The sequence below is a fragment of the Candidatus Cloacimonadota bacterium genome, from assembly GCA_019429305.1.
Classification (GTDB): domain Bacteria; phylum Cloacimonadota; class Cloacimonadia; order Cloacimonadales; family JAJBBL01; genus JAHYIR01.
Genome location: JAHYIR010000005.1, coordinates 57,672 through 115,342 on the forward strand (window position 1 = coordinate 57,672; position 57,671 = coordinate 115,342).

The window sequence follows — 57,671 nt, forward strand, 5'->3', positions numbered from 1 at the left end:
TGCCCCCTTATTCAATGATGTATCTCAAAACATTCTCTTCGTAGGTGTAGGTAATCGTTTAAAGAGTGACGATGCTATCGGGATTTATATCTGTGAGAAACTTCAAACAACAGAAAGAAAGCAGGTTTTGATAGTCGAGAGCGGGATTGAGAAATATGTAGGAAAGATCAATACTTTAGCACCCGATGTTCTTGTTATGGTAGATTGCACCGACTTCAATAAAGAACCGGGTTATGTAAATCTCTTCTCGGTAAATGAAATACAGGACAATTCACTTCATACACATACTATTTCACTCGGAAGAATATCGGAATTTTTCGAGATGCAAACCTATATATTAGGAATACAGCCTCTGTTTGTCGGTTTCGGGGAAGAGATATCCACTATCGTTTTACAAAAAGCGGATGAATTGATCGCCTTTATCAACGAAAATATATAGATGACCGGGAGTTTATATTTAGTTTGTATTTTTATCTGTATCTATTGTTTTTTAGATCTGTGTTCATCAGTGGATTATCCTTATGTTACGAATCGAAATTAACGGTATAGTACAGGGTGTCGGTTTCCGACCCTTTGTTTATAATCTGGCTAAGCAGTTTGATCTCAAGGGATTTGTTCTAAATTCCAGTCAGGGTGTCACGATTGAAGTTGAAGGTTTAGATACTGTTCTTCAAAGTTTCATAGATGACTTACAAGGGAAAAAACCGCCTGCAGCCCGGATAGATAGATTCATTGTAAAAGAGTTTCCTGAACAGGGTTTTAAAACCTTTGAGATCCGTAAGAGTCTATCCAATGAAGGTCTGACATTTATTTCACCGGATCTAGCAGTTTGTAATGATTGCATTGATGAGTTGAAAGACCCGCAAGATCAAAGATTCAATTATGCATTCATCAATTGCACTAACTGTGGACCACGCTATTCAATAATAGAGAAAACACCCTATGACAGACCGGTTACTTCAATGAAGGTATTTGAGATGTGTGACTACTGTCGCGGTCAATATGAAGATCCCACGAATAGGAGATTTCACGCCCAACCAATTGCTTGCCCTGTATGCGGACCGCAACTCAGGTTTTTGGACAGTACGCTGCGAGAAGTATCCGGGGATCCGATAGAGAATTGCTTAAAAGCTCTTCACGAGGGTAAAATATTAGGCATCAAGGGGATAGGTGGATTCCATATTGCCTGTGATGCGACCAATAATGCAGCTGTTAATGAGTTGAGAAGACGAAAGAACAGACCACATAAACCATTTGCTGTGATGTGTGAAGTTGTTAGAGTCAGAGAAATAGCCGATTGTCCGGAATCACAACTGGAATTGATGAAATCACCGGCTGCACCAATACTCTTACTGCCAAAATTGTCCGAAAGTCCTATCGCTCAATCAGTAGCTCCCTTAAATCCCTATTTAGGTATTTTCTTACCTTATGCACCTCATCACTATCAATTGTTCCATAATAAATCATTTTTGCCAGATCCTATTAAATTACCATTCCTTGTGATGACCTCCGGGAATATCAATGATGAACCGATTGCCATCACAGAAGAGGGTTTAACCGGCTTATGTGATTTTTATCTGACTCACAACCGACCCATCCTAAATCGTAATGATGACTCGATTATCTCACCCTTAATTTCAACTTCACAAATAAAATTTACATCAATTTTCATCCGTCGATCAAGAGGGTATATACCTACTCCGCTACTATTACCATTTAAAACAGTTCCTACTTTTGGAGCTGGAGCAGAGCTAAAGATCGCTTTTGCTCTCACTGATCAAGACTCACTCTACCATTCTCCTTACATTGGTAATAATAACAGCATAGCAACTCAGGAATTCTATCAAGAAACATATATTAAATATCTGGATTGGTTTAAGATCAAACCGGAACTCGTTGCTTGTGATCTGCATCCTGATTATATGACGACCAGATTCGCCGAGAAGATCTCTCTGCCATTGGTGAAAGTGCAACATCATCATGCTCATATAGCTGCAGTTATGGGAGAGTTTCTACTCGATGAACCGGTGATCGGGATTTCTTATGATGGTACTGGTTACGGAACAGATGGAGCTATCTGGGGAGGAGAAATATTTATTGCCGATTATAAAGATTTTACACGAAGATATCATTTGAATTATATGCCTTTGCCGGGAGGTGATGCAACGATCACTCATCCCGTTCGTATTGCCTATGCCTATTTGAAACATGCCGGAGTCGAGGTGCCAGAACTGCAGGAGATCTCAGAATTTGAAAAGAGTATTATCGATAAGCAGATAGAGAATCAATTCAATCTCTTTCAAACCTCCAGTATGGGTCGTCTCTTTGATTGTATCGCTGCTATGCTTGGTCTGTTCCCACAAATAACTTTTGAAGCTCAATCGGCAATGGCTCTGGAATATCTTTGTGGAAAAGCTTCTTTAGATGAAGTCAATCCTTATGATTATCAGATCAATGAAAGCGAAATTGACATTATTCCACTGATCAAGAATGTTAGAGAAGATGTATTACAGGGAGCAGATAAACGGATCATAGCACTTCGGTTTCACAAGACAATAGTAGATTTTTCACTTGCTGTAGTAAATAATCTGTCACATTCTGCCGGACTCAGAAAAGTCATCTTATCCGGCGGTGTGATGCAGAATATGGTTCTTCTGAAAGGGCTGATCAATGAGTTAACAAGAAATAACTTTACAGTTTATTACTCTTCACAGCTTCCTTCTAATGATGGGGCAGTCTCTGTCGGACAGGCACTGATTGCCAATCGTACAATAATAAAAGGATAAGTAAAATGTGTTTAGCAATCCCGGGTAGATTAATAAAGAATTTGGATGGTAACAAAGGTATCGTTGATTTAGGTGGCGTAAGTAAAGAGATATCTCTCGCTTTTATTCCCAATGCCATTGAAGGAGATTGGATTATTATTCACACCGGGTTCGGTTTAGAAATAATGTCTGAGAAGGATGCCTTTGAAATGATCAATATTCTGCAAGAGGCATATAAATAGAGGTTAGGACAAGGTTGAGGTTAAGGTTGACTTTGAAGAGAATAACTATCATTTTTACCAGCTATCGATTCTCAATGATCTATTGTTAATTTTAGATTAGATAAAGAACTATGGATTTACAAAAGTATCGACAACCGGATTTGATCAATCATGTCATAGATGATATTAAAAAACATACGGCTTCAGTGAAATTCATGGAAGTTTGCGGTACCCATACTATGGCAATTGGCAAATGGGGCATTCGCAAATTACTTCCCAAGAAGATTAAACTGATATCAGGACCAGGTTGTCCTGTCTGTGTAACCCCTTCATCAGTAATAGATGAACTTTCCAAGTTAAAGAAGGTTACTATAGCGACCTTTGGTGATCTGTTAAGAGTTCCCGGTTCATCAGGTACTTTAGAAAAAGCACGAGCTTTAGGTCTAAGAGTGGAAGTGGTTTATTCACCTATGGAAGCCCTGGAACTGGCTAAGCAAGTTGAAACGATATTTGTCGGAATTGGTTTTGAAACAACGATACCGGGTATAGCCCATACCATTAAAATAGCCAAACAGCAAAATGTATCTAATTTCTCTGTTCTACCAGCATGCAAACTTGTTCCACCGGCATTAGAAGCCCTTATCGCCGGTGAAGAAACAAAAATCGATGGCTTTTTATTACCGGGACATGTTAGTGTCATTATCGGCTCAGCAGCATATAACTTTATTCCTCAAAAATATGGAATTGGAGGTGTTGTAACAGGATTTGAGCCACTCGATATCATTGTTGGTATTAAGAAACTCTTAGAGAATTTGGATCAACCGCAGATAATCAACGAATATGAAAGAGTAGTAACGAAAGATGGTAATAAAAATGCCCAAGCTGTTATGTTTGAGGTATTTGCAGTTCAGGATGCTCTCTGGAGGGGTTTGGGATGGATACCAAATTCCGGTCTTTCTATTAGAGAGGAGTATGCCCAATTCGATGCTCTCAAAAAATACGGATTGAGGATTACTGACATACCAGAGAATCCTCAATGCCGCTGTGGTGATGTATTACAGGGGAAGATCATTCCCCCCTCTTGTACACTATTCGATAAAGTGTGTAATCCTCAAAATCCGGTCGGTCCCTGTATGGTCTCTTCTGAAGGGAGTTGTGCCGCCTATTACAAATATGAAAGATAAAGTAATTACTCTTGGACATGGCAGTGGTGCAGGTTTAACAAGGCAATTGATCCATGATGTCTTTGACAGTCAGTTTCACTTACCGGCACTCGATGATGCAGTTCATATCAACGATAGAATCGTCACTACTACAGATGCCTATGTTGTGCAACCGCTCTTTTTCCCCGGGGGTGATATTGGGAAACTCTCCGTAACCGGTACCCTTAACGATCTCAGTATGAGTGGCAGTAAACCTGCCTTTTTATTAGCGAGTTTTATTATTGAAGAGGGTTTTCTAATAGAAGATTTACGGAAGATCGTTGCCTCTATGCAAAAAGCAGCTGCTGAAGCAGGAGTAAAAATAATAGGCGGTGACACCAAAGTTGTAGAAAAAAATAAGTGTGACGGTATATTTATTACTACTTCAGGTGTAGGTTTTATCGAACCGGAAATAGACTTATCAGCGAAAAATATTAGGGAAGGTGACAAAATTCTGGTTAATGGTACCTTGGGAGACCATACAATAGCTATCATTAATGCACGACAGAAGTTAGGATTAGAACCTCCCCCTAAAAGTGATTGTGCAGATCTTTATGAAATAGTGCAAATTCTCTTAAGATCAGGTAAACTAAGATTTACCAGAGATGCCACAAGGGGTGGTGTAGCTACTATTCTCAACGAAATATACGAAGAGACCGGTTTGGGGATCATAATAGAAGAGAGCAAAGTTCCTGTTAAAGATTCGACATCAGCTGTTTGTGGGCTATTAGGATTGGATCCGCTCTATATGGCAAATGAAGGGAAACTATTAGCATTCATAAACGATGCTGATGACAAGTTAATTCATCAATTACAGGAGCATCATTTAGGCGAAGAAGCGTCAATAATTGGTGAAGTCACCTTAGCGGTAAAGGGAGTATATCTGAGGACAGCTATCGGAAGTTTGCGCCCGCTTTTGATGTTGACATCAGACCCCTTACCGAGAATCTGTTAATGATTGCATGTTATATTGACAATAAATGATAATAGAAAAGTTAGAGGTCGAAGATGCACGAAGGTGTCATAGTAAAATCACTCTTTGAGATAGCTGCTAAGAGTCGAGAAGAATCGGGGTTAAATGAAGTACAAACAGTAAAAGTAATTGTGGGAAAATTTCATCAGATAGTCAGAGAAGTGATGGATATGTATTTCGAACTTATGAAAAAGGATTATGCAGGTTTTTCAAATGCTCTTCTGGTAATAGAAGAGCGCGAACTTAAGATCCGCTGCAAGAGCTGTAATGCAGTGATTTTGTTAAAAGAAGCCAATTTTTCCTGTTCTGAGTGTGGTTCTATTAAAACTGAAGTAGTAGAAGGCAATGAGCTGTATATTGAATCTCTTATCGGAGTGGACAAAGATAAAAATTGTTGAGGAGTTTGTAATGAATACCAAAGAAATCAAAGTGATGCAAAAGATCCTAAATATTAACGACAGGATCGCTGACGATTTAAGAAGCGAAATGCAACAGAAGAGAATTCTCTATGTAAATTTAATGAGTTCTCCCGGTTCAGGGAAAACTACTTTGATTGAAAAGATGGCAGAGAGATTTTCTAAAAATATCTTTGCTATTGAAGGTGACATCCAAACAACTTTGGACTCGGAACGTTTAGCAAAAGCCGCTATACAAGTCTATCAAATTAATACAGGACCATTTGGAGGTGACTGTCATTTAGAAGCAGGTTGGATTCGTTCTGCTCTGGAAGAAATTGATCTTTCCAACATTGATTATCTCTTTGTAGAAAACATTGGAAATTTGGTTTGTCCGGCTGAGTTTGATATCGGTGCACATATCAATGCTGTAGTAATAAGTGTCACGGAAGGTGAAGACAAACCGTTAAAATACCCATTAGCTTTCCGCAATTCACAGCTCTGTATCATTTCTAAAATCGATTTACTACCCTATCTTGATTTTGAAATTGCTAAACTCAAAGAAAACATAAGAAACATTAATCCCCAGATGGAGATCATAGAACTCTCGGCTAAATCAGGTCAGGGCTTAGAAAGATGGTTCAAGTTTTTAAAGAAGAGAAAGTATTAGTAAAACAGTTTAAACAAAAGGAATTGAGCACAGAGCTAAAAAAAGAATGGTAAAGCTTTTTTCGTCATTTCATCATTACCTTTTTAACGAGTTACTCATACCCAATATTTCTCTGATCATTCTTTAGTGAGCATACGAGTCGGTTACCGCCGACTCGTGTGCTCACTAAAGGTAAACCATAAGAAAAAATCTAAAAAAACTTTAAGATTATACGTTGTAATAACTTTCAGCAGAAATAGTTTGACACATCTTTTTATGATTTCTAAATTTGTTATTGATAGAGAATAAACAGGTGACTTAAAAACAGGATGATTTGTTGGAATAAGTATTATATAGTAATAGCAAGAAAATCGTTCTTTTCTGATGAAGTTAATTCAATGATGGACATAATTTCTAGCATAACAACTAAGAAGAGTTAAAATTTAAGCCAGTATATAAAACTAAATAAGAAGGAGATACTATGAACAGAGAATTAAAAGAGCTGTTTGACATCAGAAAAAATGTAATTCATGCTGTAAAGGGAGACACAACAATCAAAGATGCAGTAGATATTATGAATATCCACCACATTGGTGCTTTGATTGTTTTAGATGATCAAGAAAACGTGATCGGCATATTTAGTGAACGTGATGTAATGAAGAAACTTGCCAGTACTAATGATCTGGTTGGACATTTACCTGTTAAAGAAATAATGACTCCTAAAGAGAATTTAATCACAATCGATGGTGAAGAGACGATTGGAGAGATAATGGAGGTCATGACGGATAAGGGTGTTCGTCATCTTCCGATTATTGATAAAGAGGGGGTTTTACACGGTCTGATCTCAATGAGAGATATATTCAGGATGCTCTTAAGGGATGCCAGAAAAGATGTCAATGATCTAACAAATTATGTAACAGGGAAATATCCTGCCTAAGGGTTAATTACATCAAACATTAATACTAAAACAATAAAAAATAAAGATCGATCACACTTCTAATAAGTAATAAAGAGTACCTTTTTTCGGAAGAATAGAAACTTCTGATGGTATCATCTAATATCAACTCTCAAGGATAATCGGGTCTTGTTATAGCACGTGTAATGTATATAATAATTAGATTATTCCTACTAAAGAGATATATATCATTAAAACCTTATTGAATAAGCGGGAATAATACCATTATTAGAGGAAAGGAACATGTCGGACAGTTCTAATGATCGTAATCAGTTATTAGACCGTTACCGTCACATCATGAAACAGGAAGGGTTACATGACTTGATTACCGAGACGTTTCTCTTCTACTTTCATCAGGTAATGCTTGGCATTACCGGCAAAATGAGCAATAGTGAAATCGATCCTCCCGACAAATCCAATCTTGTTGACTATTCAGGATTAAAACAGACCAGTCGAGAAAATCTGGATAAATTGGTAATTATCAAACTGAACGGTGGCTTAGGGACCTCTATGGGTCTCAAAAGAGCAAAATCACTGCTCCCTGTTAAAGGAAAGATGAATTTTCTGGATGTTATAATTCGGCAGGTCTTATCTCTAAGAAATCGAACCGAAAAAGAAATTCCGCTTATATTCATGAACAGCTTTAACACAAATGAAGATACACTACAATACTTAGAAAAATATCCTGACTTGGGTCTCTTTAAAGTACCGCTAAGTTTCACACAAAATAAGTATCCACGGATTATCAGAGAAACAATGGAGCCGTATCAGCATCCTTTTGATGAGAACCAGAATTGGAATCCTCCCGGTCACGGAGATATCTACATGGCAATGGCTATTTCGGGAGTTTTGGATAAACTGCTGGAATCGGGAATAGAGTATGCTTTTATATCTAATTCAGATAATCTGGGTGCAGTAGTTGACGAAAAGATCTTAAACTATATTGTCGGTGAGAATGTACCCTTCTTAATGGAAGTTTGCTTACGTTCAGAGATTGATAAGAAAGGTGGACATTTAGCTCAAGATATCTCCAACCAATTGGTCTTGAGAGAGATAGCACAATGCCCGGAAGAGGAATTGGGAGAATTTCAGGATATTGAGCTTTATAAATTCTTTAATACGAATAATCTCTGGATCAATCTCATAGAATTAAAGAAGATTATGGTTGAAAACAAAAATCTCTTTATGTTACCTATTATTTTGAACACCAAAGATGTAGAAGGGACTTCCGTAATTCAAATTGAGACGGCAATGGGAGCTGCGATTAGCATGTTCTCCAGTTCTAAAGCACTCATAGTTCCAAGAGAAAGATTCGCTCCGGTAAAGAAGACTAATGATCTACTAACGATCTGGTCTGATGCCTATACATTAACAGATGATTTTCGTATCGTATTAAACGAAGAGTGCAAAGCAATACCATCTATTATACTCGATGAGGAATACTTTAAAACAATTGAACAGTTGGAAACAAGATTTCCTAACGGTGCACCGTCCTTAAAGAATTGTCAGAGGTTAGAGATTATTGGTGATTTTCATTTCGGTGAAGATGTAGCTATTGAGGGTATAGTCAAAATACAAACACAACAACCGGTCTATGTTTATGACATGGTAATAAAGAAAGATAAGTGTTTTTAACTGTATAATCAATAATAAGTTAAATAATAGTTATGTCATCTATTTTCGTTACTGAACCACTATAAACAGGAAGGAAAGTGCCGTTTTCCAATAGAAGGATCAAGGCACCTTTATCATTTATTCCTTTGGCAACGCCATGCAGTTCTTCGAATTTAGTTTGAATATGAACTTTCTTATTCTTTAAATATGAGAACCGCTCGTTAAATAGTTGTTTAAGCTTTCCCAATTCGTTATCCAAATAATCCGGTAGTCCTTCCGCAAAATTGTTAAAAATTTCATAGAGAAGGAGCTCGTTATCTATTAGCTTTCTGACATACTCTGATAATGATATCGCAATATTGTTCAATTCACTGGGGAATTCTCGATTATTAGTATTCAATCCTATACCCGAAAGAATGTATTTCAGGTTCGGATATGCAGAAGTCAGAATACCACCCAGTTTCTTATTTTTCAAGATAAGATCATTTGGCCACTTGATATATACATTATCAGCGATCTCAGGATAAAGCTTGATTAATGCATTAACGATTGAGATAGCTAAATATAGAGTTAATGAGCTTTTTAAAGGGAGATTGTAAAATCCGGCAGTCATCCACAAACCACCGATTGGAGAAAACCAATATTTATCATTACGACCTTTTCCAACAGTTTGTGTTTCAGCAATACAGAGAAAATTTCCCTGCACATCTTTGCTTAAAATGAGGTTCTTAGCCCGAATAAAAGTGCTGTCGGTTTTCTGATAATTAATGATCTGATCGAAAAAAGGTATCTCTCTCATATTATCAACATTGCATCCCCATAGCTAAAGAATCGATATCTCTCTTGAACTGCCTGCTGATAGGCAGCCATAACATTCTCATAACCTGCAAATGCAGAAACAAGCATCAATAGAGTAGATTCAGGCAGATGAAAATTTGTCAATAATCCATCAACTATTTGAAACTTAAAACCGGGATAAATAAAGAGATCTGACCATTTTGAACCACTTTGAATATGATTTCTATTATTCATTGAGATACCATTTTTTTGAAAATTATGCTCAATAAAGCTCTCCAGAGTTCTAACACAAGTTGTTCCTACTGCAATTATTCTTCTGCCCTCTAGCTTGGCTTGATTGATTATAGACGCACTTTCTTGAGATATCGAACAGAACTCTCTATGCATCTGATGCTCGAGTATATTCTCTACTTTTACCGGACGAAATGTGTCCAGACCAATATGCAGAATAACACTTGTTACGATCACTCCTTTTTCTGTAAGTGAGTTAAGTAAATCTTTAGAGAAATGTAATCCGGCAGTAGGTGCAGCAGCAGAACCTCTTTCTTTAGCATAAACAGTCTGGTAGTTTTCAGAGTCATCAATGATAGTATTTCTTTTGATGTAGGGGGGTAACGGCATTTCTCCCAAATGATCAAGTATTTGCCAAAAATCACCTGAATGATGAAAGTCAATAACTCTCATACCTTCTGTAAAATGTTCAACTATTGTTGCACGAAGATCATCAGAAAAATTGATCTTAGTACCCTTTTTCAAACGGTTACCCGGTTTTACGAGACATTCCCAGCGATTAGGTTGTAATTCTCTTAATAAAAGTACTTCAACAGCTGCTCCACTCTCCTTTCTTCCTTTCAATCGAGCAGGGATTACTTTTGAAGTATTCAAAACAAGTACATCACCTGAATGTAAGTGAGAAAGAAGATCAGGAAAGCTTTTATGAGATACTTTACCACTTTGCTTATCGAGACAAAGTAATCTACAATCGTCTCTTTTTTTGTGGGGATATTGAGCTATCAATTCCCCGGGCAGTTCATAAAAATATGTAGATCTATTTGTAAGGGACATTCACCGCTTCGGATAGGGTAGCCGTGAAGCTCCCAAAAATTACTTTACTCTGCATTCTTACTGGAATCTTATATACGTCATTGGTTAACCAGATAAGGATTTCGCCTGTCTGTTTAAAAATAGCATCACCTTCCAAAATTGGTTCAACAACGAGACATTCTTTATTGCCAAAAATAGTTTTTATTGTTTCTATTCGATGAATTCTAACTTCAGCGGGATAATTTCGTCCATCAGCTGTTACATTGACGACAACAGAGTCACCCGGGCTAATATCTTGAGTTCTCAACCAATAGAAGGCAGAGAGAATATCATGTGTTTCCGGTGGGATATCCATCCGTTCTTCATCAAATTGATTTTTGGAAAAGTCCCAACGCATATAAAGAGTGTAGTTCTGCTCTGGATAATAATAATGGATACGGTATTGCCGATAGTTTCCTTCACTTAACTGTTTTGTAAAGCGGTGGGAAACGAAAAGATCTTTATCCATTACTGATTCTATTTCGTCACGTACCTTAAAAATACGATCAAAGAAACGATTTGTTCTCGCTTGAGAAGTGATTTTCCAAGCAGGAGTATTTTCTCTGAATTCAATCTCTTCAACCGACAGGGTTGCTTGACCAGCACCTATGATACCATATCTGATATCAAAAGTCAACTTTTCGCCGTCTTGAAAGGAGGATGAATATCCGCGATGTGTTAGGAGGTTTAGCAGCAAGAATAGACTAATAATCAACAATTTCTTTCTAAAAGGCATTATAGTTTTCCTCCGGTGACAAAGAACTCTTCGCCAGTAATGTATTTATTATCCCGTGATATCAAGAAACGACATAAAGAGATGATATCAGATGGGTTTGCCAGTCTTTTTAATGGTGTTCTTTTGAGCATCTCATCGTAGTATTTTGAGCGGAAACGACGATATTGTTCTGTGAAATGAGTGTCATCAATTTCAACCGGACCGGGTGAAACAGTATTAATGAGAATATTATGTTCTGCCAACTCATAAGAAAGTGAACGGGTCATGTTACTGATAGCCGCTTTGGAAGCAGCGTAAGCAGAACCATTAGGGAGTCCTATTCTACTCACATCAGAACCCAGCAATACTATTCTACTCCAATTATCAAAATCTTTCGCTCCATTATTCTTTTGAAAGAGCGAGATAATTGCTTTCAAAACATTATATGTTCCAATGATATTGGTCTCAATTATCTTTTCCCACAATTCAGGAGTGGTTTCTATCAATGGTGCAGAATCTATACTTCTCATAGAAGCTGTGTGAATCAGAGCATTAGGAAAGAAATCGGGTTCTTCATTGATCTGCAACAAAGATGATTCCAATTCAGAAAGGTTAGTAATATCTGCCTTGATGACTTTTATCGAAGATTCGTACTGTTTAATTAATTTATCTATTCGATGAGTGGTAAGATGACAGAATAGAATCAATTTACAGCCCTCTTCGGCAAAAGAAGCAGCCAAAGCAGAACCAATATTACCGTTAGCCCCGGTAATCAAGATAGCAGGTTTCTTGTTACTCATTACTTTATCTTATCCCATATTTGATGAGCAACAAAGAACTTATCACCAACAACTTCAGTTTCCTTATCTTCTTCCAGAATAATAAGTTGAGTATCATCTTTGCCGGCTGTGTTAATGTTGTTTGCTATCATAAAATCACATTTCTTAGTGAGCATTTTCTTGCGAGCGTTGACTACGATATTTGTGGTTTCTGCTGCAAAACCGACCAGTGTCTGAGAAGAACTTTTGCTACTACCAAGCTTCTTTAAAATATCATCAGTAGGAATTAGTTTAAGATTCAATCCAGAAGCATTGAGTTTTTCTTTTTTAATTTTATCCACCTCTTTTTTGAGAGGTTGAAAATCTGTAACAGCAGCAGTCATTATTATCATATTCATCTCTTTCGCATAACGCAGAGTCAAATCATACATTTCTTTTGAACTTGAGGCAGTATGAGTATCTATATAATATGGTGCTGCTTCAGAGATATGGCCTGTAATGAGTGTGACATCTGCACCTCTATGATAAGCTGCTCTTGCTAACGCTAAACCCATCTTGCCGGAAGATTCATTGGATATATAACGCATCGGGTCAAGATATTCTCGACAAGCTCCAGCTGTTACAAGCACTTTCTGCGAGGTAAGATCTATTTGATAGTAGAGAGCACTTTTGATAAAATAGATTATCTCCGAAATATCAGGGAAACGTCCTTTACCTTCATATCCACAAGCCAATCTACCAGTATCAGGTGGTACAAAGATATATCCATAATGTTCTAATTTATCTATATTTTCCTGTACAATAGAATTATCCCACATGAAGCTATTCATTGCAGGAACAAATAATTTGGGAGAAGTAGCAGCCATGATAGTCGTACTTAACAAATCGTCCGCTATACCACCAGCTACTTTCCCTATTATATTAGCAGTTGCTGGGGCTATAACAACTATATCGCTCCATTCAGCCAGAGAAATATGTTCGATGGGGGCTTCACTGTTAAACAGCCTTGTTACGACAGATTGATTAGTAATTGATCTAAATGTTAAAGGAGTTATAAACTCTTGTGCATTGCCTGTTAGAATGACTTTAACATTAGCGCCCTCTTTTATTAATCTACTGGCTAATTCAACAGCTTTATAGGCAGCAATACCACCTGTAACTCCAAGCAGAATGTTCTTGTTTTTTAACATCTGTACCTCTGATCACTATTATAATATTACCTCTAAACAAATAAGCAGTGCTTTTTGTCAAAGGAAAAAATTGGTATTCACCTGAAATTAGAACAGGGTTGTTAACTTGAGATATAGGATTAGTTGTAAATATAGACTGATAAACTTTAAGGAGATCGATAAATGTTCAGAAAAACGTAACGATGATTTTTTTTGCCGTAATAGCAATAAGAAGGTCAAAGAAAGTTAAGTCAACTATAAGGTAGTGGGAACTTATTAAATTATTCTTTTATTGACTTAATTTCTGATAAGAAAAAACTTCTAAGCTCAAAGAAAAATGGAGTACGAAAGAACGAGATGCAAAAAAGAGTATTATTAATGATCTTAGACGGCTGGGGAATTAATCCCGATAAAAAGGGAAATGCTATTGCAGCTGCTTCGACACCAAATATGGATCAGTTTTTTAAAGATAATCCACAAAGTGTATTAAAAACTTCCGGTTTGGATGTCGGTTTACCGGAGGGAGTCATGGGCAACTCTGAGGTAGGGCACATGAACATTGGTGCAGGTAGAGTAGTCTATCAACTAAATACCCTAATAGATAAACTTATAGAAGAGGGAGAGTTTTACAAGAATAAAGCACTCAATAAAGGGATAGATTATGCCAAAGAAAACAAGAGTAAACTTCATCTTTTTATCCTTCTTTCTGATGGTAATGTTCACAGCAACCTAAACCATTTGAAAGCTTTGCTAGAACTTTGCCGGCGTAAAGAATTTTCTAATGTCTATCTTCACGCCTTTATGGATGGTAGAGACACACTTCCTAATTCCGGTTTGGGTTTTATGAAAGACTATCTGGAGCAGAGCAAGAATCTTGGCTTTGGTAAATTGGCATCAATCTCAGGTAGATATTATGCCATGGATAGAGATAAACGGTGGGAGAGGATTCAAAAAGCTTATGATGCTCTTGTTCATGGAGAAGGAGAAAAGTATGAAGATCCTTTAGTGGCTATCAAAGAGAGTTATGAAAATGAGATCACAGACGAGTTTATAATTCCCAAAGTTATTATAGAAAATGATAAACCTGTAGCAAGAATCGAAGATGGTGATTCGATTATCTTTCTCAATTTCAGAGCAGATCGCACACGACAACTAACCAGAGCTTTTATTATCCCGGATTTTAATGATTTCCCTGTGGAGAAGTTTAAAAATCTCCATTTTGTCTCAATGAGTGAGTATGATATCTCTTTTAATCCATATTTGGAAGTAGCTTTTAGAAATCCGGAGTTGAAGAATATCCTTGGTGAAGTACTCGCTAATCATGATTTAAAACAGTTAAGATTAGCAGAAACAGAGAAATATGCCCACGTAACTTTCTTTTTTAATTGCGGAAGAGAAGAACCATTTAAGGGAGAAGAGAGAATACTGATTCCATCACCTAAGGTCGCATCTTATGATCTGCAACCCGAAATGAGTGCTCTTGAAGTTAAAGATAAGCTATTACAAGCACTTCAGCAAGAAGAGTACAGTTTGATAGTAGTTAATTTTGCCAATTGTGATATGGTTGGGCATACCGGAGTGTTTGAAGCAGCAGTTAAGGCAGTAGAGACAGTAGATCTTTGTGTTGGCGAAATAGTGCCTCAAGCAAAAAGGCATGGATATGATATAATAATAACAGCAGATCATGGTAATGCCGAGAAGATGCTCGATGAAAATGACAATATATTTACTGCTCACACGACTAATATAGTTCCAATTGGCATATACCGTCAGGAAGGAAACGATTTCAGTATAGAAGAGAATGTCCTTGGTGCCTTAGCACCTACAATTCTTTCGATGCTTGATATTCCAATACCTGAAGAGATGGATGTTAAATGTTTAATAAAAGAATGTCAATAACAGAGGTCAAGGATTATGCCCCATATTGAAAGACCCGATTATACGAGAAGAAGAGCTATTCCTCCGAGTCTTAAGCTCATTCTTTTAGGAGCTGTAATCTTCGGACTTGTATTACGTTCTTGTTGGTACGATAAGAGAGAAACTTATTATGAGATAACCGATATTGAATTGACTGATCAAACAATGGCAAGTGTTGATGTCTTGTTTGTAGTTGCCAATAAAACAAGAATGCAGAAAGAAGAGTCTGTTTTAATTAGATTATATACAACCAGAGGAGACGAAATAGCCAGTAGAATTACAGCAATTGATATACCTCCACGAACACAAAGAAGATACCGTAAGATAGTCGAGAGGTGGGCACGACCTCTGTATGAAGGGGAAGAGTTAAGCCATGCCACGGTTGAAATCTACAGACCTGCTATTTTAAGAAATTAAGAGTAAACATCATAAATTTTCTTTAGCTTAACTTCACCTTAAACCACATAAAGTATTTGACACAATCACTATAAGAAAAGTTTTTGAATAACTAAGGAGTATTAGGATACAACATGTTTAGATTACCGGAAGAACACCAGAATAAAGCTAAAGAGATAATTAGCAAACACAGGATAAAGAAAACTTGTGGTCACTGTTATGACAGGGGATATATTGGCTATACTCCTGAAAATTTAGTAATACCCTGCCATAAATGTGTCGATGAAGAAGCGATAATGAAGGAATGGAAAGAGTATGTGTCACAGATTCCGGAGTTAAGGGAATTTTATCATGAGATGTTTGAGGAAGAAGAACAAGAAGGATGAAAATCATTAGATAAAATCGAATTTTGTTTTAGAAGTGATTTGAAATGAGCTTCAGGAGATATTGAAATGTATAAGTTAATTGATTTAAAGGAAAAGAGTAGTGATTTCGAAAAGAGAATCAGAGATTACTGGCATGAAAATGGTATCGTACTGGAAAGCATGCAGTTTAGGCAGAAAGCTCCCAAATTCATTTTTTATGAAGGACCTCCTACTGCTAACGGTAAGCCGGGTATCCATCATGTGATTTCTCGGGCTATTAAAGATACAGTATGTCGCTATAAAACCATGAAAGGGTATGAAGTCAATCGTAAAGCCGGTTGGGATACTCATGGTTTGCCTGTCGAGATCGAAGTAGAGAAACAACTCGGTTTAAAAGATAAGAATGCTATTGAAAAATATGGAGTTGAGAAGTTCTGTCAAAAGTGTAAGGAATCAGTCTTTAATTATGAGAAAGAATGGCGACAAATGACAGAGATGATGGGATATTGGATTGATCTTGATAATCCCTATATAACATTAGAAAACAATTATATCGAATCAGTCTGGTGGATCCTTAACCAGTTTTGGAACAAAGGAATTATCTATCAGGGACATAAAATCGTTCCTTATTGCCCAAGTTGTGAGACACCTCTTTCCAGCCATGAAGTTGCGCTTGGCTACCGGGATGTCGAAGATCCTTCGGTCTTTGTCAAATTCAAGGCTACTGATGAAAAAGATACATACTATTTAGCATGGACAACGACACCATGGACTTTGATATCAAATGTTGCTTTAGTTGTTAATCCTGAAGAGGCATACGTCAAAATCAAACATCAAGATGAATATCTCTATTTAGCAAAGGATAGTCTCTCAGTAATAGACGGTGAATATGATATCATTCAAGAAATGCCAGGAAAAGACTTATCAAATCGAGAATATGAACAACTCTTTCCTTTTATCAAGCCCGAACTGAGAGCGTTTTTCATTGCTACAGCAGATTATGTAACTACAGAAGACGGAACAGGAATAGTACATACTGCTCCTGCTTTCGGGCAGGATGACTATAATACCGGGCTAAAATATGAGTTGCCCTTCCTGCAACCAGTTGATGAATTAGGAAAATTTACAGCTGAGATCACTGATTGGGCAGGTCTGTTTGTCAAAGATGCCGACAAAGGAATTATGCGCAACCTCAAAGATAGAGGTTTGCTTTACAAGAGAGCTCAAATTACTCACAGTTATCCATTCTGCTGGCGTTGTGATTGGCCTTTGATCTATTTTGCCCGCTCTTCATGGTACATTCGTACAAGCGAATTCAAAGAATTAATGATGGAAGAGAACCGCAAAATTAAATGGTATCCGCCCTTTGTGGGAGAAAAGAGATTTGGTGAATGGTTGGAGAACAATGTAGATTGGGCAATCAGCCGTAACAGATTTTGGGGGACTCCACTCAACATCTGGCTCTGTGAAAATTGTGATTATAAACAGTCTATTGGTTCGATTGAAGAATTAAAGAAATTTGGAAAGCAAAAGAACGGTGAACCGGTACTAGATGATATTGAACTTCACCGTCCCTATATTGACGATATTGAGCTCACCTGTCCTCATTGTCAGAGTAAAATGAACAGAACACCCGAGGTAATTGATTGTTGGTTTGATAGTGGCTCCATGCCTTTTGCCCAATGGCACTATCCTTTTGAGAGAGAAGAAGAGTTTGATACCGATCTTTTCCCGGCTGACTTTATCTCAGAAGGGATCGATCAGACGAGAGGTTGGTTTTATACTATGTTAGCAATCTCAACTATTTTGAAAGGTCGTTCTTCTTTTCGCAGTGTATTGGTCAATGATCTAATTCTTGATAAGACCGGTCAGAAGATGAGCAAGAGCAAAGGAAATACAGTCAATCCGGTTGAGTTGATGCAACAATATGGAGCAGATGCAATCAGATGGTATCTGCTTGCTGTCAGTCCCCCATGGGTACCAACCAAATTTGATACCAAAGGGGTAGAGGAAGTACTGAACAAGCTTATTGGAACGATGAAGAATGTGTATTCCTTCTTTGCTACTTATGCCAATATTGATCAATATGAAACATCAGAGGATAAAATTGATCCCTCTGAGTTTACAGCTGATCTTGACAGATGGATAGTTTCCCGCTTTCATTCATTAGTGACAGAGATTAATTACTATAATGAAAGATATGAACTTACTCGTTCGGTTCGTCTATTACAGGACTTTATTCTTGATGAGTTGAGCAACTGGTATGTTCGTAGAGCACGTCGAAGGTATTGGGCAATGAGTTTGACCAAAGACAAAGAAGATGCCTACAAAACACTATTTTATGTCATGGTCAATGTCAGTAAACTACTAGCACCATTTGCGCCATATTTAGCAGAAGAAATCTATACAAATCTGACTAAAGGAAAGAGTGTTCATCTAACAGATTATCCCCTTGCTAATCCGGATTATATTGATAAGAAACTGGAAGAAGAGATGGGTGTGATCATTGATCTGGTTTCTTTAGGCAGAACTGCCCGCAACAACTGTCATATCAAAGTTAGACAGACACTTCAGGCACTCTATGTCCCGCAAGAGTATCAAGCTACAGCTGAGAAGATGGCAGAACTGATCAAGGAAGAGATCAATGTAAAAGAGATCTTGTTTCTGGAGAATAAGAGCCAGCTTGTTGATTATATTGTTAAACCGAACTTCAAGACGATGGGTCCGAAATATGGCAAGTATATGAAACAGATCTCTTCTATTCTTGAGGATGCTAATGCAAATCAAATAGTTGATATGTTCAATAAAGGAAAGTCATATTACATCTCAGTTGAAGGAAACAGTATCAAGATTGATGAAGATGATCTATTTATCACATACGAAAACAAGGAAGGTTTTGTACTGGAAAGTGAGAAGGATAAATTCGTTGCTTTAGATATCAGATTAACACCCGAGTTAATAAAAGAGGGATTTGCCCGCGAGCTGGTAAATAAAATCCAATATACTCGTAAAGAACTCGATTTTGAGATCATGGATAATATCGAGATCAAATATAGCAGTGATGATGAGCTGGCTGAAGTCTTCGAGCAATTTGCAGAGTATATCAAGAATGAGACCCTGACAGTCAATATCGAACGTACTTCTGAGATCCTTCCCGATATGAAGAAGATGGATATCAACGGCAAGGATGTATATTTGATCATCTCAAAAATAGTATAGTTTTTAACGATTTCATGAAATATACATTTAACGGGCAGGGGTTGATAACCCTGCCCGGTTCTAAATCTATCGCCATCAGAGCTTTGATCGTTGCTACATTTTTAAACAAACCGCTCAAGATCTACAACTTTCCTTCATGTGAAGATTCTATAACACTGTTAGAAGCTCTTCAGATATTGGGTTTTAAATCACAAGTTGAAAAAGATTTTCTCAATTTAAGTCCACCCACAACAGTAACTCTAAATCCTGATATATATATCAAAGATTCTGCAGCTGCTTTAAGATTTCTCCTTCTCAGATTGGCAGGTTGGCAAGATATGAACGCCAGAATAAAACTTAGTCCGCAACTCAATGAACGTCCAGTTGAACCTTTTTTGGATTTAATCCCTGCTTTAGGTGGAGATGCTTTTAAATCAGGGACTATGATATATGTAAAAGGTAAGGTATTCCTGTCTCTGACCAAAGAAGCGGAAGAAATTCTTGCCCAAAACGCTTCTATCAGCAGTCAATTTTTGAGTGCGATCTTACTCTCAACTCCCCTCTTTGAGAAAGGGATTAGGATTAAACAAACCAAAGAACAGGTTTCATCTTCCTATATCTCTTTGACCTTAAAGGTTCTGGAATCATTTGGAATCAAGATATATAGGGAGGAAGGTTATGTTGTCATTAACCAACAAGATTATCTAAATCCCGAGACTTATACCATAGAAGAAGACTTTTCTTCTGCCTGCTATTTTTGGGCTTTAGGGGCATTAAGCAGCAATCCGATAGGTATAGTAACAGAAAAAACAACCTCACAGCAGGCAGATTTTCAATTTCTTGAACTATTACGGAATATGGGTGCAGCAGTGAACATTACAGGCAAGACAATAACTGTTAAGAGTAGAGCATTACACGGTACTGAGGCTGATATGGGTGATATGCCTGATCAAGTGCCGACTTTAGCTGTTCTTGCACTATTTGCAGACAGTAAGACTAAGATAACGAATATTCACCATCTCAGATATAAAGAGTCAGACCGTATTTCAGCCCTAGTAACAGAGTTATTAAAAATCGGAATTGATATTCACTTCGAAGGAGAAACTTTAACTATTAACCCCCTATTATCCGATCCACCACCAGTAACTCTCAACACTTATAATGATCACAGATTAGTAATGTCTTTTACAATTTTAACATCAATTTTTCAGCAGATACAAATAGATTCAAGAGAATCTGTAAGAAAATCTTTTCCGGATTTTTTCGATAAGTTAGCGATGATTACTGTGTAACAACATAAGTAATGCTTTATATACCTCTATATCCAAAGAACTGTAATAGACAGATCTTTTGTATTTAGATTATCTAATCCGCTAAAGGGTCGGATTCTATTAAGCCCTTATGTTATTGGTGTTACTTTGATATTGACTAGTTCATATATCTTAACAGCGATATCTTTTCCCTTTACTTTAACTTCGTCAATAAACCTGACATCGACAAATTTCTCTACATGTTGTAGTGTATATTCGCTGATTATGATCTTGGTTTGGGTTTCATACTCTTTGTTAAGGTTTTCTAAACGGGCACAAAGGTTTATTGTATCTCCGATAGCAGTATAATCGAAGATCTGCTGCGAACCGAGGTTTCCGACAACAGCAGGACCGGTATTAATACCGATCCCGATTTCGAAAATATCTTTGCCCTCTTTTTCCCATTTTTTACAAAGTTCGTTCATCCTAAGCCGCATTTGTACTGCTGACTTACAGGCAGCAAGTGCTGAGTTTTCTAATTTAACCGGAGTTCCGTATAGTGCCATGATCTCATCACCAACGAACTTATCCACAATACCGCGGTTTTTGATAATTATCTCTACCATCTCGGTCAGGTATTCCTGTAATATTGTAACTGTGTCCTGCGGTGAGTGTTTTTCAGAGTAGTTTGTAAAATCACGTATATCTGAAAAGAGTACGGTTATTTCTTGTTGTGCACCACCATACTTGAGCATCTTTGGATTTTTTAGCAGTTCATTGACTAATTCCGGCGCCATGAAATGCATAAAGGTTTTCTTAATAAACTTACGTTCTCTGCTTGCTTTTATGTAATGATAAACCAAACTACCAAGATAAGTAACGATTATGATGAATGGTATTGGAAGTAAGGCAAGTACAAGGTTACTGTTAGTAAAGTATGAGAAGGCAAGAAAGAGATAAGCAAAGATGAAGAGTAAACTAAAAAAAAGAGAAATTACCGGCTTCATATTTGTAAAGATAAAGTAACAGAGAAGCGCAACCAACAATACGATAAAAAACATATAGAAGGGTGAGAAAGTCTCTAAGAAATCATTCTGTAGCACCATTTCGATAAAATTAGCATGAATTTCTACTCCGGGCATCAAACGTTGTGATGTAAAGGGTGTTTGAAACACATCATGCAATTCATCAACAGTTGCACCAATTAGAACAATTTTATCCTTAAATACTTCCCTATCAAGAAGATAATAGAATTCGTTTATCTGGAAATCCTCGGTTTCAATACCAGGCAGGAGATAATCACTATCATCGATAACACTGGAAAAGGAAAAATGCTGAAAAGTCTTTGGTGGTCCATAGTATTGAATGAGTGCACGATTACCATAAATTTTAGGAATTTTGCAATCATGTAGGTTAATAAAACCAGCTTCTAAGTGGATCTTGCTTTTCCAGTAATAATCGTATTGATAAAGGTTTGCTAAAGATACGATTCCGATTGGATAATAAAATAGATGCCCATATTCTTCAAAGAGAGTATATCTTCTGATAAATCCATCAATATCTGGGCTAATATTGACCAGTCCCCAGTTGAAATTCCTTTCTCTGATTGGGGGTATTGGTTTGATCAATTGTGTAATATCATATCGTGTTCGATGATCATGCACCATTTTTCCGGCAAAAATAACATTTTCGAACTCTTCAGCAGCTTTGATCAGAGCTTCATCATCATCCAGGTAAGAAGTTTCTGTAAAACTGATATCGAAGACGATCTGTTTCGCTCCAGCCCTGTTCAAGTTGTTGATCATGCGGGCATATAGCTCTCTGGGAAAGGGCCAGCGCATATCAAGAGAACTGAATGAATCATCATCAATAGCAATAATAACAATTTGTTCTGTTGTTTGCTTTACTCCCCTGATACGGAACAGGGTGTCATATGCTTTATATTCTAAGAAATGCCAGAAATGAGTCTGGAAGATGATCTGAGCGAAAATAAATAGAATAATTGGAATGATCAGATAATGTATGTTCTTTTTAAACATCATAACTCCAAAGTAGTTATTCTAAGAAGAGTATCACTACTATTATTAAATATCTGGTCGTTATTAGGATCAAAATCTCTGAGCGATATTGAGTTTCCAAGTATATCTAGAATAATCGAGATCGGAAACGTCTTTATTGTTGTAATTCATTAGCTCCATACTAGTGTTGATCGTAGTTGTGGGGAATGGAGAGTAGATGGTACCTAATTCAAAGTTTGATGATAACTGCGATTCCTGATCTCCGCTAAATGTATTGAGCCGTAGATTCAAGTATGGCCTTACAGTTCTATCCAATAGAGAATACTCATTTCTTATGCTGAAAGAGCGGTAATGTCTGCTATCATATCCAAATTGACTATTATCTTTATGCATTGAATTAGTGAAATTAAATCTAGTTACTAATGGTATATCTTTAAGCGAATTGAAAACAGAGAGTTGGAAACTATTTCGCTTGAGATCGAAGGTATTGAAATCAGTCTGATCCCTATCATTGGAGAAAGAGAGGCCGAGATCAAGAGTAGTAATAGTGTATGGATTTTGCACAAAATGATATCCGACACCGATATTAAAAGTACCCATTTTTTGTTTGATGTTGCTATCATCCAGATCATCAGCAAAGGAATTCGTATTGTATCCAAATCTCATATAAGGAAGTTCACGAGGTCGGACCATTGACTGTAAATACCAGTTTGTATTAGTTGTTGTAGTAAGCTTCTGTTCAGAAAGGTTATCTCGGATTATGTTCAGTCCGGCGTCTAAGATCAGCTGATTATTTAACAAACTAACGTTATCTGAAATAGTAAATATACGGGCATCATTCTGTAAATATCCTGAAGATAATGAACGAAAACTAGCACCGACTTGCGAATAGGAAACATTAATGAAATTACCTGCTATGAACCAGTTTAGGTATAATCTGTAAGCAAGGTTAGCTATGTTAGGTATTATTGGTTCCATGTTTTTGTTTATAATTATGATACTTTCATACGATTCAGGGTCAAAAGGTATCGACTCATCTAAAAAAGTTTCCAGACTATCCTTGCTTAACACACCATCGATAATGTTGCTGTTATACAAGCTGGCAGCGATCTCAGCACCAAAAATTAACCGTTGTCTATCTAAAGCTAATCTCAAATCGCTTCCGATGACAAAATTATCTTTTGGTGTAGTTAAAGCTATATAAGTTGTATCTGTTTCCACAATATAATATTTTTCGTCTATTGAAGACATCTTATCTTTGTTTTTTACAAATCCAATGCCTAAAAGAAAGCTCTCCTGACTACCAAATTCTAACTTGGAGGCGAGAGTATTTCGCTGAAACGTTCCGGCTGTATATAGAACTTCAGAAATGGTTTGTCCGTCAACTGCTCTTGTTGTTTGTCCATAAGCTGATTTGAGAGCCACCTTTTGATAATGCAATTTCCCTGAGATACCTCGGATGTTTTTATTACTCAGGAGAAAAGTACCATAGTTTGGAGTTGAGTCTATCAGATCGAGATCGAAATAGGGAACTGTAACTCCTAATGAATAGCGATTGATTGGTTGTCTGGAGCTACTCTCATAAGATGAGAGGTAAAATCTGCTTCTGAATAAAAACCAATCCTGTCGTGCCTGTAGATTCAACCTCAAACTAGCATCATTTTGCGAAAGACCTTGAAAACTGCTGTTAGAATCAGAAACACTACGGACATTGGAATTGAAAACAGCATTTCCTCGAAAATCAAAGGGAAGATCATCAATAAAAGTCGGTCTGGATTCAACATTGTAACTCCAAACTGGTGACTCCATCAGTTTCCCATCATAACTTAAAGCCCTTATCTGGAAAAGATAGTTACCTGATCGAGGGTTATTTATACTGTAAACCAATAATGGAGGGGTAATAGTAGCTAAATTAGTTACATCTCTACCATTTTGGAATAGTATAATAGAATTGGGTTCAATAATATTTTCAAGATTGTAAAATGATACCCCTAATACTAAATCTTGATCAAAACTAACACTGGTTACCGGGTTGAGCAATATAAATCCTGTTACTGCCGGCATTGTTACAGGAGCAAAAACTCTGAAAGGGTTGATTTTCGGTTGGTTTTCAGGGAGAGTTATGATTGTGCTATCAGATATCTTGACAGTGAATAGATATTCGTAACCACTCAAAGAGATAGGAATTCTTGGCAATCGAAAGAGGACTTCTCTTGAGATAATTTCAAAGCGACTGCGAATTATCTCATCATAAGTCTCCTGTCCAATTGTTCTGTAGGAAAAAACAATTTCTTCGATATCATCATAAGGTCCAAGAATATTCAATATAACTGCAGTCTCGTCGTTTCGATGCAATTCCGAAGGTGGAAAATGCTGCAATATTATCTCGGCATTGAGAGACAAAGACAAAGCTATCAATATGAGGAAGAAAATTGCTTTCATAGTAGTCTCTAATAATTACTCTAATTCGATTTCGATGATCTTTCTCTCATTATCTTGATTCATAATTTCAATTTTTAGTTTGTTGCTATCACTATGTGGCATGTCTGCAATAGCATCTAACCATTCCTGGTCGATCTCTTCAGTAAGATAAACCTCAAGATCTCCGTTCGGGCTTGATTTACAGGTATAGCCAGCAGGAACATCTGCCTGCCTACCCGAAATAGTATTTTCTACTTCAAATTCCCCTTTTAAGGTAATGATATAAGTTGTACCATCTTCTTCAGTATCAATAAAGCCCTCTGTTCCCTTAACAGAAGCAACTGTGGTAGGGGTCTCGATTTCATATCTTCCACGTCGGCTGTTTATATTAGAAAAAATAGTACCAATACTAAGAAATGATGTTTTATTCAATTTATCGTCTTCTTTATCGGCATTGATAGACAAAATCGAATTAGCAAAAAGTCTCACCGTAGCACCATCATCAATAAACTTAATAAAAGCAAAAGAATCATCGCGACTATTGAGAACATCCCGATTAATAAGAGGTAATCCTTCATGCAATTTATTCTCTTTATCAGCGCGTTGGAGTGTAATATCTCCCCTCATGCGAAGGGTCAAAGCAACTGGAGATTCAGCAAATGAGATACTGGTTAACAAAACCAGTAGAATAGCAGCCAATATTATCTGTTTCATAACTCCTCCTCCTCTCTTATTCCGCAAGATTTACGTCAATAACAGGTCGGTTTTTCAGCTCATTGATCATATTCTCAGCTCCGGTACCACTCCAGATAGTTCCATTATAATCAATTATACCACTCGGATCAAAACCACTATTCAACAATTCAGTTACCCATTGAATATTCAAACTTAGAAGATAAATTCTTATAGCATTCAATACTCCTTCATTATCATATCCATTACCGGTTGAATACCTAAAAACATTGTAAGGGCTGCTTATTGACGCTGGAAGGGCTAATGTCGGATCTATTATCGGTGTTTCGATCTTCCAAGCATAGTATCTGTCTTCTTGTAACGGGACAAAGTCGGAATAATAAGTTCCGGTCAATATTTCAACATCAGTAATTGTATGTCCTTCCGTTTCAATAAATTCTGGATAGAGTAGATACGGATCATCAAATTCTTTGACGATTAATCGGAATGGGTTAAATGTACTGGCAGCTAAGTTGCTGGACCATAAAAAATTGACAGGTAAACTGCTCACAATTGGGATTGCACCGCCAAGAATGGTTCCCGGGTTTATTAAAAATATCCCGCCAGGATTGCGGATAAGAAAAGTTAAGCTAACTTCATTTGACAAAGCTTGATATGGAAATACATTACTTCGGAATTGAACAGTAAATGTATAATCTCCATCAGGGAAAAGTCCAGTATTTAAGATAACATCACGAAAATCAGGCATGTTTTCTATAACATCAAGTGCTGTGAAAACTGGATAAGGCGAATCAAATAGAGTTGATCCAACTTCTGTGATAACATCACGATTAGTAAAAACTAATGGTTGATTGGGAGTTAGAGCAAATTTGTATCTTACTCGGGTTTCAGGTTCGATAAGAAGATCAGAGTTTTTATTTAAAGAAAAAAACAGATAAGGATTGTCAATGTTTTCAGTAGTAATGTTATTGGCAACTACTCTGAAAAACAACGGTTGATTTGCCGGGACTTGCAAGTCGAAACTGGAAATACGTAATACATTGTAGAAAGTAGGACCGGTTATAGATATTGCTATTGGATATTCCTCTGCTGATAAAGAGATTATTAAACCCAATAACATTATCAAGCAAATTAGTGCTTTCATAATTAACTCCTTTTTATTACATAGAGATGATACATCATAATTAACTGGGAATTTGCCAACCAAGAAAAATTTGACCAAGAGCAGGAATTCGTCCTGTTATGAACAGGATCGACGTGTAATGCCCGTAAGTGTTCAAACACTATAAGCGCCTCTTTTTTTACCTCATTTAACACTGAGCCTTCTGTGTATACATGCAATAATCAGGGAATTATGGCCTTCTAAATGTCAACAAAAAATTCATAATTACCCTAAATATTATTTAATATGATCAAGGTACAAGCTGTATTGATATCAATTTATCTTGACTAATTCCCTCTCTTCTTTGAATAAATAATCATTAATTATGATAAAGAAAAAATAGGTCTCTCTGATGAAAAATGTAGCCATAATCACAGCGGGTGGAGTAGGAAAGCGCTATCCGGGAAAAGATAAAAAGCAATATCTTGATATCAATGGAAAGCCGGTTCTTATCTGGTCTGTAGAAAACTTTTATTTTCATCCTGATATTGAAAGTATTTATGTTACTGCCCCGACAGATAGTTTGAACTATACTAAATCTTTACTAGATATGCATTTTCCGGATAAGAGCATTGTTGTAGTGAAGGGTGGGGAGGTCAGACAGGAGTCTGTATATAATGCACTTTCGTTAGTCCCGAGCAATACGGATTACGTGTTAATCCATGATGGGGTTAGACCATTAATCACTTTAGAGGAGATTACCAAGTTATTAGATCTAGTTAGAGAACATAAAGCAGTTATTCCAGGGCATAAGATAAGAAATACAATAAAAGAAGTAAAGGGTAATAAGGTCATCAATACACTACCACGTACTTTACTATATGAAATTTTTACACCCCAAGTATTTGCTTACCAGCTTATAGCTGATTGCCATAAAAAGGCAGTAGAAGACAAGGTGGTTTTTACAGATGATGCAGCAATTTTGGAATATTTCGGTTATCCTGTATATGTAGCTGAGACATCAGCATATAATATCAAAATAACTGAACCGGCAGATTATGAGTTCGTAAAGCTCTTGATCAGTAAAAGGTTATGAAGTAATAAGAGATAGGAAAGATTATATGAAAAAGAAGTTAACAATAGTTCTTTATAGATTGATTGATCTTATTGATAGGTTCAAAATACCAATCCCGATTTTTGGTATTGGTTGTGGAGTTTTAGGATTGAGTATCGTTAAAGTTTCACCAAAACTTGGTGAATATGCCTCTCTGTTATTGAAATCTCTCGAATATCGGGGATATGATTCGACCGGGGCTGTTTTTCAGGATGACAAAAAGAACATTGTCTCTATGAAAGATGTTGGAGCACCAAGTACTCTTATAGAGACACTACAGATCAATAAACAACAAGGCAAGATCTTTTGCGGCCAGGTTCGTTGGGCAACTTTCGGCAAGGTTGATAAGATCAATGCCCAACCTCATGAAGTTCATTGTAAAGTTCATCTTTATGGAGCTCATAACGGTAACATAACGAATACTCCACAATTGAAAACATTTCTACTTCATCAGGGTCATAAAATTCTTTCTGATAATGATGGGGAAACGCTTGTTCATACTATTGAGCACTATTTTGACATTGAGCTGGAACGCAGATCTCCCGACAAGAAAGTAGATATTGAAACAAGAAAAAAGTGTTTGAGACAAGCAATTATATCGGCTTCAGAAGCCATGATAGGTTCGTATGCTGCAGTAATAGTTGATCCGGTAACAGAGATGACTTATGGTATAAAATCTGGTAGTTCATTATATTTTGGTATTGGAACAATAGAGGGTGATAATCGATTTTCTCTCGTATCATCAGATCTGACTGCTATTCTCAAATTCACAAAATATCTTGTAGATATGAAAGAGGGTTCGTTTGTTGAATTTAACGGTGATTCATACAAGATTTATGCCTTCAAAGACCTGATGTTTAAAAAGTTAAACCAACCTAATCTACAATATTCCAAGGGAGATATAATCGACACGAAGCCGGTCAGATCTAAGCTTAGAGTTGAAGATACTGAACTGCTGCCTGAGTTTGAATATTTCATGGAACAGGAGATTCACGCGGAAGTTGATACAACCGGTCGTTTGATAAAGATCATCAACGGTGGTTCTAATACCGGACGTAGGATGATTGCCTTCTTAAGAAAGTACAAGATGCAGAGCTTATTCGAGAAGCTGACTGAAGATATTTTGGGAGAAGAGAAGTTCGATAATCAGCAGAAACTCTTTGATTTGTTTATATCAAATAAGCTATCAGATAATTTTCTTAAGAAGATAATAGAGCATTATACAGCCATTTATGATGAGTTGGTAAAAGAGGATTTTGAGAAGAAGTACTTTTTCTCAAGTGAGAAAAATGTCTTTATCGATCTGATTGGCAAAGAGTTTGATAAGAAGAGAATATTGGTAAGCAAAGCACTCGACTCTGTTACTGAGCATAATGATCATAAGAGTTTTGAAACTAAGATCCAAGAGTTTACTTCCCTTGTTGGAAAAACACTTGAGAGTAGCAGAACTATCTATACTATGTCTTGCGGTACTTCTTTTCACGCTACTAAAGTGGGAGCGATGTTCTTTAATGAGATCGCTGGAGTAGAGATCATTCCTGTGCTTCCAGGTGAGTTTCGCGGTCAATACAATAAGTGTCTGCAGAATAATGATGTGGTAATTGGTGTATCGCAAAGCGGCGAGACAAAGGATTTGATTGATATTTTCAACGATATTGACAACATGCCGATCAATATCAATAAAATAGTGCTGGTAAATAATATTAACTCAACACTGGGACAGGAGAAGAGTGATGTTTCTATCCCTATTTACTGTGGGCAAGAAATAGCAGTACCGGCCACCAAGAGTTTTATAAATCAGATCACACTTTTTTACTATTTAGCTATCAGGACTGCTGCAAAGAAACTAGATATGATAGAAGAAGGTAAGTTGAACTCTGAAAAAGCCAATCTTTCCTACAAGAATTTTGAAAAGTACCGTAAATTCTTCCGTGATATTCCACTGCTGATAAAAGAGACGATCGAATCGACAAAAGATCAAATCGACTTTGTTGCCGGTAAGATATACTTGGAACCTTCAATTCATATCTTAGCGACCAAGCTGGTTGGAGTAGCTAAAGAAGGTGCACTAAAAGTTAGGGAAACTGTTCTTAATCATACCGAGGGGCAGGAGGGCTCTGAATTCAAACATGGACCTAACACTATTCTCGGGAAAAATACTATATATGGACTCAAGAATATCAAAGCAATGACCAAATACACCGACAAGATCTCTGATCAGGTTGAGATTTTGGGTATTAAGAGAAAGATTCCTTATGAAGTTCGAAGGGAAGTAACGAAAGCATTAATGAAATACATCTTCGATAAGACATTCCCCTTTCATTTCTCCAAAGAAGCCACAGACCTTTTCAAGGAAATCGTACAAGAATTCAACGTGTTTGATTCTTTGTTCCGTAATTATCCGATCGCCTATATAACAGGACCGGAAGAACGGGATGTTAACTTGACAATTTCACAGATCAATACTCATAAGATCAGAGGAGCAGATACTTTTATCATAGCCGAAGAGAATGAAAAATTGATGGAAAATGCTATGAAGAATCCCAATAGTGATGGCTCTTATTACGGTTGTGGTTATATAATACTACCCAAGACAGGTGATACTTTGATGACGACTTTTTCTGCTACTATTGTTCTACAACTACTGGCATTGAAAATGAGTATCAGAAAGATGCAGTATCTCGATCGCCTTGGTATGCTTGATCACGGAGTACATCCTGATGTTCCAAAAAATGTATCCAAATCAATTACAGTAGATTAACAGGTATTATAATGAAAATCGGCTTAGGTTATGATGTACATCGTCTGATTGAGGGACGAAAGTTAATCCTCGGTGGCGTGGAAATCCCCTTCTCAAAAGGTTGCTTAGGGCATTCTGATGCCGATGTACTTATTCATTCTCTTATTGATGCTTTGTTAGGTGCTCTGGCATTAGGTGATATCGGTAAGTTATTCCCCGACTCTGATGATAAATACAAGGACATCGATAGCAGGATCCTCTTACGGAAATCTTACAATCTGGTAAAAGGAAAGGATTACCAGATCGGCAACATTGACATTACTATCTGTTTACAGGAACCTAAGTTATGTCATTATATTGAGGCAATGCGCAAGAATCTGGCTTCTGACTTAGAGACCGATATTGCTAATATTTCCGTAAAAGCTACTACTGAAGAGGGTTTAGGGATCAGTGGTTCTCAAGACGGAGTTTGTTGCTATTCGGTTGTTCTGCTAAATCCAATATCCTAAACTATTTCAAGATATCTCTATACATTTCTAATCTATATTGATAAGTATTATAATGTGGATCTTTTTCTTTTTTAATCTTGTATTCACTGGTACTGCCAATACTCTTATTAGCCGCTCCCGAAGGTGAGATTAAGATCGAGACACGAAGAAATTTACTTCTGTCTGTTACGATCTCTGAACGATCTTTATCATAATAGACTTGATCTTTAAATGCTCTCATAAACCCACGGAAGACGAAGTTACCGGTGAATATCAAATGATTTATATTCTTGTGTGTGACTAAGAGAGCCGGAATATTTCTGTATTGAGTGGAGTAGAGGGCAATATCACCGGAACAAACTCTCAGTTCTTGCCAATTTCTATATTTGGGTATAGATGCTGGCAGGACATAACATTTATTTACTTTATCATATACTTTTCTGACACATATATCAATGATGTCGGTAACAGCAGTGTTGGTATCAGTTAACCATTCTTGAATAGTATTGAGATTCAGTGGCTCAATCTTATAGATATCAGCGATGATCTTCCAAAAGAGATTCTCATCGCTCCCGTAATAGAAATAAAGATCTCTTGCAGTTTTCGGATTTCTAATCAGGTAATCATTATAGAGTGTATTGATAGGATCGCTGTTATCGTCTTTGATCTTTCTAGTCAGCTTTATCGGAGGAAAACTGCCGATGATCAATCTCTTTGCATTATTAGGTATAAAAGATGGATAGGGATGAACCTCATAAAATAGATCGTTACACGATTTCATAAAAGATCAAATCACCACGTTTGAGACAGGTAGTACAATCTTTCATACAACCATGACAAAGAATAGTATCTTTCTTAACTAAGTTCTTACGGGAAAGCTGTTCCATTATCTGTTCGATAACTTCTTCCCTTTGCTTACTCAAAACGCTCAGGTCACTAAGAGAAATTCTCTTTTTCTCCTTGATGATAGCTAACAATTCGGGAATCACTATAGATCCCTCAATAAAAATTCTATTTCTCGTTTACCGAATCAACATCGGTAAATGCCTTTGTTATTATCTTTTTTGCTATAGATTTAGGGAGAATATATCTTGTAGTATCAAGACAGACGATCATATTGGAATCTGCGGGTTCATTTTTATAGACAGCGATAGTTTTACCGGGATTGAGTCCAATTTCTTTGGTCATCTTATTGGGATTGAAGCTGACGATACATAAAGATCCGGCAGGGCACTCACAGAGAGGGATCTCATTCTTCCCCATAGCTTCCCAAGCAGCTAAAGATTTTCCATGACGTCGCCTACGTCTCATGTGACATCTATCTTGCTGATTACATCCGATGTTGACTTCTTTGATAAGACCATTATCATCATTACCCTTTTTACGAAAAATACTCATTTATATCCTCTTTGTTAATTTTCTTTTACCTATAAAACGCAACAATAGGAAGATTATGACATATAATCCTATACTGATTGATATCCATTGGATAGCACCCTGTGGATTCTCAAAGAAGATGCTGAACTGGTAGAAGAGTGTAGCTATGATCCATGCCAGAATTGTCAGATACCCCACAGAGAAGAGAGTCCATTTAAGATTTGTTTCTCGATAGATAGCACCGATAGCAGCCACACAGGGCATGTAGATCAAGACAAATAAAAGATAAGCAAAAGCGTTATTTCTCCCACCGAAACGTTTTATCATCTCACCTTCGCTTTTGATCTCAAACTCTTCTTCTTCACTTGAAAATCCTTCCGGTATTGCCGAAAATGCCTCTCTAATTCCCTGCCAAAATTGAAAATCCTCTTCCTCGATCTCTTCCTCTCCGCCAAGTGTTTCATAAAGAGTTCCCAAGGTTCCTATGATAACCTCCTTAGCAAAAACTCCGGTAAACAAACCGACAGTTGCCGGCCAGTTATCCTGACTTATTCCCATTGGTGAAAAGATTGGGGTAAGATATCTCCCTGTAGCACTCAAGATCGATTTTTCAGATTCAGCAAAGCGAAACTGCCCGTCAGTACCCAATGAGTTGAGAAAAGAGAGCACGATTACTGCTAAAATAATGACTTTACCCGCTCTGAGGATAAAACTCTTCAATCTCCGCCAAGTATGCATAAAGATTCCGTTCATAGTCGGAATATGATAGAGTGGTAACTCCATAACGAATGATGAAGTCTCTCCTTTGAAGAGGGTGCTTTTGAATATGAAACCGGTAAAAATTGCCAAGAGGATGCCGATCAAATATAATAGAAAGATGATCCTTCCTCCGGTTGCAGGAAAGAATATGGCAGCAAATAGAGCATAAACAGGCAGTTTAGCTCCACAAGACATAAAGGGATTGATGAGGATCGTCAAAATCCTGTCCTTTTCATTCTCCAAGGTTCGGGTTGCCATTATTGCCGGCACATTACAACCAAAGCCAACCAGCATCGGAATGAAAGCTTTGCCGGGTAAGCCGATATAACGCATAAAACGATCCATAACAAAGGCAGCACGAGACATGTAACCCGAATCTTCCAGTATGGATAATGAGAAGAAGATAAAAAATATGGGTGGTATAAAGGTTGATACCGTTCTGATTCCATTCCCTATACCGTGAGCTAAAAAGGTGATCAACCAAGCCGGCGCATTAATCGACATTAATAAATGGGCAAATCCATCGACAAATATAGTGCCGAAGAATCTGTCAAAAAACTCGATAAAGGGTTCCCCGACTCCAATAGTAAGAAGAAAGACCAGATACAGGATCACTAAAAATATCGGTACTCCGAATAAACGATTTAGTACAATTTGATCAATGACATCGGTCAACCCTCTTTGAAAATGGCTCTCTTTATGAATAACATCCTTAGTTAAGCCGTTTATGAAACCGTAACGACCATCGAGCACTACTATATCTGCCTCTTGTCCGGTATGTTTACTGATCTTATGAGAAGCTGCTTGTACATGATCAGCTAACTCTCTATTGGTTAATTCTGAAGCCAAGGGATCGCTCTCCAGAAGCTTTATTGCTAACCAACGACTATCAACGGCATGTTTATCAGCATAAGGCTCAACCTCTTTCTGTAATTCCCCGATTACCTCTTCTACAATAGAATCATAATACACCTTAGTTGGAGATATTGGTGTTGCTTGCATCGCCGACAAAATTGTGTCTTTCAGTTCTTCCAGACCACTCTTCTTACTCGCTATTATAGGAACTACAGGACATCCTAAATGTTGTGCCAAATGTTCTACTTCGATCTTGACTCTTCGCTGTTGTGCTACATCCATCATATTTAGTGCCACAATGAGCGGTCTTTTCATTTCTATGATCTGAGTTGTCAGATAAAGACTTCGTTCTAGATTTGAGGCATCGATAATATTTACGACTAAATCGGGCTCATTATGTAAGATATATTCACGAGCTATCTTTTCATCTAAAGAGTAAGCAGAAAAGGAGTAGATCCCAGGCAGGTCAACAACTTCAATTTTCTGATCTTGATGAATATATTGACCCTCTTTCCGTTCTACAGTAACACCCGGCCAATTACCGACCCGTTGTTTAAACCCTGTCAGAGCATTGAAGAGAGTAGTTTTGCCACTATTGGGATTGCCTGCTAAAGCTATTTTCAAAGTTTTCATAGTATTACATTTTTCCTTATGGCTTTTTGCGACAAAGGGAACAGAGTCCCTTTATTCTCACAGTGTTATCTTGCATGGAAAAACCGTTATGTTTAGCAATACGGTTTAATACCCGCTCTAATTCTTCATCTGTCTGTTCCACTATCCTGCCACAGGCAACACAGAGCAGATGCAGATGATTGGGATGACCATAGATATGCTCATAATGCTCTTTGCTTTCATCACACATAGATTTGCGGATCAATCCTGCTTGTAGCAGATAGGGGAGGGTGCGATATACAGTTGCCAGAGATACATTGCTTTTATTATTACGCATCATTTGATACAACTCCTCTGCATCGAAATGAGAATGAATTGCAAAAACGGCATCTAAAATCGCTTCACGTGGTCGGGTTAACTTCAAACCTCGTGATTGTAAATAATTAATGAATACTTCTCTGTATTCCATTGTATTCATACTCCTTGAACACTCGATAACTTAGGTAACACGATTTTCAAACCACTGAACACTGTCAAGATATAAATGAGAATAATACTCATTTGCATTTCAGCGGCTAAGATTGCTAACTAATTGATTCTGAGGTTAAGCCGATTTTAAATGAGAGCGATATAGGATTTAACTTGTTATGAACCATTAGGAAGGGATATAGTCGGATATATCCGACTATATCCCTTCCTAATGGTTAAATTTAAGAAACACAACTCAAATTGATAAGTTAACTATAGTGTAATGATTAATAATACTGTGAATTGAGTAAAAGTATCGGTTTTCTGGTATTCTGTAATTATAGGTTGATAAGCAAAGACGAGAGTATCGAAAGGTTGACAATCTTTAGATAATAAAATATTTGTTAATCGTGTGATAAGCGATTTTAGTGAGAATAATATAAGAAGGTTATCGTAAAAAATACAACATGTGTATTCTGTGATTTAAATCAATCCTTTTATTGGAGGTAAATATGAGAGAAAGGATGTGCGGTTTTATGGTGTTGATAATCATCTCTCTGTTAGTCATTAGTTGCAGTGAGAAAACAACCGAGCCGGAGAATAGGGTTTCTACACCGGAATTCGATCCACCGGCAGGTATCTATTCTCCACCACTATTTGTTGCTATAACCTGTGAAACAGAAGGAGTAATCATCAGGTATACAACCGATGGTAGTATGCCAACATCGTCATCATCAAGATATACAGAACCGATTGAGATCATAACCCATACACAATTAAGGGCTGTAGCTTTCAAATTCGGCTGGAAGGAGAGTTTTCCCGGTAATGCATATTATGAAATTTATGATATAGTTCCTGATGCTATTCACCCATCAGAAGGTGACGGTACGGAAGAAAATCCTTATCAGATAGCGACACTGGAGAATCTTTACTGGATTAGTGCAAATTCTGATAAATGGAGTAAACATTATATGCAAACTGCCGATATTGATGCTTCAGCAACCAGCGACTGGTTTGATGAACAGGGTTGGTTACCGATAGGATGGTCTCCTACTGATGGTAGATATGGGTGTTTTACGGGAACATATGATGGTCAGGGTTATACCATTGAAGGCTTGTATTCAAATCGCAGTGAAATGAATGGTAATGGTCTTTTGGGTATAGTCAGGAATGCATCAATTCAGAATCTGTTTATGACAAATGTTGATATTACAGGAGATTGGTATGTAGGTGGTTTGGCAGCTATGGCATGTAATTCTGAAATAATAAACTGCCATGTCTCCGGAGTTGTTAATGGTACTCGCTGTGTTGGAGGTCTTGTTGGTAGTGCTTATTTTTACTCAAGAGTTTCCGACAGCAGCAGTAGTGCTTATGTCAACGGAGATGTTGAATCGGGTGGATTGATTGGACGTGCTGATTTTTCTATAGTTGAAAATAGTTATAGTAAAGGTATTGTTGAAGGAAATAGATGGATCGGTGGTTTAGTTGGTACTCTATGGTATTCCTCAATAGTTAATAGTTATTGCACGGGTGATGTAACAGGTGATAGTGTAGTTGGTGGTTTAGTAGGTATGAATGGGAATGTATCTTTGATAACGAACTGTTACAGTACTGGTAGTGTAACCGGTGAAGAGGATACCGGGGGACTAGTTGGAATAACATCAGAAGGAGTTGTTGTGGAGAGTTTCTGGGATTTTGAAACTTCCGGGCAGACTGAAAGTTCAGGTGGAGAGGGAAAAAGTACGGAAGAAATGAAGACTGAGTCCACTTATACGGATGTGGGCTGGGATTTTGATACCATCTGGTCGATAAACGGAAATATCAATGAAGGTTATCCTTATCTACAAAGTAACCTGCCAAACTGAAACTGGGGATTGGATAATCACGTATGTAAATTCCTGATAAAAATTCAAAAATATTGACAATTAAGCCCTATCAAAAATTATTTCAATCTCTATAACTTATGAATTATAAAGCAGATAAGGAGATTGAAAGTAATGTCAGACAAAGTTAAAACAGCGATAACACCAACAAGAAATGAGGATTATCCTCAGTGGTATCAGCAGGTAATCAAGGCAGCGGATTTAGCGGAGAATAGTGAAGTACGGGGCTGTATGGTTATCAAACCATGGGGATATGCGATCTGGGAAAATATTCAGAGCAGTTTAGATGCGATGTTTAAAGAGACGGGGCATCGGAATGCCTATTTTCCCCTCTTCATCCCGAAGAGTTTCTTTGAGAAAGAAGCTGAACACGTCGAAGGATTTGCCAAAGAATGTGCTGTAGTTACTCACAGCCGTTTAGAAGATGATGGTAAAGGTGGTCTTAAAGCAGCTGGCGAGTTAACAGAACCTTTGATAGTCAGACCAACCAGTGAGACGATCATAGGAGCTTCGTTCAGCCGTTGGGTAAGTTCATATCGTGATTTACCTTTATTGATCAATCAATGGGCTAATGTTGTACGTTGGGAATTACGGACTCGACTCTTTTTACGCACTACCGAATTCCTTTGGCAGGAAGGTCATACCGTTCATGCCTCTGAAGAAGAGGCGGTAGAAGAGACTTACCGTATGCTCGATGTCTATGCTGAATTTGCCGAAAAATATCTGGCAATACCGGTAATTAAAGGCGAGAAGACAGCTGGAGAGCGTTTCCCTGGTGCATTGCAGACTTTCTGTATCGAAGCGATGATGCAAGATAGAAAGGCATTACAATCAGGAACTTCGCACTTTTTAGGGCAGAATTTTGCCAAAGCATCAGAGATCAAATTTCAGAGTAAAGAGGGGCGTGAAGAATATGCCTGGACTACCTCTTGGGGGGTATCTACCAGAATGATCGGTGCTTTGATCATGGCACACAGTGATGATGATGGTCTGATCTTACCACCCAGAATAGCTCCTGCTCATATCGCCATTATTCCTATTCATCGCAATGAAGAAGATAGGATAGTAGTAGATAATTATATCAAGAAGCTCTTGCAGGACTTGAAAGGGTTAACTTATCATGACCGTAAGCTCTTAATAGAATATGATACCCGAGATATTAACGGTGGAGAAAAGAACTGGCAGTGGATCAAGAAAGGTATCCCTATTCGTTTGGAGATAGGACCTCGTGATGTGCAAAACGATTCTGTCTTTATGGGACAGCGTACTAAATCTCCCAAAGAGAAGAAATCGATATCAAGGACTGAGTTTGTCAACAATGTTATCTCTTATCTTGATGCAATACAGGAAGAGATCTATAATCGAGCATTAGAGTTAAGAAAGCAACATACCAAAAAAATAGATGATAAAGAAGAATTTTACCGCTTCTTTACTCCCAAGAATGAAGATAAACCGGAGATCCATGGTGGTTTTGCCTTTTCACACTGGTGCGGCAGCACAGAATGTGAAGATAAGATCAAAGATGATCTGAAAGTGACTATCCGCTGTATTCCCTTAGAAGGGGAAAGAGAGGAAGGTATCTGCTTTTTGTGCGGTAAGAAGAGCGAACAACGGGTCTATTTTGCCAAGAATTATTAATTTACTTCGGATTTTGGACTAAAGAGATGAGATTCAGGTTAAATAAGCACGAAGACGAGATTACTTTAGAAGCTTTTCTAAAGGCGGTAGGAGCAAATGATGACTATCAACAAATACGCTTCATGATCAAGGATGGCAAAGTCTGGGTAAACGGAGATAAGGAAATTGCCCGAAGAAGGTTGTTGAAAGCCGGCGATAATGTAGCTTTTGAGGATCGTTACTATATAATATTTCCGCACCGTGAAGAGTATGTCAAGAAACCAAGAAAACCTGAAAAAGATCAGAGAGGTAGTCCTTTTGACGAAAGAATTAAGACCGAAAAGGTGTTGCATCATAAGAAACCGTTACAGTGGTCCGAGAAGAAGGTAGTGAAGAAGGTAAAGAGCAAGACAGATAGCAGTAAAGAGAATAGTTAATGAAATGTAGTACAGCAGTAATATGTATTGGTAGTGAATTACTCTCGGGACGGGTGGTTAACTCGAATCTTTCTTTTCTAGGATTAGAACTGGAAAAAATCGGCTTACCAATTAAGTATTCTGTTATTGTTCCCGATGATGAATCTTCTATTACAGACTCTCTGAATGATTGTTTAAAAAGAAGCAATGTCATTATAACAGTTGGAGGTTTGGGACCAACATCTGACGATATTACCAAAAGAAGTATCGCTCTGTTTCTTGGAAAACCATTGAATTTCAATGAAGAGATTTGGTCATCGACCAATCAGAGATTTGCTCGTAGAGGATTGTCAACTCCCGAGTGTAATCGCAGTCAGGCAGAAGTACCCCAAGATTTTGTTGTTTTAAAGAACGACTTGGGTACTGCCCCGGGTTTATATTATGATCATGGAGAACAGCTTATAATAATGCTACCTGGTGTTCCTACTGAAATGAAGGCATTATTTACTGAGAAAGTAAAACCCTTACTTGTTGATAAATATCATGCAAAATCGTTGATAGTGAGAACTATTCATACGATAGATATTCCCGAATCGCAATTAGCAGACATGATCAAAGATATCAGCCTACCCGATAAAGTTAACTTGGCTTTTTTATCACAGCCGGGCAGGGTTGATCTCCGGATCAGTAGTGCTGATGAAGTTTTGATTAATTCAATTTTTCATTCGCTATGCGAAAGATGTAATCCGAACATCTGGGGATATGATGAAGAGTCATTACCGGGTATAATACACAATCTGATGATCTCCGGAGATTTAAAGCTCTCCATAGCAGAGTCTTGTACCGGTGGTCTTATTCAGGCAAAGTTAACCGATATTCCGGGCGCTTCTGCTTTCTTCAGTGGTGGAGTCGTTACTTATAGTGATCAAGCCAAGATGGATTTGCTGGGTGTCAGTAAGGTTTGTCTGGAGGAATATGGAGCTGTTAGTACCGAAACAGCGGAGGAGATGGCAGAAGGTGTTCGGAAGAAATTCAAGTCTGATATTGGTGCTGCAGTCACCGGAATAGCCGGTCCAACAGGGGGAACTGAAGAAAAACCGGTGGGTATGGTCTGTTTTGCAGTGTCTCATAAAAAGATGATAAAATCGTGGAAAAGAATATTTCCGGGAAATCGGGAATCGATCAGAGAGAATGCTACCTTTTTCCTCTTAAATTTGATCCGCCAAACCTTAATAACAAAAATATAATAAAATGAGAGCTAATCATGTTTAATTTAGTTGAGCATATACGACAAAATTACTATCGTAAAAAAGGCCAGAAACTACTCGTGCAAGGTAAACCGGAGAAGGCATATCTGTATCTGGAAAAAGCTCTAATGTTAGAAGACAATCCGGGAAATATCTATAATTTGGCTCTAGCTCTATTAGCAATGAAGCGATTTGCAGAGGCAGAAAACTATCTTAAGAAAATACTTTCGTCATATCCGGAAAATGAGCTGGCAACTCTGACATTGGCAGAGTTATATATGCAACAAAGAGAGTGGGATCAGGCAAAAGAACTGCTGGTCAAGTTGGTCGAATTTCATCCAACTAATCAGAACTACAAAAAATATTTAGAGAGGATCAGTGATCCGGAACTGAGAGAGAAATACATCAAAGCGAAAGAGTTATTAAACGAATCACAACGACTTTTGGAAAAGAAGGAGATCAAAGAAGCACTCAAGACTCTTCTTGAAGCAGAGATATGTGATCCGGAAAATCCGTATATCCAGAACAATCTCGGATATTTTTATCTAATGCTGGAAAAACAACCAAAGAAGGCACTCACCTATTTTCAGAAAGCTTATCAACTTGAACCGGAAAATCCGAAGTTCCGGCAAAATCTATATCGAGTCAGGAAACAAATCCGCAAATGAAAAGGAAAAGGAAGCTTGTTAAATGGATTTTTTGGATTTTGATCATCTTAATCCTTATTTATAATCCGCTGTCTGCCAGATTGATGACTCTGATAGTGGCCAAAGCACATAATTTAGATACTCAACTCTTCTATCGGTTAGTAGCGGCCGAAAGTTCTTTTCGAACTCTGGCATACTCCCGAAACAAAGCTATCGGATTAGGTCAGGTACAGGTAAATACGGCTAAATATATATTCCCTCAATATGTTGAAGGTATGCTTTGGTTTCCTCCTACAAATCTACATATTTCTGCTATTTATTTTCGATACCTGCTCAATAAATACCGTGATAATGTATCACTCTCTTTAGCTGCCTATAACTGGGGAGAAGCAAATGTTGACAGGAAGATCAAAGAAGAAAGAATAATCATTGATAGCGAAACTAATTATCGCCATCTCTTTAGAAATGTCCCGGAGACCTACTTCTTTATCAAAAAAATACTGGAATAGAAATAACTTTACATGCTTTAAGTGTCTATTATTAATGAAATTAGAAATAAAAAATCATGGAGGAATCATGAAAATTTTCGTACTATTCTTAACCGTAATTGTTACTGCTTTGATCGTTAGCTCTTGTGCCAAAGCAGAAGAGGTTGAATATGATCATCAGATCATTACAGATGGTATCAACCAATTAACTTTCGATATTTTGCCATTGTTGAACAACCAAAACACTTTTTTCTCACCATATTCTATTTCTTCTGCACTGGCTATGACTTATGCCGGAGCAAGAGGAAACACTGAGCAAGAGATGTCTCAAGTACTCTATTTTGCTGAAGATCAGAAGGTTTTCCACCCCTCTTTCCAAAAACTTAATCAAGAACTGGAGAATCGAAAAAGAGAGGGGATAGTTCTCAATAATGCCAATGCTTTGTGGGTTGACTATACAGCTAATCTAAGCAACGATTTCCTTAACCTAAATAATCGTTACTATGGAGCCGGAGCAGAGAGGTTGGATTTCTTTAGAGAAACCGAAGCGAGCAGATTACATATCAATGAGTGGGTTGAAGAGAAGACAGAAGAGAAGATCAAGGACTTACTATCTCCGGGTGATGTAACACCGGATACGAGATTGATCCTGACAAATGCCATATATTTTCTGGGTAGCTGGTTGGAAGAGTTTAATCCTGAAATGACTCGAGAGCAGAATTTCTATGTTACTCCACAACGAGGTACCAGAGTTCCTTTTATGAGAAGAGATGATTCTTTACAATATGTAGAAAAAGCTGATTATCAAATGGTGCAACTTCCATATACAGGGGAAGAACTCGCTATGGTCATAATTTTACCGAAGAAGGATATTCCACTTGCATCAATTATAGAGAACTTGGATAATGATAAGTTTAATGAGGCATTAGAATCGCTTACTATTGAAAAGGTCGATCTTCAGCTACCAAAATTTAAGTTTGAAGCTAAGTACAATATGAAAGATATGTTTAGAAAATTAGGCATGATCGAAGCTTTTTCCGAATATGCTGACTTCACTGCCATGACAAGTGATGAAGAGAGATTCTTTATTGATGAGATCATTCACCAAGCATTTGTCGAGGTTGATGAAAAGGGAACAGAAGCAGCTGCGGCGACAGCTGTAGTGATGAGGACTACTTCTATCGATGGACCTCAACCGATAATCTTTAGAGCTGACAGACCATTCCTCTTCTTTATCAATGATACGGTTACCAATACAATACTTTTCAGCGGAACTCTTATAAATCCACAGAAATAAGAAAAAGTACATTTTTCACAACCCTTAGCGAAGTGTACAACTTGTTTAATTCAGAAAGTACACCTTCCTAAGGGTTGTTTTTTTAACTACTATCTTGAGTGGAAAAACAAGCATTTACGATAAATAACTTGACTAATATTTTTCAATTTACTAGATGTCTCCTGAGATGTATTAGGTTGTTGGTGATTTATATTTTTGAAAAAAAACGGGAGGTTGTTATGAATAAAACACCCGTTACATTGGAGTATATGTGAGAATGTTAAGGTAATATATGAACTCTAACTCTAATAAAAAAGTCAAGTTAATAACTATTTTCTTTTCTACTACCAATTCTTTCAAAAATCTATCAGTAAACTACTTTATCACCCTAAAGAGCTTCAGGAGATCCATTATGTTAAGTTCTAAAAAGCCCTCTATTAAGTTATTTTTTTTTATATCAATAATCTTGGTACTATGTATTAGTTCCTTCACCAATCTTGAAGCTACAACAGTAACTATTGGTTCGGGAACCGACACTAATACTAACTGGGGAGTTGCTCCGGTTAATATTAGTTACAGGAGCTTACGAACCCAGACCATCTATACGGCATCAGAATTAAACACCGCTGGGATGATGGGCCAAAATGTCATTACTGCTCTCGCCTATTATGTGACTGATGCTCCTGCCTATTCATTACCGGATTTTAGGATCAGAATGAGGCATACATCAGCAATTGATGGAACGGAGCATATCGAAGGACCATATCAGGAGGTATATTTTAACTCTTCTTATATGCCTACTGCCGGTGGGTGGAACGTTATTGAATTATCAACAGCATTCGTCTGGAATGGGGTTGATAATATCCTCGTTGACACAGCATTTGGTTATCTTTGGTCTACAACTGCTTCAGGAAGGCAAAGGATATATTCTCAGACAAACGGTATGCGATATGCCGGATCGAGTTTTGGTGATCAGACGAATGAGGAAACGAATGCAGTCGTTAATTACAAACCTCAGATACAGTTTACTTATCATCCTCTGGTACTCCCTGTACCGCAAAATCTTACAGCTATACCGGGGAGTATGGTCATCTATCTTAATTGGGAAGAGCCGGAGGTAACGAACAGGGAGCGAGTATTTCAATTAATAGGTTATAATATATATAGAGAACAGACTATGATCAATCTCAATCCAATCGAAATCACCGAATACGCAGACTATGATGTCCTGAATGATGTAACATATGAATATTATGTAACGGCACTCTATGTCGAGGGTGAATCTGAACCATCAAATATTGTCGAGGTTATTCCCGAGCCACTCCCTGTACCGCAGAATTTGACAGCAACGAGTGGGAACGGAGAGATCGGGTTGGCTTGGGTTCCTCCTGATTATGAGGATAATACCGGTCGAGATCGTAATCTTATTCTTCTGGGGTATAATGTATATCGTGACTGGGTTCTGATCAATTCTGAATTGGTATTAGAAACAACATATAACGACACAGATCTAGTTATCGGCGCATCATACCTCTATTTTGTCACGGCGGTATACAATGTTGATGAATCCTTTTATTCTAACCCTGTACAGGTTACAGCGCTCGGAGGGCTTTATAACCTGTCGGTTGCTATCTCTCCCGATAATACCGGCTCGGTATCAGGTGATACGGGTGAGATATATGCGGGGCAATCGATAACCTTCGAGGCGATTCCCGAGGCAGGGTATGATTTGATCAACTGGACATATACACCCGATCCACGTAATTCGGTCAGAGAGGTTTTCAGCACGGATAACCCCCTGACCTTTACAATGCCGGAGAACGACCTGCATCTGGTGGCTAATTTCGGTTCTACCTCAGGCTTTGCAGGCGGGTTTGGAACAGCAGAGAGACCGTGGGAGATAGTAAACAGAATCCATCTCAATCTTGTCAGGAATCATCTCGGTCCTTCTCACGGTGATAAACATTTCAGATTAATGAATAACATCTGGTTTTATATGCCACCCTATCAGGATGAAAACTGGGAACCGTTCGGCTTCTATGATATCATAGCACCGGTTGCTTTTGAAGGTACTTTCGATGGTGGCTCGAATACGATTTATTATTTATGGATAGATCGTCCAAACCAGAATTTCATCGGTCTTTTCGGTTATGTGAAAAATGCCACGATCGTCGACCTGAATCTCTCCGATGCTCTTGTAACCAGTGGTGATTATGGAATTGGTACTTTATTCGGAACTATTGAAGATTCGGAGATAATTAACTGCCACGTGCAGGGTGAGGTTTCGGGATCTTATACAGCAATAGGTGGTCTTGCTGGTTCTCTTCTGGGAGGAACGATAACAGGTTGCAGCGCCAATGTGACAGTGAATGGACATTATGATACCGGAGGGCTGATCGGAGAGATCAATAGTCAGGGCAAGGTCTCGGAAAGCCATAGTTTAGGGAGTGTTTACGGATATGGCACTGTTGGAGGATTAGCCGGCTTTTCTCTCGGGGTGCTAGAATCTAGTTATTCCGAAAGTAATGTAACCGCTTCTGCCGGTAATACGGGGGGATTAGCCGGTGTTTCTGCCGGTATGATCACACAATGCTATGCTACGGGAGTTATTAGTGCTCAGGGTAATAATGTAGGTGGTCTCGTCGGGTACTCCACAGGGAACATATATAGTAGTTTTGCGACCGGTAACGTTACGGCAACAGTGAATAACGGTTTTCACGTCGGGGGTTTAGTTGGTAGTCAATATCACGCTACCGGGGCAAGATTTATCATCAACAGTCATTCGACCGGTACTGTGAACGGATATGCTTATGCAGGCGGGTTAGTTGGTAAACTGGAAAACGGGCAGGTATTAAGCAGTTATTCGTCATCATCTGTCTCGGGTTCATTATGGCTCGGTGGTCTTGTAGGCTTGATGGAGAATGGGGTCATCGAGAGAAGCTATGCCCTGGGTAATATCCCTACTGCCGGCGGTCTCAAAAAGGGTGGTCTCGTTGGTGAAATGATCGATAGTGAGATCAGTAATAGTTATGCCAGGGGTAATATCAACGGTTCGCCGGAGTTAGGTGGGCTGATAGGTGTACAGGATGGCGGGTCTGTTACTAACTCCTACTCCACCGGGACACTCCCGTACAGTACTACGGGTATAGGTGGTCTGATAGGTGCTATCGATAATGATGGTATCGTAAATAGCAGTTATTGGGATACTGAAGCCTCGAATATAGATCAATCGGCAGGTGGTGTGGGGCGTAGTACTTCGGATATGACGCAGCCGTACAATTTCGACACGACCTTTGTTAACTGGGATTTTATAAATATCTGGCAGGCGGATCTCAATTATGATATAAATAACGGCTACCCCTATTTGAACTGGCAGGGGGGCTATTTTCAATATAATCCCCCGCTTAACCTGATAGCCGAGGCGGGTGACGGTGTGGTCGATCTCTTCTGGGATCCGCCCGAGTATGATGAGTGGCGTCGCGAAATTGACTTGATATTTGATAATGCAGGATCACGCAGTTTCTTGGGTTATAATGTATATCGTAACAATAACCTTATCAATCAGGATTATATAGCCGACTCAGAATATACGGATGAAACTGTGATCAATGGAACTACATACTATTATTATGTTACTGTTGTTTATTCTGCCTTTGAATCACTCCCCTCAAACACTGATTATGCAACCCCGCAGGTAACAACTTACACGATATCTATGGATATCAATCCTCCCGGTGCGGGGACAGTCACCGGGTACGAGTCAGAATATGAGGCGGGAGAAGAAGTAACCCTGGAGGGTTTTCCCGGAACAGGGTGGCAGTTTATCAGCTGGACTTATCAGGAAGAACCCGAAGATATTAGAGAATTATTCAGCACCGATAATCCGGTTATTTTCGTCATGCCCGCTCATGATCTCGATTTGGTAGCAAACTTTGAGGAGTACGATTATTTCTCCGGGGGAGACGGTTCAGAAGCCAATCCGTGGGAGATAAGAACACCAGAAGAGTTAAACGCTATGAGGCATTACACGAGCGAGATCTATACAGACAAGCATTTCATACTGATGGCAGATATCGATCTTAACCTCTATCCCTACAACGAGGGGGCAGGTTGGGAACCGATAGGTAACTTTAACAATAACAATACTCAAAATGCCTTTTGGGGTCATTTCGACGGTAATAGCCATACTATTAGTAATCTATACATAAATCGTCCGACTACCAATGATGTAGGTCTATTAGGTAGAGTAAGAGATTCCAATATTTCAAATCTATCACTAGTCAATGTCTCTGTTACTGGCAATAATCGTACAGGTGGACTTATCGGGAATGCTCAGGGGACGGGTTATGGTATCACCAATTGTTATGTTAACGGTTCAGTAACAGGCAATCAGAGGACTGGTGGCGTAATAGGTTCAGCTTCAGAGATAGACATTCTTGATTGCCGATTTTGGGGTATGGTTACAGGAGATGATAACTATATCGGTGGTCTAGGTGGATATCTTGCGATTGGCGGTATAATAGATAACTCTTTCAGTATAGTTATCGTATCAGGTATAGAGTATGTGGGTGGTCTTATCGGCCTCAAATCATCAGGGGCGATCAATAATTGCTATGCTTCGGGTTCAGTTAATGGAGTTAGCCGAACAGGTGGATTAGTTGGTCGATTCAGTTCAACTACAATCTCTAACAGCTATTCAAATGCTACTGTTGCTGGTGATTTTTATATTGGTGGTTTTGCCGGATCAAGAGCTAACAGCAGTCTTGTAAACTGTTATGCGATAGGGTACGTAGATGCTCCGGAAGTTTTTTCCGGTGGTCTTATAGGGGTTATAGATGGTACTGGAGGTACGATAACCAGTAGTTACTGGAATTTCGAGACCACTGGATTAACCGGTAATGCAGGTGATGGTTTTGGGCGTACTACAGATGAGATGACTCATCCCTATGCAGATAATACTTATGTCGGTTGGGATTTAACTGATATATGGGTTAGCGATGAAAGCTATCAGATCAATCAGGGCTATCCGTATCTTTTCTGGCAGGATGATTCACAGAATCTGACCCGACCGCTCAATTTATCAGGAAATTCATCTTATGGGGAGGTTAATTTATCATGGAGTGCTCCGGATAATATAAGCAGAGTGTCATTAGAGAATCTTCGTGAGAATCCGGTCCTTCTTGGATACAATGTCTATAGAGACTGGTTACAGATCAACGATGAGATAGTCGAGAATGAATTATTCAGTGATCCTGATGTGCTACCTGGCGATAATTATCTCTATTTCGTAACCGCAGTTTATGATCAGGGGGAATCTAATCCATCCAATCTTTATGAGATCAGGGCTCTCGGTGATCCTGTTAATCTCACTGTAATTGCTCAACCAGGTTTTGCTGGTAGTGTAGCAGGTTATGAAGGTGATTTATTTGTCGGACAGGAGGTAACCTTAGAGGCGATACCTAATTATGGCTACCAGTTCCTAAACTGGAGTTTTGTAGAAGCTCTGAGATTAGAAACCGAGTCGACGAGAGAGATATTCAGCACCGATAACCCGGTCACTTTCCTCATGCCTGAAGAGGATCTCAACCTAATTGCCTATTTCGGAGATACCTCCGGTTTTTCTGGCGGTTTCGGAACGTCAGAGAGCCCCTGGGAGATAAGGAACAGGACAGAACTCGATCTGGTCAGGAATTATCTCGGACCGGCACACGGCGACAAGCATTTCAAATTGATGAACGATCTTTGGTTTTCATCCCCACCATATCATACCTTGTGGGAATCTATCGGATATTATGATATCATTGCTCCGGTTGCTTTTGAAGGCACTTTTGATGGAGGAGGGTATCTAATAACCAACTTGATAATTGAGAGTCCCTATGATAGTTATGTTGGGCTTTTCGGATATGTAAAAAATGCCTTTATCTTTGACCTGAATCTCTCTAATGCCAATGTTACAGGGGGCAATTACGGGGTTGGTGTTCTATTCGGAACGATCGAAGATTCGGAGATAGTTAACTGCCACGTACAGGGTGAGGTATCAGGATCGTATACAGCGATAGGGGGTCTTGCCGGATCTCTTCTGAGTGGAACTATAACAGGGTGCACGACCGATGTGACGGTGGATGGGCATTATGATACCGGTGGTCTTGTAGGGATGATCTATGGGCAGGGTAGAGTTTCGGAGAGTAACAGTTCCGGAATGGTATCAGGATATAGCAGTGTCGGGGGTTTAGCCGGATTCTCTCTTGGGGTGCTTGAATCGAGTCATTCCTCTTCTGGTATCTCTGCAACGAATGGTTTAGCAGGGGGGCTTGTCGGTCAGTCTGTCGGCCTGATTAGCCAATGCTATGCAACAGGAGCGGTTCAAGGAGAGGGTAATAGCTTTGGTGGTTTAGTCGGGGGCTCTGGCGGTAATATCTATAACAGTTATGCAACGGGCAACGTGTCGACACTATATAACAACTGGTATGTAGGAGGGTTAATTGGTAATCAATACAATGACACAATAGTTATCAATTGCTATGCGACTGGTGTAGTGAACGGAGATATGAATACAGGCGGTCTGATTGGCAGATTATCAACAGGAGAGGTTACCAACTCATATTCCATCTCTACAGTAACAGGAGAATATGGTGTTGGTGGTCTTGTTGGACATCTTGAAAACGGAAGGATAGAGAGATGTTATGCTCTGGGCTCACTGAATGTTTTAGAAGGACTTCGTAAAGGTGGTCTTGTTGGTATAATGACCGATAGTCAGGTCAGTAACAGCTATGCCAGAGTGCCGGTAAACGGATTTCCACCCTTAGGTGGACTGATAGGATTTCAGGATGGCGGATCTCTGACTAACTCATATTCCACAGGGAGTCTACCATATAGTGTAGAAGGTATTGGTGGTCTAATAGGTGAAATTGATAATGATGGAATTGTTAACTATAGCTATTGGGATATTGACTCCTCTGACATTGATGTATCTGCAGGTGGTGAAGGGCGCAGTACTTCGGAGATGATCTATCCTTACGCTCTCAATACATATCAGGGATGGGATTTTGCTGATATATGGCTTGTCGATACAGAGGGGAACAATGACGGATATCCATACCTCATTTGGCAGGAGGGGTTGGATTATCCACCCCCTCTTAACCTGGTTGCCCTTCCCGGTGACGGTTTTGTAGATCTCAGCTGGGAGGTGCCTGTTGTTAGAGAACTGAGCCAAACTGATGTTTTATCAGATATGAATCAGAGGAATTTCCTCGGTTACAATATATATCGTAACAATGTCGTCATTAATCAGGATATAGTTACTGAGACGCAATATACCGATTATACGGTAGTTAACGGGACAATATATCGCTATTACATCACAGCAATTTATACGACAGGGGAATCAATACCCTCGAATATTGAACTTACTACTCCGGAGGCTACTACATATATAGTATCGGTAGATATTAATCCTGCAGGTGCAGGGAGCGTTACCGGTAGCGATTTAGAGTATGAAGAGGGTGTATCTGTAACACTGGAAGCTTTCCCCGGTACGGGTTGGCAGTTTACCAATTGGACTTATCAGGAAGCCCCCGAAGATATGAGGGAAATGTTCAGCACCGATAATCCAGTTATATTCTCTATGCCGGCTAACGATCTCTATCTGACCGCAAACTTCGAAGAGCATAACTATTTTTCGGGAGGTGACGGCTCGGCAGATAATCCCTGGGAGATAAGAACGACAGACGAGTTAAATTCCATCAGGCATTATATAGGACAGATCTATGCAGACCAACATTTCATCTTGATGGCGGATATCGATCTTAATGTCAATCCCTATAACGAAGGGGGAGGATGGGAACCGATAGGAAACTATAACAACAATAACATCCAAAACCTGTTTTACGGGCATCTAGATGGTAATGATCATCATATAAGTAACCTTTATATCAACCGTCCATCAACCGATGATGTAGGCCTTTTCGGTAGGGTACGAGATTCTCACATCAGAAATATCTCAATCTCGAATTCACAAGTAACAGGACGGAATAATACAGGCTCACTTATCGGGAATTATTCCGGGTTAGATTATGGTGAAGTGGCAAATGTCTATGGAACTGGATTAGTTTCGGGTAATGAAAATACAGGCGGCTTGATTGGCAGAGCTTATCGTTGCTATCTCAATGACAGCTCTTTCTGGGGCTCTGTTGCCGGTAGTAGTTACACCGGAGGTTTAGTCGGTTATGCACTCTCTGCTCAGATAAACGGCTGTTACGCTGCCGGTTATGTCGAGGCGGATAACAGACTTGGCGGTCTGGTCGGTGTATTGGGAGGCGGCACGCTTCAGGAGAGCTATGCTCTTGCCGAAGTCAGCGGAGAATATTATGGCGGCGGTTTAGTTGGGGTCAGAAGTAACGGCACTATAACAAGATGCTATGCTATTGGAAACGTTGTAGTTCCAGAACCATCAGGAGGTGGTCTTGTAGGCTCTGTCGAAGGCTCAACAGGGGGTGTGAATGACAGCTATTGGAATATTGAGACTTCCGGACAGACTATATCAGCGGGAGGTACAGGAAAAAACACGGAAGATATGACCTATCCCTATGATATTCAAACTTATGTGGGATGGGACTTCAGTGAGGTTTGGCAGGCTGATGAGACTTATATCATCAATAATGGTTATCCTTATCTGAACTGGCAGGATAATATTGATCTGTTTACACGACCTGCCGATCTTGTAGCAATTACTGCCAACGGGACAGTATCGCTATCCTGGGACAGTTATCTCCCTCCAGCAAGACGATCAGGAGCAGATGACCGTAATGATCCGGTCTTTATTGGATATAATGTTTACCGTAACTGGAGTCAGATCAATATTGAGATTATTACCGAAGCGGTATATACTGATGAAGAGGTAGCGATTGGCAACCTTTATCATTATTTCGTTACAGCAGTTTATGACCAGGGCGAATCTTTACCATCCAACCTGATACAGATCAGAGCTTTGGGAGAATCTGTTTATCTGACTGTATCTGCAAATCCAGATTTTGCCGGGAATATTGTAGGTGAAACTGAAAATATCCGAGCAGGTCAACTGGTCTCGCTTGAAGCGCTTCCGCAAGGTAATGCCGTTTTCGTGAACTGGACCGCTTCAGGTAATTTGAGAACATTGAATCATAACACGAGGGAGATTTTCAGCAACGATAATCCCCTGCTCTTTTTAATGCCCGAGAATGATCTGCATCTGACAGCCAATTTCAGAGATGACACCGGTTTTGCTGCCGGTTTCGGAATGGAAGAATATCCCTGGGAAATCACTAATATTACTCAACTGAATCTTGTCAGGGAATACATAGGTCCTCAGCATAGTGACAAACACTTCAGAGTAATGAATAACCTCTGGTTCTTTGAACCTCCCCATCACGAAAACTGGGAACCGATAGGTTTTTATGATTTGCTTGCACCCTCCGGTTTTCAGGGCTACTTTGACGGGAACAACTATACTATTCATAATCTTTATGTTAATATAAACGATCCCACGATCAGTTCAATCGGGCTTTTCGGCTATCTGGAAAATGCCACGGTAAAAGACCTGTCTATCGTAAATGCTTCCATATCGGGGTATTATAATATCGCCGGCACGCTTGCCGGAATAGCAGATAACTCAACTATCGTGAATTGTCACGTACAGGGTGTTATATCAACGATTGAGCGTGCAGCTGGCGGTCTGATAGGTAGCGTTGTTACGGGTACGATAACAGGTAGTTCGAGCATTGTTAATGTAACGGGGGATGATGATGTTGGCGGTTTGATCGGTATGCTCTATGCCGGTGGCTCTGTTACCGATAGTTATTCTAATGGAACGGTTTCCGGATACTCTTATGTGGGTGGTCTTATCGGTCATTCTCTCGGCGCTGTCTCTTCAAGTTATTCCGAGGCTCAGATATGGGCAGATAACGGTGGTGCAGGGGGGCTAATAGGGGAATCAGCCGGAAATATAAATGAATGCTATGCTACGGGTGACGTGTCGGGAGAGGGTAGCGGTTTCGGTGGTTTAGTCGGTAACTCGGGGAGCAATATATTTGATAGTTATGCCACGGGCAATGTTACTGCTACGGAAAATGATGGTTGGTATGTAGGTGGTCTTGTCGGTTATCAATACTATGAAAGAGAGGTAGTTAACTGTCACGCTTCAGGTTCAGTTACAGGCTATAGTTACACAGGTGGTTTAATAGGAAGATTAAGCTCAAGCCATATTCTAAACAGTCATTCAACATCATCAGCAACCGGTCTCTTTGCCGTCGGCGGTTTGGTTGGTCGATCCTATTCCGCGCATATCGAGAAGAGTTATGCACTAGGAACCATAATGAATTATGGTGGTACACGCAGTGGTGGTCTTGTCGGAATGATGGAGGGTGGCGAGATCAACGATTGCTATGCCAGAGGAACTGTTGAAGGAACTTGGGAAACAGGTGGACTTGTAGGATGGATAGATGAAGGAACTGTAGCAAATTCTTATGCTACTGGAGCTCTTGAAGGTTTTTCAGATACTGTTGGCGGATTGATAGGCTTTATAGATAACGAGGGGTTAATATTTAACAGCTATTGGGATATGGATACTACGACAAAAACTCAATCTGCTGGAGGAGAGGGTAGAACCACCTCCGAGATGACCTATCCCTATGCTGCTAACACCTATCAAAATTGGGATTTCGAATCCGTCTGGGGTGAAGATGTCAATCATCAGATCAACAACGGATATCCGTATCTCATAATAGATGAACCACCCATGGAGCTTGATCCTCCTTATGATGTAACGATCGGGATATCAGACGGAATGATAATTCTTAGTTGGAGTGAAGTCGAAGGTGCAAACGGCTATATCATCGAAGCTTCATGGACTCCTTATGGAGATTATAATGATATCAGTTCCAGCGGAACCTTTACTTACGAAGCGGGAATATACTATTGGTCTATTGCTATGTCTGAACCATATCTTTTCTTCCGGATCAGATCTTCAATGCAAAGAATAATACCTCAGGAGTCAGAGTTTTAGCTAATATAAGCTAGCAAACTATTTATAAGAAGTAACAACAGGTCGGTTTATCAGTGTAGAAATTACCGATCTTTGGATAGGTCAAGGTTCTTTTTGTATAGTTATTCGAAAGATATTCTACGCTAATTTCTTATTCATAACGAAAAAGATGGGCAATACAATATAAAGAAAATTATTCTGAAAAAAAGAGAACTTACATCCCCCGGTAATTGGTTTTCATAGTGCAAGATAGTTTTACCGGTACTTGTTATGACAGCGTGTAAATGTGTAATTTTTTATATGACATCACCTTTCGAAAACAAGTATCTTTTTATGAAAAGTAGTAGTACATTTGCCATTCAAGAGAAACCTCTATCCCCTTTTTGTCATGCCGAGCAAAGTCAAGGTATCTTATCGCTCAGGTTGGTAAAGCAAAAATAATTTTGCTTTTTAATGAGAGACGGTTTTGAGATCTCTCCATTTCGAAAGATTCACTATCATGCCTCTTTCTCCAGTCGAGATGAGAATAGTGAGTTGCTGTTTAAAACAGAGGAATGATAGGAACAAAGAAAAGACTTGACGAAAAGGATTTATATGAAAGAATAACTTCGAGTTTTCAATTTTAACATTTATTAGAAATCAATCAGACAAAACCTTGGAGTAGAAATGAATAATGCACGGATAGAAGAGCTTAGAGAGCAGGTGTTTAGTATCTGTCAGAAACTGACTAGTTTACGACCACCGATAGATCTGAAGTCCAAGAAAGCAGACGAGACCTTACGTTACTGGTTACCGGAGATATCTTGGAAAGAAATCGAACTATTTAAAAAAGAGTATATCTCTCAATCAGAATCTGCTTCAGGCAAAGAGGCTTAAATATATCAACCCTCAGGTTGATCAATAATAGGATAAACTAGTGGAGTTTTCCGAAAGATTACTCTATCACATTTGGGATGCTCAGCATCTGGTAAAGAATCCCGAAACAGTTAGCGGGAAGAGAATCCAGATCATGTTCCCGGGACAATGGAATACAGACAGAGGACCGGACTTTCGCAATGTAATCTTAGAAATTGAGGGCAAAGTGTTGAGAGGAGATGCCGAGATCCATCTCCAAACTTATGATTGGATAGCCCATCACCATAATGAAGATGTAAATTATAATAGTGTAGTTCTGCACATAGTTTATGAGCATAACGGTCAATATCCTCAAACAATAACAGAAGATGGTAATCAGGTTGAAATACTGGAGTTAAAACACTATTTAGACGAAGATATAACCAAACTGATCAAAAGATATGATGACTCTTATGATCACCATCAAGATTTTTGCAGTTTCTTTGCCGGATTAGATGAACAGATCACCCCTCTTGTTTTGTCGAAATTGGGTACTTTACGAATGGAAAAGAAGATCAAGAGATATGCTGCCGAACTCTATTTCTCTGATTTTAATCAGCTTATCTATCAGGGTATAATGGAAGCGGCAGGTTACAATAAAAACAGCTACAATTTCTTACAATTGGCAATACAATTTCCCTACGTAGATCTACTGAACTGGTATAAGCAAGGAATGACGAATAATGATCTGGTTGCTATCTGGATATGGGGTTCAGGTCTGGAGAGACACATACCCAATGTAGTTGACAATGAGAAAAAGGAATTGTGGAAAAGGCACTTTGAGCAGCAAGAGTTTTCGAACAAGATGATTGATCTGCAGTGGAACCTGTTCAGGATCAGACCTGCAAACCATCCGGTTATTCGTCTTCTGCAAGTTGCTGGAGTAATCTACAAGAGTTTAAGCGATTCATTAATAAACTGCTTTGTTAATATCTTTGCTACCACCAGCAATGCGGATGTAATTAAAGAGATCAGAAACAATATGCATAAGCTGTTTGATAATGATACTTTACCGAAGTATTATCGTATCGGACAGAATCGTCTTGATATTATTCTCATTAATGTGCTGATCCCTATACTGATCCTCTTTGGCGAGAAGATGGGCTATCAAAAGCTGAAATCAAAGGGTTGGGAAATATATCAAAGTTATTCGGGGCTTCCTTCTAATTATATAGAACAATTAGTCGGCAAAAAGTATCTTAATATTCCGCAACAAAAACTGATCGGTAAGAAAGCTGTATATCAACAGGGTATACTCAAGATCTATAACGATTTTTGTAGATATCATAATTGTGAGTTTTGTGAGACCTATAAGAAGAATCTTATTCTCAGCATGTAGTATAGTGTTTGTCCTTTTCATAATAACTATAGACAAAAAGTTTGCTATTAGGTAATTGGGGGTATCTTAACTTTATAAGGTATAATAATGATCAAGAAAGGGAATCAGGACATTACCAAGGTATCATCAACTCACCGTAAAAAGATCATTGAAATGATCGCCCGTTTCTACATTATATTATTGAAATCTGATGTAGAGATCAACCCCTTTGAAATAAACATGTTCTATTCTCTATTAGAGAATCTCTTTACAGATGAAAATATTTCTTGGGAAGAACAGATCAGCCAGTTATCAGATGCACAATTAGATATGGATGAGGTTACCAGCTATCTCAATCGGAATCTAATAACTCTCGATAAGATAAGACTACTGTTAAGTTTGATGATTTTGGCAAATGCCGATAATGAGTTTACAGTTGCCGAAGTAACTAAGATCCTTGATATAGCCAAGAAGTTCAATGTTGATACTGATAACTTCCTTGAATTAATGGAAGCAATAGAAAAGGATAGTCAGGAATTAGTTTCAATCGGGGGATTTCGCTATATAGGGCATACCAGCAGAGCTATTTTCCGTGATTATCTTCTTATTGGTACTGGTGAAAGTAGCCACATTCGTTTTCAGGATAAAAAGCTGGCAGCAAATGAATTGCTTATGATGGTCATAGATGATTATATCTTTATTGGAACAAGCAATAATTCTACTAGTTACCTTAACGGTAAATTACTACTACCTAACCGATTGTATTTTTTTCCATCCGGTGGTGTATTGATGGTCGGTAATTTACAATTTAATTATCGGCATTTGCAAAAGATATTCAGAACCCGCAAGATCTATGATGTCATAGATTTCAAAAAACGGGATTATGATTTTAAGCTCATAAACGACCATAATTCTTATTCTATTATTGTTTACAGTGGCACTGTATTTCGTAATGGTAGGGAACTCCCCATTAATCGTGAGATTCATCTCAAATTTGATGACACTCTCCAGATTAAAGGTTATCAACCCTTCACGATGCTAAACGTCATAGAAGAGCGGGAAAATATTGGTACCGAAGTTCTTTATCCCGAAAAACTTTTTGTAAACCTCCATAATAATTACCTTACTGCAACTCAGGAAGAGACTCCTCACTCAGTAGTAACGATGGGTGTCGAAAACAATGAGATCTTTATCGAAACAGTCAAAAAGGGTTGGGAACTCTTTTTGAATAATCAACCGGTAACAGAGAAGACCAAATATCATCTGAACCGTGATATACTAACGCTAAGTAAAACAGAATATAGCCAAAAGGATAGCAAAGAAAGATCATTACTGATGTTTCGTTGGCAACAGGGCTTGTTTCGAGAACAGTTTATTATCAACAACTATTTCGATATTGTGGTCATACCTTTTGAAATAGAACAGATCAGGGCTATTGATATCAAGCATTATTTCAAGGATGGAACACTGGCACTGGATGGTATTTCTCTGACTGCCCAAAAGGGAGAAATAATAGCCATAATGGGTAAAAGCGGTAGTGGAAAATCAACTCTCTTGAAATCGATCAGTGCTGATATAGTTCCTCGTTATGGACGTGTGTTAATAAATAATGACGACCTATACGATAATCTCTACTTCTACGCTCAGCATATAGGATATGTACCGCAGGAAGATCTTCTATTCCCTAATTTAACGGTCTATGAGAATTTGTTTTACCGCGGTAAATTAATACTTCCCGGTATTTTAAAAGATATTTTGGATAGAAAAGTTATCGGTA

42 protein-coding genes (2 of these 42 cut by a window edge) are annotated in these 57,671 nt (G+C 38.5%); 28 read left to right on the forward strand and 14 right to left on the reverse strand.

Annotated elements, in window-relative coordinates; genetic code table 11:
- From K0B81_03875 to K0B81_03915, 9 genes are all read left to right on the forward strand, one after another.
- Positions 1–439: the 3' portion of a hydrogenase maturation protease gene (locus K0B81_03875; GenBank protein ID MBW6515741.1), read on the forward strand. The gene continues 26 nt to the left of window position 1, outside the view; only the last 439 of its 465 coding nucleotides appear in the window; the start codon falls outside the window, past its left edge; the stop codon is at positions 437–439.
- Between the two features lie 82 nt (positions 440–521).
- Positions 522–2,786 carry a carbamoyltransferase HypF gene (hypF, locus tag K0B81_03880; protein ID MBW6515742.1) on the forward strand — a complete coding sequence of 755 codons (2,265 nt, stop codon included), beginning with the start codon at positions 522–524 and terminating at the stop codon, positions 2,784–2,786.
- Positions 2,783–3,007: a HypC/HybG/HupF family hydrogenase formation chaperone gene (locus K0B81_03885; GenBank protein MBW6515743.1), complete on the forward strand. Its 225-nt coding sequence runs from the start codon at positions 2,783–2,785 to the stop codon at positions 3,005–3,007. Before hypF ends, K0B81_03885 begins: the two co-directional genes overlap by 4 nt.
- 110 nt (positions 3,008–3,117) lie before the next feature.
- The gene (hypD, locus tag K0B81_03890) at positions 3,118–4,170 is read left to right on the forward strand and encodes a hydrogenase formation protein HypD (protein ID MBW6515744.1); all 1,053 of its coding nucleotides are present in this window, start codon (positions 3,118–3,120) and stop codon (positions 4,168–4,170) included.
- The gene (gene hypE, locus K0B81_03895) at positions 4,160–5,143 is read left to right on the forward strand and encodes a hydrogenase expression/formation protein HypE (protein ID MBW6515745.1); all 984 of its coding nucleotides are present in this window, start codon (positions 4,160–4,162) and stop codon (positions 5,141–5,143) included. The genes hypD and hypE overlap by 11 nt, the downstream gene beginning before the upstream one ends.
- 53 nt (positions 5,144–5,196) lie before the next feature.
- Positions 5,197–5,559, forward strand: a complete 363-nt coding sequence (locus tag K0B81_03900) for a hydrogenase maturation nickel metallochaperone HypA (protein ID MBW6515746.1) — start codon at positions 5,197–5,199, stop codon at positions 5,557–5,559.
- 10 nt (positions 5,560–5,569) lie between these two features.
- Positions 5,570–6,226, forward strand: coding sequence for a hydrogenase nickel incorporation protein HypB (gene hypB / locus K0B81_03905; protein MBW6515747.1), 657 nt, complete (start codon positions 5,570–5,572; stop codon positions 6,224–6,226).
- 460 nt (positions 6,227–6,686) lie between these two features.
- On the forward strand, positions 6,687–7,142 hold the full coding sequence (locus tag K0B81_03910) for a CBS domain-containing protein (protein MBW6515748.1): 456 nt from the start codon (positions 6,687–6,689) through the stop codon (positions 7,140–7,142).
- A 261-nt stretch (positions 7,143–7,403) separates the two neighbouring features.
- Positions 7,404–8,795 (forward strand): UTP--glucose-1-phosphate uridylyltransferase, encoded by a 1,392-nt coding sequence (locus K0B81_03915; protein ID MBW6515749.1) that lies wholly within the window; start codon positions 7,404–7,406, stop codon positions 8,793–8,795.
- 19 nt (positions 8,796–8,814) lie between these two features.
- Here the strand turns inward: K0B81_03915 and K0B81_03920 are convergent, their stop codons facing one another.
- The 5 genes from K0B81_03920 to coaBC are packed head-to-tail and all read right to left on the reverse strand — an operon-like array spanning position 8,815 to position 13,339.
- Positions 8,815–9,573 carry a biotin--[acetyl-CoA-carboxylase] ligase gene (locus K0B81_03920; GenBank protein MBW6515750.1) on the reverse strand — a complete coding sequence of 253 codons (759 nt, stop codon included), beginning with the start codon at positions 9,571–9,573 and terminating at the stop codon, positions 8,815–8,817.
- Positions 9,570–10,637 carry a tRNA preQ1(34) S-adenosylmethionine ribosyltransferase-isomerase QueA gene (gene queA / locus K0B81_03925; GenBank protein ID MBW6515751.1) on the reverse strand — a complete coding sequence of 356 codons (1,068 nt, stop codon included), beginning with the start codon at positions 10,635–10,637 and terminating at the stop codon, positions 9,570–9,572. Before queA ends, K0B81_03920 begins: the two co-directional genes overlap by 4 nt.
- Entirely contained in the window at positions 10,621–11,391 is a 771-nt protein-coding gene (locus K0B81_03930; GenBank protein MBW6515752.1) for a DUF3108 domain-containing protein, read from the reverse strand. Before K0B81_03930 ends, queA begins: the two co-directional genes overlap by 17 nt.
- Positions 11,391–12,170: an SDR family oxidoreductase gene (locus tag K0B81_03935; protein ID MBW6515753.1), complete on the reverse strand. Its 780-nt coding sequence runs from the start codon at positions 12,168–12,170 to the stop codon at positions 11,391–11,393. Before K0B81_03935 ends, K0B81_03930 begins: the two co-directional genes overlap by 1 nt.
- Positions 12,170–13,339, reverse strand: coding sequence for a bifunctional phosphopantothenoylcysteine decarboxylase/phosphopantothenate--cysteine ligase CoaBC (gene coaBC / locus K0B81_03940; protein ID MBW6515754.1), 1,170 nt, complete (start codon positions 13,337–13,339; stop codon positions 12,170–12,172). Before coaBC ends, K0B81_03935 begins: the two co-directional genes overlap by 1 nt.
- Positions 13,340–13,675: 336 nt before the next feature.
- On the opposite strand from coaBC, the gene gpmI reads away from it, so the two are divergent.
- From gpmI to aroA, 5 genes are all read left to right on the forward strand, one after another.
- Positions 13,676–15,217: a 2,3-bisphosphoglycerate-independent phosphoglycerate mutase gene (gene gpmI, locus K0B81_03945; GenBank protein ID MBW6515755.1), complete on the forward strand. Its 1,542-nt coding sequence runs from the start codon at positions 13,676–13,678 to the stop codon at positions 15,215–15,217.
- A gap of 15 nt (positions 15,218–15,232) precedes the next feature.
- Positions 15,233–15,652: a hypothetical protein gene (locus K0B81_03950; GenBank protein ID MBW6515756.1), complete on the forward strand. Its 420-nt coding sequence runs from the start codon at positions 15,233–15,235 to the stop codon at positions 15,650–15,652.
- Between the two features lie 113 nt (positions 15,653–15,765).
- Complete coding sequence (locus K0B81_03955; protein MBW6515757.1) at positions 15,766–16,017, forward strand: hypothetical protein; 252 nt, start codon at positions 15,766–15,768, stop codon at positions 16,015–16,017.
- A 66-nt stretch (positions 16,018–16,083) separates the two neighbouring features.
- Positions 16,084–19,215 carry an isoleucine--tRNA ligase gene (gene ileS, locus K0B81_03960; GenBank protein MBW6515758.1) on the forward strand — a complete coding sequence of 1,044 codons (3,132 nt, stop codon included), beginning with the start codon at positions 16,084–16,086 and terminating at the stop codon, positions 19,213–19,215.
- A 14-nt stretch (positions 19,216–19,229) separates the two neighbouring features.
- Positions 19,230–20,486 carry a 3-phosphoshikimate 1-carboxyvinyltransferase gene (aroA, locus tag K0B81_03965; GenBank protein ID MBW6515759.1) on the forward strand — a complete coding sequence of 419 codons (1,257 nt, stop codon included), beginning with the start codon at positions 19,230–19,232 and terminating at the stop codon, positions 20,484–20,486.
- A 107-nt stretch (positions 20,487–20,593) separates the two neighbouring features.
- On the opposite strand, the gene K0B81_03970 is transcribed toward aroA, so the two are convergent.
- From K0B81_03970 to K0B81_03985, 4 genes are all read right to left on the reverse strand, one after another.
- Positions 20,594–22,483: an adenylate/guanylate cyclase domain-containing protein gene (locus tag K0B81_03970; protein ID MBW6515760.1), complete on the reverse strand. Its 1,890-nt coding sequence runs from the start codon at positions 22,481–22,483 to the stop codon at positions 20,594–20,596.
- A gap of 69 nt (positions 22,484–22,552) precedes the next feature.
- Positions 22,553–24,904, reverse strand: a complete 2,352-nt coding sequence (locus K0B81_03975; GenBank protein MBW6515761.1) for a hypothetical protein — start codon at positions 24,902–24,904, stop codon at positions 22,553–22,555.
- Between the two features lie 15 nt (positions 24,905–24,919).
- Positions 24,920–25,597, reverse strand: coding sequence for a FecR family protein (locus tag K0B81_03980; protein MBW6515762.1), 678 nt, complete (start codon positions 25,595–25,597; stop codon positions 24,920–24,922).
- Between the two features lie 16 nt (positions 25,598–25,613).
- Entirely contained in the window at positions 25,614–26,720 is a 1,107-nt protein-coding gene (locus K0B81_03985) for a hypothetical protein (GenBank protein MBW6515763.1), read from the reverse strand.
- A gap of 370 nt (positions 26,721–27,090) precedes the next feature.
- Here K0B81_03985 and ispD point away from each other — a divergent pair, with 370 nt between their 5' ends.
- From ispD to ispF, 3 genes are read left to right on the forward strand one after another with little or no spacing between them, the layout of a single operon-like run.
- On the forward strand, positions 27,091–27,774 hold the full coding sequence (ispD, locus tag K0B81_03990) for a 2-C-methyl-D-erythritol 4-phosphate cytidylyltransferase (protein MBW6515764.1): 684 nt from the start codon (positions 27,091–27,093) through the stop codon (positions 27,772–27,774).
- 25 nt (positions 27,775–27,799) lie between these two features.
- Complete coding sequence (locus K0B81_03995) at positions 27,800–30,553, forward strand: SIS domain-containing protein (protein ID MBW6515765.1); 2,754 nt, start codon at positions 27,800–27,802, stop codon at positions 30,551–30,553.
- 11 nt (positions 30,554–30,564) lie between these two features.
- Positions 30,565–31,041, forward strand: a complete 477-nt coding sequence (gene ispF, locus K0B81_04000) for a 2-C-methyl-D-erythritol 2,4-cyclodiphosphate synthase (protein MBW6515766.1) — start codon at positions 30,565–30,567, stop codon at positions 31,039–31,041.
- 1 nt (position 31,042) lies between these two features.
- Here ispF and K0B81_04005 read toward each other — a convergent pair whose 3' ends face one another.
- The 5 genes from K0B81_04005 to K0B81_04025 are packed head-to-tail and all read right to left on the reverse strand — an operon-like array spanning position 31,043 to position 35,092.
- On the reverse strand, positions 31,043–31,801 hold the full coding sequence (locus K0B81_04005; protein MBW6515767.1) for a hypothetical protein: 759 nt from the start codon (positions 31,799–31,801) through the stop codon (positions 31,043–31,045).
- Positions 31,788–32,009 (reverse strand): FeoC-like transcriptional regulator, encoded by a 222-nt coding sequence (locus K0B81_04010; GenBank protein ID MBW6515768.1) that lies wholly within the window; start codon positions 32,007–32,009, stop codon positions 31,788–31,790. The genes K0B81_04005 and K0B81_04010 overlap by 14 nt, the downstream gene beginning before the upstream one ends.
- A gap of 22 nt (positions 32,010–32,031) precedes the next feature.
- A complete protein-coding gene (locus tag K0B81_04015; GenBank protein MBW6515769.1) occupies positions 32,032–32,418 on the reverse strand; it encodes a ferrous iron transport protein A in 387 nt (128 codons plus the stop codon).
- Positions 32,419–34,644 carry a Fe(2+) transporter permease subunit FeoB gene (gene feoB / locus K0B81_04020; protein ID MBW6515770.1) on the reverse strand — a complete coding sequence of 742 codons (2,226 nt, stop codon included), beginning with the start codon at positions 34,642–34,644 and terminating at the stop codon, positions 32,419–32,421.
- A 16-nt stretch (positions 34,645–34,660) separates the two neighbouring features.
- The gene (locus K0B81_04025) at positions 34,661–35,092 is read right to left on the reverse strand and encodes a transcriptional repressor (GenBank protein ID MBW6515771.1); all 432 of its coding nucleotides are present in this window, start codon (positions 35,090–35,092) and stop codon (positions 34,661–34,663) included.
- Positions 35,093–35,603: 511 nt separating this feature from the next.
- Between K0B81_04025 and K0B81_04030 the strand changes: the two genes are divergently transcribed.
- From K0B81_04030 to K0B81_04080, 11 genes are all read left to right on the forward strand, one after another.
- Positions 35,604–36,956, forward strand: coding sequence for a chitobiase/beta-hexosaminidase C-terminal domain-containing protein (locus K0B81_04030; GenBank protein MBW6515772.1), 1,353 nt, complete (start codon positions 35,604–35,606; stop codon positions 36,954–36,956).
- 132 nt (positions 36,957–37,088) lie between these two features.
- Positions 37,089–38,612 (forward strand): proline--tRNA ligase, encoded by a 1,524-nt coding sequence (proS, locus tag K0B81_04035; protein ID MBW6515773.1) that lies wholly within the window; start codon positions 37,089–37,091, stop codon positions 38,610–38,612.
- Between the two features lie 26 nt (positions 38,613–38,638).
- Entirely contained in the window at positions 38,639–39,028 is a 390-nt protein-coding gene (locus tag K0B81_04040) for an RNA-binding S4 domain-containing protein (GenBank protein MBW6515774.1), read from the forward strand.
- A complete protein-coding gene (locus K0B81_04045; GenBank protein MBW6515775.1) occupies positions 39,028–40,254 on the forward strand; it encodes a competence/damage-inducible protein A in 1,227 nt (408 codons plus the stop codon). Before K0B81_04040 ends, K0B81_04045 begins: the two co-directional genes overlap by 1 nt.
- Before the next feature lie 17 nt (positions 40,255–40,271).
- The gene (locus K0B81_04050; protein MBW6515776.1) at positions 40,272–40,922 is read left to right on the forward strand and encodes a tetratricopeptide repeat protein; all 651 of its coding nucleotides are present in this window, start codon (positions 40,272–40,274) and stop codon (positions 40,920–40,922) included.
- Complete coding sequence (locus K0B81_04055) at positions 40,919–41,410, forward strand: transglycosylase SLT domain-containing protein (protein MBW6515777.1); 492 nt, start codon at positions 40,919–40,921, stop codon at positions 41,408–41,410. Before K0B81_04050 ends, K0B81_04055 begins: the two co-directional genes overlap by 4 nt.
- A gap of 67 nt (positions 41,411–41,477) precedes the next feature.
- Positions 41,478–42,686, forward strand: a complete 1,209-nt coding sequence (locus K0B81_04060) for a serpin family protein (protein ID MBW6515778.1) — start codon at positions 41,478–41,480, stop codon at positions 42,684–42,686.
- 391 nt (positions 42,687–43,077) lie between these two features.
- The gene (locus K0B81_04065) at positions 43,078–53,703 is read left to right on the forward strand and encodes a hypothetical protein (protein MBW6515779.1); all 10,626 of its coding nucleotides are present in this window, start codon (positions 43,078–43,080) and stop codon (positions 53,701–53,703) included.
- A gap of 645 nt (positions 53,704–54,348) precedes the next feature.
- Positions 54,349–54,558, forward strand: a complete 210-nt coding sequence (locus tag K0B81_04070) for a hypothetical protein (GenBank protein MBW6515780.1) — start codon at positions 54,349–54,351, stop codon at positions 54,556–54,558.
- Between the two features lie 40 nt (positions 54,559–54,598).
- Complete coding sequence (locus K0B81_04075) at positions 54,599–55,915, forward strand: DUF2851 family protein (protein MBW6515781.1); 1,317 nt, start codon at positions 54,599–54,601, stop codon at positions 55,913–55,915.
- A gap of 87 nt (positions 55,916–56,002) precedes the next feature.
- A protein-coding gene (locus K0B81_04080) for an ATP-binding cassette domain-containing protein (GenBank protein MBW6515782.1) crosses the window boundary here: on the forward strand, positions 56,003–57,671 show its 5' portion. It continues 1,682 nt past the right edge of the window; only the first 1,669 of its 3,351 coding nucleotides appear in the window; it begins with the start codon at positions 56,003–56,005; its stop codon lies beyond the right edge, outside the window.

Coding starts and splice junctions, on each gene's coding strand:
- aroA (MBW6515759.1), top strand. CDS start 19,230: ATGAAATATACATTTAACGGGCAGGGGTTGATAACCCTGCCCGGTTCT.
- ispD (MBW6515764.1), top strand. CDS start 27,091: ATGAAAAATGTAGCCATAATCACAGCGGGTGGAGTAGGAAAGCGCTAT.
- K0B81_04015 (MBW6515769.1), bottom strand. CDS start 32,418: ATGAGTATTTTTCGTAAAAAGGGTAATGATGATAATGGTCTTATCAAA.
- K0B81_03950 (MBW6515756.1), top strand. CDS start 15,233: ATGCCCCATATTGAAAGACCCGATTATACGAGAAGAAGAGCTATTCCT.
- K0B81_04040 (MBW6515774.1), top strand. CDS start 38,639: ATGAGATTCAGGTTAAATAAGCACGAAGACGAGATTACTTTAGAAGCT.
- coaBC (MBW6515754.1), bottom strand. CDS start 13,339: ATGTTAAAAAACAAGAACATTCTGCTTGGAGTTACAGGTGGTATTGCT.
- K0B81_03900 (MBW6515746.1), top strand. CDS start 5,197: ATGCACGAAGGTGTCATAGTAAAATCACTCTTTGAGATAGCTGCTAAG.
- proS (MBW6515773.1), top strand. CDS start 37,089: ATGTCAGACAAAGTTAAAACAGCGATAACACCAACAAGAAATGAGGAT.
- K0B81_03910 (MBW6515748.1), top strand. CDS start 6,687: ATGAACAGAGAATTAAAAGAGCTGTTTGACATCAGAAAAAATGTAATT.
- K0B81_03935 (MBW6515753.1), bottom strand. CDS start 12,170: ATGAGTAACAAGAAACCTGCTATCTTGATTACCGGGGCTAACGGTAAT.
- K0B81_04055 (MBW6515777.1), top strand. CDS start 40,919: ATGAAAAGGAAAAGGAAGCTTGTTAAATGGATTTTTTGGATTTTGATC.
- hypE (MBW6515745.1), top strand. CDS start 4,160: ATGAAAGATAAAGTAATTACTCTTGGACATGGCAGTGGTGCAGGTTTA.
- K0B81_03980 (MBW6515762.1), bottom strand. CDS start 25,597: ATGAAACAGATAATATTGGCTGCTATTCTACTGGTTTTGTTAACCAGT.
- gpmI (MBW6515755.1), top strand. CDS start 13,676: ATGCAAAAAAGAGTATTATTAATGATCTTAGACGGCTGGGGAATTAAT.
- K0B81_04070 (MBW6515780.1), top strand. CDS start 54,349: ATGAATAATGCACGGATAGAAGAGCTTAGAGAGCAGGTGTTTAGTATC.
- ileS (MBW6515758.1), top strand. CDS start 16,084: ATGTATAAGTTAATTGATTTAAAGGAAAAGAGTAGTGATTTCGAAAAG.
- K0B81_03995 (MBW6515765.1), top strand. CDS start 27,800: ATGAAAAAGAAGTTAACAATAGTTCTTTATAGATTGATTGATCTTATT.
- K0B81_04050 (MBW6515776.1), top strand. CDS start 40,272: ATGTTTAATTTAGTTGAGCATATACGACAAAATTACTATCGTAAAAAA.
- K0B81_04030 (MBW6515772.1), top strand. CDS start 35,604: ATGAGAGAAAGGATGTGCGGTTTTATGGTGTTGATAATCATCTCTCTG.
- feoB (MBW6515770.1), bottom strand. CDS start 34,644: ATGAAAACTTTGAAAATAGCTTTAGCAGGCAATCCCAATAGTGGCAAA.
- K0B81_04065 (MBW6515779.1), top strand. CDS start 43,078: ATGTTAAGTTCTAAAAAGCCCTCTATTAAGTTATTTTTTTTTATATCA.
- K0B81_03975 (MBW6515761.1), bottom strand. CDS start 24,904: ATGAAAGCAATTTTCTTCCTCATATTGATAGCTTTGTCTTTGTCTCTC.
- K0B81_03970 (MBW6515760.1), bottom strand. CDS start 22,483: ATGTTTAAAAAGAACATACATTATCTGATCATTCCAATTATTCTATTT.
- K0B81_04005 (MBW6515767.1), bottom strand. CDS start 31,801: ATGAAATCGTGTAACGATCTATTTTATGAGGTTCATCCCTATCCATCT.
- K0B81_03955 (MBW6515757.1), top strand. CDS start 15,766: ATGTTTAGATTACCGGAAGAACACCAGAATAAAGCTAAAGAGATAATT.
- K0B81_04025 (MBW6515771.1), bottom strand. CDS start 35,092: ATGGAATACAGAGAAGTATTCATTAATTATTTACAATCACGAGGTTTG.
- K0B81_04060 (MBW6515778.1), top strand. CDS start 41,478: ATGAAAATTTTCGTACTATTCTTAACCGTAATTGTTACTGCTTTGATC.
- hypD (MBW6515744.1), top strand. CDS start 3,118: ATGGATTTACAAAAGTATCGACAACCGGATTTGATCAATCATGTCATA.
- K0B81_03915 (MBW6515749.1), top strand. CDS start 7,404: ATGTCGGACAGTTCTAATGATCGTAATCAGTTATTAGACCGTTACCGT.
- hypB (MBW6515747.1), top strand. CDS start 5,570: ATGAATACCAAAGAAATCAAAGTGATGCAAAAGATCCTAAATATTAAC.
- queA (MBW6515751.1), bottom strand. CDS start 10,637: ATGTCCCTTACAAATAGATCTACATATTTTTATGAACTGCCCGGGGAA.
- K0B81_03920 (MBW6515750.1), bottom strand. CDS start 9,573: ATGAGAGAGATACCTTTTTTCGATCAGATCATTAATTATCAGAAAACC.
- K0B81_03930 (MBW6515752.1), bottom strand. CDS start 11,391: ATGCCTTTTAGAAAGAAATTGTTGATTATTAGTCTATTCTTGCTGCTA.
- K0B81_04045 (MBW6515775.1), top strand. CDS start 39,028: ATGAAATGTAGTACAGCAGTAATATGTATTGGTAGTGAATTACTCTCG.
- ispF (MBW6515766.1), top strand. CDS start 30,565: ATGAAAATCGGCTTAGGTTATGATGTACATCGTCTGATTGAGGGACGA.
- K0B81_03985 (MBW6515763.1), bottom strand. CDS start 26,720: ATGAAAGCACTAATTTGCTTGATAATGTTATTGGGTTTAATAATCTCT.
- hypF (MBW6515742.1), top strand. CDS start 522: ATGTTACGAATCGAAATTAACGGTATAGTACAGGGTGTCGGTTTCCGA.